We start from the raw sequence: 56,780 nt of genomic DNA, 5'->3' as shown, positions 1-56,780 counted from the left end.
GGGCCTGCGCCCGGACTTCGTGCTCAACACGGGCGACAACCTGTCCGACCCGGAGGGCGTCCCGGAGGTCCTGGACGCGCTCGGCCCGCTGATGGAGTTCCCGGGCGCGTACGTCTTCGGCTCCAACGACTACTACGGCCCGGTCCCCCGCAACCCCGCCCGCTACCTGGTGGAGAAGGCGAGCGGCAAGCACGGCCTGAACGGCAACCCGCCGGCCGTCGGCGTGATCCACAACCCGTGGGAGGACCTCCGGGACGGCTTCGACGGGGCGGGCTGGCTGAACCTGACGAACACCCGGGGTGTCCTCAAGATCGAGGGTGTCTCGGTCGAGCTGACGGGTCTGGACGACCCGCACATCAAGCGCGACCGCTACCCGCAGGTGGCGGGCGGCCCGTCCGGTACGGCGGACTTCTCGATGGGCGTCGTGCACGCCCCGTACCTGCGCGTCCTGGACGCCTTCACGGCCGACGGCTACCCGCTGGTCCTGGCCGGCCACACCCACGGCGGCCAGCTCTGCATCCCCTTCTACGGCGCCCTGGTCACCAACTGCGACCTGGACGCGGACCGGGTGAAGGGCCTGTCGACGCACACGGCGGACGGCCGCACCTCCTACCTCCACGTCTCGGCGGGCTGCGGCACCAACCGCTACACACCGGTCCGCTTCGCGTGCCCGCCGGAGGCGACGCTGCTGACGCTGGTGGCCCGGGAGTAACCCACTCGGCGTAGCCCAAAATGCCGGACATGTCCGCCCCTCTCTACGTTGAGGGCATGACGGCCCCGATACCCAGGGACATCCCGGACCTCCCCGCGGTCCCGGGCACGCCCGTACTGATGCCCGGACACGTTCCGGCGACGGCGGTGGTGGCCCCGATCCGCCGCCCCCTCACCGCCGTGTTCCGCCTGCTGACGGCCGCGCTGGCCGCGGTGGGCGTGGCCCTGGAGCTGCTGCTGGGCAGCCCGGGCCGGATCATGAGCTACTTCGGAATCCAGGCGGCGCTGCTCCTGGTCCTGGTCAGCCTCGCCTCGGCCCGCCGCGCCTGGCAGGCGGCCCGCCCCCTGTCCTCGTCCCTGACCGGCGCGGCACTCCTCTACGCGCTGATCTCGGCCCTGGTCTACCACCTGCTCCTCGGCCACACGACGCCCCCGTTCTCCATGCCGGGCGCCGCCCATCCCCCGGTGCCGTGGCACCCCCAGTGGCTGGCCCTGCAGCTCCTCTACACGGTGGCGCCCGCGGCGGCCCTGGTGGACTGGCTGTTCCTCACACCCCCCGCCCGCCTCCACCTCCGCCAGACGGCCGGCTGGATGCTCTACCCCCTGGCCTACCTGGCCTTCTACCTCACCCGAGCCGAACTGATCCTCCCCGGCACCCCCGGCCGCTACCTCTACCCCTTCCTCGACGCCGAGCAGCACACCTACCGCGCCACCCTCGCCAACGCCCTCCTCCTCGGCCTCTCCTGCTACGCCCTGGCGGTCCTCCTCGTAGCCCTCGACCACACCCGCCCGAACCCCGTCGGCCGCCGCCCCTAAACCGGATTTCGTCTCCGGCCACCAGTGGGCTAAAGTAAACGACGTCGCCGCGACAAGCAGTACAGCAGCGACACCGGGGTGTAGCGCAGCTTGGCAGCGCGCTTCGTTCGGGACGAAGAGGTCGTGGGTTCAAATCCCGCCACCCCGACGCTGGTCAGAGGCCAGGTAGTAAATTTACTACCTGGCCTTTGTCGTACCCGGGGGGCCAAACAGGGGGCCAAACGGATTTGATCAGGCTCCGGAGCCGTCCTCTGCCGAGTCTTCCGTCTCCTCCCCTTCCCGATCTTCGGCGAAGATGTCGTCCATGGCTTCGGCCCCCTCAGTGATCACGGGCCGGAGCTGCTTCCGGTAGACCGCTTCTGTGGTGGCTTGGCTGCTGTGGCCGACCAGGAGCGCGATGCGCTCCAGCGGGATGCCGTGATCGGAGAGCAGGGACACGAAGCTGTGCCGGAGCTCACGAGGCGTCCACTCCGGCTGCAGCCCGGCTCTCTTCACGATGGCCTTGAAGTCGCGACGGACATTGGCCGCATCGAGCGGCTCGCCGGTCCGGGTCGTGAAGACGCGGCCGGCCGGGCTCCACTCCATCCCTCTCGATGCCCGCTCCTGTTTCTGCCAGCGCAGGTGCTCTTCGAGGACGTCGACCACCTGCTTCGGCAGAGCGATGGTCCGCCGGCTCTTCCTGGTCTTCGTCTCGCCGTGCTTGCGCACCGAACGCCATACCGCGACGTGAGGCGGGATGCCGTCCTCCGTCTCCAGGAAAACGTGATCCCAGGTGAGGGGGCGTGCCTCTTCTGTGCGGACACCGCTCAGCAGCGAGACCACGAGGTAGGCGTACAACCGCGACGGGCGCGCCGCGGTGAGCACGGCTTTCGCCTGCTCCAGGGTCAGTGCCTTGCTCGGCCGGCCGGGACGCCCCTCCGGCGCGGTGACGAGCAGGGCGACGTTCCGCGCGGCCTTGTCCCGGCGCTGAGCGTGCGCGACGGACCGACGCAGGATGGCGAGCAGGTCACGAAGGGTTCGCGTCGCGAGGAATTCGGCCCTGTCGTCCAACCAGTCGTCAATGTCGTCCGCGCTGAGTTCCTTCAGCTTGGCCTTGCCGATGAACGGAAGCAGGTGCTTGTTCGCCATCGAGCGGTTCTTGCCGATGGTGCCCTTTTCGTCGCGCCCCTTGAGCCCGCGCTCCAACCAGTCGTTCACCGCGTCGGCCACGGTGTAGTTGACCGGCGCCTTGACGCCCGTCTGCATCTCCTTCTTCAAGTCCCGGATCTTCTGGCGGACTTCGGTCTTCGTCTTGCCGTACACCTTCGGCCGGCGGCGCTTGCCGTTCGGCGCGTATCCCAGAGAGACGGCCCCCACGTAGCTCTTTTTGGCGGGGTCCCAATAGATGGTGTCCGCACCGTGGCCGGCCCTCGTGCTCTTCGGGGGCTTCGGGGTCTCGGTCATTCTGTGCTGTGCCTCCATAGGACAGGGCCGCGCCCTGGTGGGCGCGGCCCTGTGGAATCGGGGTGAAACTCAGGCGGTGGCTTCTGCCTCGCGCTTGAGGAGTTCGACGTACTGCGCGATGTACTCCGGCGGTACGAGCCGGCGGCGGCCGATGCGGACGGTCTGAAGTCGACCGAGGCGTATCTCCTCGTAGACCATCGAGCGTCCGATCCGGAGTGCCTTGGCGGCCTCTTCGGGCCGGTAGAGGAGTTGTTCGGCAGGTGCGGCAGCGGTGGTCATGCGGCGTGCCTCCTCGGCAGGGTTCCGGGGGCGGTGGCCCCGTTCCTGTCAGGTCCGCTACTTCCGCTACCTCCGCTACCGCCCTGGTCAAGGGCATGATCGAGGTAGCGGATAAGGGTGCGGGTAGCAGACAGAGCCGCTACCGGCCCCGGGATCGTGGCCGCGGGACCGGTAGCGGATGGGGCGGCGCGGTAGCGGATGCGGAACGCACATCCGCTACCGATTTCAGGGCTCTGACCTGCCCGGTAGCGGAGGTAGCGGAAGTAGCGCGCTTTCCGCAGGGGGCGGGCAATAGCGCTGCCACGCGTCGTGAAGGTCGGTCGCGTAGTACCCCTTCATGACGCTGCCACCGGCCTTGATGTTGCGGGCCGCGATCGGGGAGTTGTCCCCGGTCATGTACTCCCGCAGCATCCGCGACAGCCCGCGGGCGTCCAGGGGCTTGCCGCTCATGTCCGCCCACGGCGCCTCTTCAAGGCTGTGCAGCCTGTCGAGGATGGCAACGGTGGGCAGACGATCGATGCCGTTGAACACGTAGTCGCGCAGGTCCGTGAGCAAGCGGATGCCGATGCTGCCCTTGTCGCTGGTCTTGGCCGCGTCGACCAGCTCGATGCACGCGGCGCGAGCCCGCTCCGGCCACGTGCCGCCCGCCGCGTCGGCCACGGCGAGCAGGGGCTCCCACACGTCCGCCGGCCGGTCGCTGATGCCCTCCGGCAGTTCCGGGAACACTCCGTCGACCAGATGGCGAATGGACTGTGCCCATGTGGCGAGCCGGTCGCGGAGGGCGTGACCTTCCTTCTCGTGAATGCGCTGCCGGAACGGCTCCACCCGCTCGTTCGGCGCACGACGCCGCATCCGGACGATGACGGAGCGGGTAAGGATCGTGTCCGGCAGCGAGCCGAGACCGGCGACCGCGACCCCGCAGAACGACGGGAACTCCTGGACCTGCTGATTGGAGCCGTCGCCCACACAGCGCCACATGACGCCGGAGCGGCGGTGTCCGGCATTCAGGAAGCCTCGGAGCTGTTCGTTCTCTCCGGCCTTGGGGCCGAAGACGGTATCGATCTCGTCAAACAGGATCGTCGGCCGCCCCTCCATCCCGGATACCGCCCGGAAGAGCGCCGAAGCGGACGCGTTGACCGCGACCATCGGTTGCGGCACGAGGGTTTCCACGATCTCCAGCGCGCGGGACTTGCCCGACCCCGGCTCCGGCGACAGGAACGCGAGCCGCGGTGTGGAGTCGAAGCAGTCGAGCAGGTGCGCGTGCGCGTCCCACAGAGCAACGGCGACGTAGGCCGCAGCGAGCGGGAAGATGTTGAAGCGGCGGTGGAAGGCTTCCACTTCATCGAGCAGTACGGCGCCGTCCATGACGGGTGCCAGCGGATTGGCGCTCATGCCGCCTGCCTCCCTTCCTGATTGGTTCGGAGCGGGCATTCGTCGCGGTGGGCGGTGTGGTCTTCGATCAGGGCGAGCACCCTCGGTTGGCCGACGGCGCTTCGATCCCTGCCGCACAGGCACTTCGAAGTGGCGGTGGGTACGGCGCCGCGGGGTGCGGCGATACACAGCCACGCGATCGGGTAACGACCGTCGCTCCGGTGCGCGTCAGAACGAAGAGCAGAAGGGACACCCTTGCGGGCGACGCCTTTCGGCTCGCCCACGGCCAGACCGAGTGCGGCTTGTGCGGCGGCGCACGGGCCGGCCGGGGTGGCAGGGTGGCTCTTCAGGGAGGGGCGGGACCGGGTGCTCATGCCGCCCTCCGCTGATCGTTGCGGGCAATCGACCAGTTGAGACCGCTGCGAATCGTCGCCTCACACGACCGCGGCGACAAACCGGCCTGCTCCCCCGCCCACTGAAGAGCCTCCTCAACCTGCTCCCTGGTGAGGTCGCCCCACGCGATGAACCGCCCCAAAGCGCGCGCCGCCCGGAGCAATGTGGCGTTGCGCTCGCCCTCCGGAGCCTGCCGCACGGACGCGGTTTCCGCGTTCAAGCCCGATGCGGCGTAGCGAGACGCTCGAACGGTTGACGGTGCAGCCGTTAGTGCCCGCGGCGACTGACGAACCGTCAGAGTGGCGCACAGCCACTCCGGCAGGGGCACGGGCGGTACGTCGTTGATGACCGCGTACGCGCCCGTGCTGGTGATGCTGCCGGGCGCCACGACGTAGCCACCCCACGCTCGGGTGTCGATGCGCTTGCCGAGCCGTCCGGCGGTGTTGCCTAGCCGGACGTCGGGCGGGGCCACGAAGTACAGGTGGTACCCCCCACTCGCGGTCCGCACCGTGCGAGTGCTGGGGACGGCGTGCCCGGCGCGCTCGCAGAGCGCCGTGAAGGTCGTCACGCCGTTAGGCGTGTCCGTACTGCACTTGCGCTTGGGCATGTCGAGGTCGACCGCGACCAGCCGGGACGGGCCGGTCGCAATCCCGACATTGAACGGCAGGTCGCCCCACGCCCGGCGGATGCGGTCCGGGTCGATGGTGGCGCGCTCTTCCCACTTGCGATGACCGCCCGCGCAGTCACCGATACCGGGGCAGACGTCCTCAGCGTGTAGGGCCGGACGCTTGTCACCGGGACGGAGCGGGAGAACAGCCCATCCTCGATCGGCAGCATCGAGGGCGGCATGCAGGAGGTGACGGTTCATGCCGCCGCCCCCGGGACCCTCAATGGGATGGCTTGGGCCGGACGGCCCTCGCAGGAAGCACGACGTTGGGTCATGCTGGAGGTCTCCTGTTCTCTATGGAGGGACTGGAGAACCGAGGCGGGCGCAGGCTTGTGGTGAGACGGCGCCCGCCTCGGGCGTAGCTAAACGTCGCTGCTCAGATGCCGGGCGACGGTGTCGAGCTTGGCGGTGAGGTCAGCGGCCGGGGTGGCGCTGAAGGAGTGCAGGGCGACGGTGGCGGCGATGATGACCTCGCACAGTTCGTCGACGACGTCGGCGGTGGTGTGGGTGATGTTCTTGCGGGGGTTCTGGCCGGTCATGCCGATGTAGGCGGCGGACGCTTCGCCGGCCTCCTCGGTGATCTTCATCAGCCGCATTACGGTCTCGTGTTCGCCGTGGCCGTTGGCGGTGTTCAGGGCGGCGGCGATGCGGGCCGCGACGGGGATCAGGAGGGCGCTCACAGCGTGTTCCTTTCGGCGGTGGGGAGTTGGGGCAGTCCGGTGTGCTTCAGGGCGGTGGGGTCGAAGCCGGGCAGCGCGGCGCGGGCTACCAGGGCGGCGGCAAGCTGTTCCGCGTACGCGGCGCCGGAGCGGGCGACCTCTACCTGTGCGGTGGCGCGCAGGGTCTCGACGCGTTCGACGTGGGCGCGTTCCTCGCGCCGGTCGCTCACGTGCCGGTCGTGGGCGAGGCGTTCACGCCGCTCGGTCCGCCAGTACCGCGCGGCGAGCGCGTAGGCGCCGGTGGTGGCCAGCGCCCACAGCAGCAGCGGCAGGGACATGCCGTCGGCGTATCCGGCGACGCCGGCGAGAGCGAGGGAGCCGGAGGCGGCGAATGCGGTCCCGGCGATGACCGGGTCTCCGGCTCGGCCGATGCTCGCGCACGCCCCGGCGCCGGCGGCGGCCAGCGAGAGCGCGGTCATGAGCACGGCGTTGCCGAGGGAGTGTTCGGCGCCGTTGGCGTTCCAGATTCGGGCGAGCGCGAGCACGGTCGTGGTCGCCAGCGCGGGGGCGGCCTTGGGCGCGGCGAGGGCAAGCCAGTGCCGGGCCACGATGGGTTCGTTGGGCAGGGGCATGGTCGTATCTCCCGTCAGTTGCCGAGCTGGCCGAGCGAGTCGGCAGCGGCCTGCACGAGGTTGTGGATGGGCTCGTACGCGCCGGTTCCGGCGGCGAAGAACCCGAACAGGAACAGCACGGTGGCGGCGAAGCCTCCGGCGGACTTGGTCTTGATGGCGAAGGCGGAGGCGGCCCCGAACAGGAGCACGGCGGAGATGGTGAGGGTCATCGGGTGCCTCCCGGGGTGTCGGTGCCGGCGCGGTAGATGCGGGCCCAGCGGTTGTAGAGCCAGCGGCCGGTCCGGATGCGCTTGCCGGTGGCCTTGCAGCGGCGGCAGTCCTTGCCGCGCTTGATGCGGCCCTTGCGGTCGGTCTTGAGCGCGTGGCCCATGCCGCGGCAGCGGCGGCAGTCGCCGAATGGCGAGACTGCACATAGACCGCCGTAACTGAGCGTGATGACTATCAGGCAGGCGATAGCAAGGACGACGGGGGTCATGAGGGGCCCTTCCAGGCGGTTTCGAGGGTTTCCGCAGGTGGGGTGCTATCCGCTAGATCGCAGATGAAGCGTGGTTTGTGCTGCTAGCGGGGGTGCTACCGGTAGCAGGGGTGGGTGCTACCGGTAGCACCGTGCCGGGCCTATGCCGCGCCCGGCTCTCCGTTACGCTCCGCAATCGCTTTGAGGAGGTCGGTGCGGACGATGCCGCGGCGGGTGGTGCGGGTTCCGTCGTCCGTGGTGCCGGCGACGTCGCGGGTCTTGATGCCGTGCGGCTTGAGCGCGGACGTGACGTTCTCGCCCTTCCACCCGCCGTAGACGTCGGGGCGCAGTTCGGCGAGGCGGACGGCGATCCGCTCGTTCCACACCCGCTCCTCCGTCTCCGGCACGACGGCGGCGACGTCGGCGAGCAGGTCGTAGGACGGGCCCGCGACCTGCTCGGGGGCTTCCCCGAGGGCGTAGCCGGCGAGGGTTCCGGCCTGCTCGCGTGCCTTGCGGGCGCGGCGGGCGATCCGGTCGGCGTTGGGGGCGTCGACGTAGACGCTGCGGATGATCCGGGCGTCGGAGCCGTCGCCGACGAAGTAGGCGATGCCCTTGTCCGCCCACGAGAACATCGTGGCCCGTACGCCCCGCTTGTATGAGGACGTGCCCAGGACCATGTCGTTCTCGGTCTGGCCCATGACCTTCATGCACAGCCGGACGCCCGCGTTCGCGCTGATCCCGGTGGGCAGGGACTTGGCGTCGGGGCGCTGGGTGGCCAGCATCAGCACGATCCCGGTTGCGGGGCCGCGTTTGACCAGGTCGGTGCAGATGTCCTCGAACTCTTTGCCGTACTTCTCGTGCTCGAACCACACCTGGCATTCGTCCACGCAGATGACGATGGGGTGCAGTCCGAGGCTGGGCTTGGAGGCGAGGTCGCTGGTCACCTTGGACTCGGGGCAGATGTCCCGGGGCAGGGAGCGGATCACCTTGGCGCGGCGGCGCAGTTCCCCGCGGACCTCGCGCATGTCGGCGATCGCGTACTCGATGTCTTCGTCTTCCTCGCCGGCCCGGTGCCGGTAGGAGACGTGTTCCCCGACCGGGTCCAGGTCGCCGGTTCCCTTGAGGTCGTAGGTGTGCAGCTCCGCACGCGGGTCCAACGCTGCGATCAGGGCGAACAGGCGCAGCAGGAACGTCTTGCCCATCCGGGGGATCGCACCGATGATCGCCGCGATGTACATGAACGTGAGCCCGACCCAGCGTCCGCGCTGGTCGGTGGAGAAGTCGACGGGCTTGAACAGGTCGACCGTGCCGGCCTTGGCCAGCGGCCACGCCGGGGGCTTGGCCCGGTTCATGTCCTGGTCGCCGACCCACAGCACGAGGTGCCCGGTGTGCTCGTCGGCGACCGCCTCCGGCCACACGCAGCCCAGCGGGCGGCGTAGACCCGAGGCGAGGCGTTCGCGCCGCTCGATGATGTCCGTGACCGTCACGCCGTAGGGGAGGTTGCCCTCCGCACGCCAGCCGGGCCCGTCGCGGGTGATCGGGGCGGTGAACTCGAACCCGTCCCTACCCTTGCCCTGCGCCTGGTTGATCGCCGGAATGCCCAGCGCACCCAGGGCACGCAGCACGATGTCACTGGTGAGCTTGACGGCCTTGGGCATCTCCACCGCGCGGTGGATGACCGGGGCGTCGGCCTTGCGGCCGGCGAACCCGAGCGCCATCACGACCGCGCCGACCGACAGAGCCTGAAGCCAGTCGGGGGCGAGGACGTAGATGGCGAGCGCCGACCCGAGGCCGACGAACATCCCGAGCACCGCCACGAGGGTGCGCAGGCGGACCCGGCCGTCGCGCTGCCGGGACAGCTTCAGGTACTCCGCCGCGTCCTCGCGCCGGACGGCGGCGAGGCGGACGGGTTCGCCCTCGCGGTCGGCCATCCACCGCACCGTGCCGCCCACGAACTTCGCCAGCCCGGCCGGAGCCTGGAAGGTGAGGCGAGCGGCGTAGACCGGCGAGCGCAGCGCGTGGTAGCCGGCCGCGTGAGCGTAGTGGCGGGCCACCCACGCAGACGCGGTGCGCAGTTCGGCGGTCGACTGGAGCCAGACCGGGACGACCGACCGGCGCTTCGCGGCGGCGAGCCGACCGAGGTAGCCGGGACCGGTCGCGGTCGGGGCGGGCAAGTCGACCAACCGGCGGACGGTCGGGTCGGCCGACTCGTTCCCCGACTCGTCGGGGGTGGAGTCGGCCGACTGGTCGGCGGTGGGTCGGGCGGTGGAGTCGGCCAACTGGGCACGGGCCGACCGCAGCTGGTCGAGGTCGACCACCTCGCCCGACAGGTCGGGCAGGTCGAGGTCGCGGGTGCTGGGCGAGTCGGTGATGTGGAGCGGCTCACCGGAGAGTTCGGCTTCCAGCCGGTTGAAGAGTTCGTTGTCGTCGTCGGGGTGCTTCACTGAAGGTTCCTTCCAAATGCGGGAGGGTGGGCCCGGCCGGCGCTGTAGGAGGTTGACGGCCGGGCCCGTGAGAAGAGCGTGGGGCGAAACCCGCCCTACGCAGCCACGCAATGTGCGTGGGTTGTGCTGTCAGGCGGCGCGCTGTTCGTCGGTGGCCAGACACAGGCCGCAGATGCCGTACGAGCGGGGGATGCAGTAGCCCACGTCCAGACAGCACTTCGGGCAGGTGCGGCGGGCGAGCATCGCGAGCGCGAGCGCGAGCGCACCCCACTTGCGCGACGTCATCGGCCGTACAGCCAGGGCAAGTTCCTCGCGGTAGAGGTAGGCCACCCGAGGCGTTCCAGTACGCCGGTTGGTGCGCATGATCTGAGCGGCTATCGGCTGGCCCCCGGGCCGCAGGCCACGGGCCCGTAACTGCCGGCGCGTGGCCAGCCCGGCGGGGGCAAGCTTCCAGGGGTAGGTGGGCACGCCGTAGAGCGCACCGGACGGGTCGTAGCACTTGCCCCACGCGGCCGACATCACGCGGCCACCGCGACCACGGGCGCAGCGTCGTGGGTGCCCGTGCGGCCGGCGCGGCGGCCGATGACCGTGGCGAACAGCCGACCCAGTCCCGCCCGGCGCATTCCGGCGCGAGCCTGCTTGGCCGTGTACATCGCCTCATCCGCCCGCCGCAGCAGACCTGACAGGTCATCGGCGGGGAAGTCCGCCGCACGCACCCACCCGAGCGAGACCGTGGTGTGTACGGCCGAGTCTTGGCCGTCGACCGGCCGGGCCAGCACACCGTGAAGCATCGTGAGCAGGTCGGCGGCGGTGCCGTGGTCGTCCATGAGGACGGCCGCGAACTCATCGCCCCCGAGCCGCCCGGCGACGCCGCTACGGCCGACGTGGTGGGCGAGGCGGGCGGCGGTCGCCTGCAAGAGGGCGTCGCCGGCCGCGTGGCCGTAGGTGTCGTTGATGTGCTTGAACTTGTCGACGTCGGCGAGGACGACGACCGCCCGCGGGTCCTTCAGCAGCACGGTGGCGCGGCGGGTGAATCCGTCGCGGGTGCGCAGACCGGTGAGCGGGTCACGGCGGGCCGTGTTCAGACGGCCGCGCAGCCAGCGAACATGCGCCGCCCACCCGCCCGCCATCGGCAGGCCGGATATCAGGATGGTGGCCAGGGTGTTCACGCGGCCACCTCCTGCTCGTTGTCAGCTGCGGGGGTGAACAGGATGCGTCCTTGGGCCCGTTCGGCGAGCAGGGCGTCACGAACGGTGCGGGCCGGTGCGGAGCCGCAGTGCAGTTCCTTGCGGAGCGCTTCGGCGTTGACCGCGTCGTTCGTCCAGCCGGCCGTGATCACGCGCGCCTCGGTCAGCAGGTCGGCCAGCGAGCGCGGTGGTGTCTTCGCCCTGGGCTTGGCGGGCCGCTTGCATGGGGCCTTGGGCGCCTCGGGTGTGGTTTCCTGCGGAGCCTGCTCCGGCCCCGGTGCGTCCGCGACGTTTGCGGTGGCCGGGGCGAGTTCCCCCAGGCGCAGCAGGACGCGTTCGCGGCGCGGTGTCTTATGCCGCCAGCCACGGCCGTACTGCTCGCGCAGATCCGCACGGGCCAGCAGCCGCTCACGCTCCAGCGCGAGCGCATCACCGTAGGAGGTGACCTCCCACAGCGTCATCCGCCGCCACAGCGCGAACGTCGACACCGGGGCCAGCAGCCACCGCGAGAACCGGATCTTCTCCATCCGCCGGCCGGTGACCGCGCCGATCCGTACCGCGTAGACATGGGCACCGATCTCCGAGAACACCACCCACAGCAACGGCATCGTCCCGTGCGCCAGCTTCGCCGACAACGACGTACCGGCCGCGACGTTCAGCCAGCACGTGACCAGGGTGAGCACCCACGGCACGAACCGGACCCACCCGAGCGCCATGTCCAGCCGGATCAACAGCAGGTTGGCCAGCGTGAACACCGGGATCGCGACGTCGATCGCGATGGGAAGGGTGTGCGGGTTGCTGAAGCTCCACCGCGCCGCGGCAAGGGACACCGCATCGAAGGAGGAGTACAGCCCCAGGGCACCGACCGCAGCGGCGGCGAGCGCTCCGAGGCCGGCGAGCCCCATCTCCGGGCGTGTCAGCGGCGGCACCTTCGGACGCTCGATGACCTGCTCAGTGGTCATGCCGCACCCCCGATGGCGAGCAGAACGGCGAGCACCAGCAGGGCGCCGCCCGCGCGGGTGAGGTCGACGGCGCGGCGCAGGCAGGTGAACTTGGCGACCGCGAGGCGGGACAGTCCGGCGATGTCCGCGGCGAGATCCGTCGACATGCTCTCGGCGATCTCCGCCGGGGTGAGGGTCGCCCACAGCGTGAAGCCGTGGCGGCCCTTCAAGTTGGGGCGCACTGCCGTGAGCAGCACGCTGGCCGCGGCGACTAACAGCGCCATCCCGAGCACCCCGACCACGACAGCCAGGGCGTTGAGCGGGAGGGAGTTGCCGGCCGTCCAGGCGCTGGCCAGGACCGCGCCGACGAACGCCAGCAGCAGTGCGGTCTTGTTGTCGGTCCGCGCGATCTCTGCCTTTACTTCGGCATGCGCGGCCATCAGGCTCCGCCCGTCCGTGGCGCTCATGCCGCGGCCCCCTTGCGCGCGGTACGGCGGCGCCGGCTGGGGCGTGCCAGCGGGACAACGTCGAACACGTCCGGGTTGTCCTCGATGACCTCCGCAGCGACACGGATCAGGTCGTCGGGAAGGTTGGGGAAGTCCGCGAGGATGTCGCGCGCCGCGTCGAGGCGGGCCGCGCGCTCTTCGTCCGTCTCGCCCTCGACCCCGAGCCACAGCTCAACCGGGGTGCCGAGCGCCAGCTCCGCGAAGTCCGCGCGAGATACGGCCTGTTGGCGGCCGATGAACGTACGCATGACAGCTCCTGAAGTGGGAGGGACACGAAACCGGAGAGCCGCAGGCGTGTTGGTGAGACGGCGACTACTCCGGAAGAACCCGAACCGCAGAGCGGCAGGGAAGAGCGCCCCGACCAGGAGTCGAACCCGGCCTACGACCATCGGGGCAGCAGTGCATGTCTCCTTCATCGCGACCGCGCTCCCGTGTGAGGTAGAGCCGTCCGGCCGCGAAATAGGCGTATGGAGACGTGACCTTTCGGTCTGAGCCCTCCGGTGAATGCCAAGGCGCCGGGTCGCCTCCCCCCGTCCAGTGCGGGGCTCCTGGTCGTGCGGTCTTGCAGGTCAAGCACTTGCAGACACAGCCAGCGAAGCCCTTTCGGGCTCGCTGTGCTGATGCGTAACAGCATGTACTAGCACGTACCACCGCGCAAGAGGTCCGCGGAGATTCGTGCTAGGTCGTACTAGGGGTGGGTACGCTCGTGGCGTGATGAGCGCTGAAATCTCGAAAGACGATCCGAGACCGGAGTCCGAGCAGGCGGCCGACATCCTGCGACAAGAGATCCTGCGCGGCGACATCAAGGCGGGCGCCCACGTGGGCTCCGTGCGAGATCTGGCTACGCGCTTCAAGATCTCCGGAATGACGGTGCAGCGAGCCCTTGCCATCCTGCGCGAGGATGGGCTCATCATGACCACGTCGCGCGGCAGCTACGCCCGCGATCCGCAGCAAGCCACGGACTCCAGCGGGGCCGAAGCGGTTGTCGACCTCCCCGAAGTCCTCCGCCAACTCGAACATCTCACCTCCCAGGTCTCGGAACTGCGCGGCAGGCTCGAAGCGCTCGAAAGCCGCTCCGCGCCGGGTGGTGCGTGATCTGCAACCAGCATGCTGGGAACGGGAGTTGAGAGGTAAGTGACAGCCAGGGGACGGCAGAACGGAGCTGGGGACATGTCCGGTGACACCCGCCTGTCACCTTCCCTGTCCCCCCGGCTCGCGCGCGAGACTCGGAGCAGGCACTCGGAGGAGGGCGCATGACCGACGACAGGCCCGCATGGGCGCGGCGCATCGCGGCTGAGCGGATGGCGCGCGACTGGTCACAGCGAGACGCAGTCAGGGCTCTGCGAGCGCACGCTCCCACGGAGCTGCCGGCGGAAGAGAGCATGATCCGGCAGTGGAAGCGCTGGGAGTCGGGGCAGATGCCGAACGACTTTTACCAGCCGATCATCGCGGCCCTCTTCGGCACGGTGACCCGCGCGCTGTTCCCCGGACCCGCGCGGCGGGACGGAGACAGGGAGATCCTGGCAGCGTCCGGCATGGAAACGCTGGAGATCGTGAGCCGCCTCAACCGGTCCGACGTCGACAACGCCACTCTCGATGCTCTGCGGATCACGACAGATCGGCTCGCCTCGGAGTACCCGTACATGCCGAGCGAACAACTCCTCATCGAGGGCCGCCAGTGGCTTCGCCGCGTGGTCGAACTCCACACGAAGAGCCTCACGCTCGCGCAGCACCGCGAGGTGCTCGCCCTGTCCGGTTGGCTCGCGCTACTGGTCGGCTGTGTGGAGTACGACACGGGCGACCGTCACGCGGCCGAGTCGACCCGACAGGCTGCTCTTTCGCTCGCCACCGAGGCGGACCATGCGGAGGTCGCCGGGTGGGCACACGAGATGCGGGCATGGTTCGCCCTCACGACCGGCGACTACCGCGGTGTCATCGCGGCATCGCAGGCCGGAGCCGAGGTAGCGCAGCACCACGGCGTGGCCGTCCAGCTTGCAGCACAGGAGGCCAAGGCATGGGCGCGGATCGGTGACCGCCGACAAGTCGAGGTGGCCTTGGACAAGGGGCGGCGACTCCTCGAAGGGATGCCGTATCCCGTGAACCTGGACAACCATTTCGTAGTTGACCCAGCCAAGTTCGACTTCTACTCGATGGACTGCTACCGGCTCGTCGGCGAAGACAAACTTGCTCGCACGCTCGCCGAAGAGGTGTTGAGGGCAGGAACGGACTTCGACGGCACCGAGCGCTCGCCGATGCGGAATGCCGAAGCACGCGTCACGCTGGGCGTCACGGCGGCACGGGAGGGCGACTTGGAACAGGCACTGACGATGGGCGAACGAGCCCTCGAAGGGGACCGCCAGTCGGTGCCGTCGCTCATCATGACCAGTCGCGAACTCGCAGCTGAAATGAGGCGCCGATACGCGTCAGAGCCCGCGGCACAGGACTACCTCACGCGGCTGCAAGAACTGGGATCAGAGAAACCAGGTTTCCTTCCACAGTAACCAGTATTCCATCATTCATGCTTACGTCGATCAAAACCATTTAGCGCGACACTAACATTATTCATTTCCACATATGCGAAGTAAAGACGCGGTAGCACAATGACAAACAAGAGGATGATATAGCTACTGATCCCTGTGGCCATAGCAGCCAGGACGCCCGTGAGATGACCTTTAGCGGAAACGCTGACATTCATCCCTAGAACAAGCACAGCAGCATTGAGGGCACAAAAAAGAGAGCCCGTGAGCAGGTGTGCCGCAGTCTCATCCAGCATCCCCCGCTCAGCCTCAAATCGATCCGAACTCTCATTTGCATTTATATCTGTGATCTTGAGTCGCAGAGTGGAAAGGTGAGTGAAGGCGCTCAACATACCGCCGGCGAGCAAAGAGACTCCGGTCAGCAAGGGAGCGGGGGCAGCCAACTCCCCACCCCGCGAGAACATGACGACACCAATCCCCACAGGCAGCACCAACATAAGGGCGCGCATCGGACGATCCGGTCGGCTGACTTGGCGCTCAGAGTTCCCCAGACGGGAACGACCGTCCGTGAGGCCTTTCCAATGTCCACGAAGGATGGGAACAAAGTTCAGCCGACTGAACACAGCGCGCCGCCTCCCCGAATGGCTACGAGACCGGCCAATCGAAGGCCACCTTTGCCGCCACCTGAAGCGACATGGCTACGTCTCTAACAGCATGATAGAACTCGGGTGTGACAACGGCCCGATCCTCCGACAGCCGGTAGGTGAACACGTCCGCCATGTGGTGGGGGTTCACGCGCTTCACCTGCCCGTCGGGGTCTTTAATTTCAACCCAGCCATCATCAAGCTGAATGTTCTCGATTTCAGGACCCGCAATTGCAGCGAGTTGACGGACGCCGATTTCCTGCGCGACAGATCGCTCCAAGGGAGTCTCGCGCTCTTTCTCTTCAACCAACCAGCCACGCACCACTTGCTTCACTTCGTTAAATTTCCCAGAACTAGCGAGCGAGTGCGTGATGGTCAGTTCGTTCGTCTTCCGCACCGCATCCACACCGATTGCGTGTCGCACAAGCACCAACTTCTGAGCCGCCCCCTCGTTGATCATTTGCTCCAAGCGTTCTTCGTCGGCGATAGGCTTAATCGAGGGGCGCCACCATACACCTTCACCGTCTTCAGAGGCTCCCTCCTCTTGAGACTTCTTCTTAAGCCACTTCCCGAGCAGAGCATGGGGACATGACCGACCAATGCTTTCTACTGCCAGGAAACCCTTGTCTCCTTCATCGGGAATCGCCAGAACGATCCGGAATTCATTACTGGCAGCACGGTCACTGATGTGGAGATCTGCGGTTGAGTCTCCTTCACCGATAGCCCTCTCATGGCTACCGAACTTGCCGGCCTGAAGGCGTGCGCGGATGGTGTTATCCCGCAATTCGACGGAATCCACACGAAAGGCAGGGCTGCCGAAATTGTCAGCCTCCGTAGCCCTCTCGTCGTCAGGAAGAGCCGGATCACCAACAGCCGTAGAGAGGGAAAGCGACTTGAGTAGACGTAGTGCAATGTCCCTGTAGTGCTCGCCATCGCAGTCTTGAAACTTCGTGACCTTCTGCCTGTTACAGCGGTAGATCTGGATGGTGAAGAGCTTGAAGCCGTACGTGGTCACTCATGTCTCCTGGCGGGCGATGCACCGACTCGTGCGATCGACTGACTACCCCGACATCTTCACAGATCTGGAACGCAGTTGCACAAGGGACGTCAAAGAGCAGTAATTTGATCATGCCCGAACCCTCGAAGAGAGCGCACCAAGCAACCGCACCACTGCCGGATGAGGGCTCATCCGATCACTTATCGCCATCAACAACCGTTCCAAGCAGTGGCGTTGGGAAGATGGGGCTCGCAGGAAGCCGGCCACAGGAACGGGTGGAGGGGTACGTGACAGAAGAAGTCCAGCCGAACACGATCAAGCAGATGTGGACAAACTCGCTCGAAGATGCCAAGAGCGCTCTGGAGTCCGCCGCGGAGCTAGGTCTTGGAATCGACATCTCCAGTGAGTACCACCCCGCAGGTCGTGATGGCGAACAAACACTGTGGTGGAGCATCACGTTGTACGACGACATCCCCGAGAGGGACCCCGACTCGGAGGAGTAGACGGTCCGTACCACCTCGACGGGAGGGGGCCAAACGGGGGGCCAAACCAGGCAGGCACACGAGGACCACCCTGGACAGTCACGGACAGGTCTGGAAGGAAACGCGCAGGTGAGGTCCCGCGTACCCACGCCAACAAGTGCCCGATCGCGTTCGGGACGAAGAGGTCGTGGGTTCAAATCCCGCCACCCCGACGCTGAAGTACCAGGTCAGGGGCCTGATCCACTTGATGGATCAGGCCCCTGACTGGTCCTGGAGATCGTTTGGGAGAAATCTGGGAGAAGATCTTGGTCGGCTTCCCCCAGGAGCAGTCTCCAGTGCCGCAGGAAGAGCGGCGCCTGCGCGCCCTCGGACCTGCGCGTTCGCGAATCCAGGGCTCGTAGCTGACCAGGAGCATCCGTGCGGGCCACGCCAGCGGCCGTTAGGAACACCGCACATGGCAGGTCACCGCTCAACGCCTCCCCACGAACACGCCCGTGCGCTCGCCCAGCGAGTACGTGGGTTGCGGGAGGGCCGCGAGTGGACGCATGAGCGGCTGGCCAGCGATCCAGCCAGGTTTCTTCACGGTCGGCCCGGTCGCCGAGGCTTTTGCGGTCTCCCTCGATGATCTGTTCCGAGCGGCCCAGGTACCGCCCGTCACACCCGGTCTCTGGTCGGCCGGATACGAAGGGCGGGACATCGACTCGTTCGTCACCTCGCTCGTCGGGAGCAGCATCGATGTCGTGGCGGACACGCGGCTCACCCCGATCAGCCGCAAGAAGGGCTCCAGCAAAACCCGCCTCGCGGAGCAGCTGGCCGAGACCGGCATCAAGTACACCCCACCTGCGCGGCCTGGGCCAGTCCCAAGGACAACCGGGAGCCCTTGGGACGGCCGCCTCGAAGTAGGCCGGGCGCGCTTCCGCGGCCCACTTCGGTCCGAAGAAGCGCAGGCCGATCTCAACCGCCTCACGGAGCACTGCCCGGCAGTCGCGAGTGGCAGCGCCCTGCTTCGAGAAGGATGAGAGCCGCTGCCATCGACAGGTCATCCTGGAGACCGTTCGCAAGCGCGCCGCCGTGCCGGTGGCCCCTCTGGCCCGACTTGACCCCTTCCGTCCTCATGCGCCCTTGCCAGCGGCGCATGCTTCTCCTCCAATCGGATCGGGAAGATCCGTGGAGGGGGCAACCATGAGATCGGGGCATCGGCCACCCGCAACGATCATGATCAAGACGTATCCGGAGCTGTCAAGAAGACGTATCCGGAGCTGTCAAGCAAGTACCGCGGGACGAGTTGCGTGGCGGGCATACGCCTGGACCACTCGCATCGCACACCGCGGCCACCAAGGGCGAGGAGGACCGCACTGGCTTTGGAGAGAATGCGTGAAGGGGCCGTCGACGCCTCCAGCGGGATGGCTGTACGGTGCGCTGATGCCCTTGCCCCGGTCCGTCTCGCGCCCGCTGCCCCGATACGGTCCTCCGCGTCCGGGTGGCCTGCGGCGTCGGCCGTGGTGGCATCGTGCATGGGGACTGTGCGCGGTGCTTTTGGGCGCTTTCACACTGATGTGGGCGGTCAGTAGATTCACTGCCCTGCCCGGGGCGGTAGCGGAGGAGCAGGGGTTCCTCTCGGCCGTCCCGTGCACTGCGGCCGGAGCCGGCGCCGACCGGGCGGATTGTCTGCACACTGTGCGAGCCACCGTGACGGAAACAGTGATCCAGAGCTCAGGGAGAGACGAGACGTACCGGCTCGAACTATCGGGCCCTGCTCCGGCGTCCGGCTCACTCGACATGGGTTCCCCGGGCCCCTTGCTGAAGCGGTTGCACCCAGGTGACCTGGTAAGCGTCACCGTCTGGCGGCGCTACGCGACGGCCGTCAGCCGGGGCGGCCTCACTCAGGAGACCAATGACAACCCCGTTGGCGACCCGGATATCGACACCGCTCTGGCTCTGGGAGCGCTGGCCTGCGGAACTTACCTACTGGGGGCCGGTGGCTGCGCGCTGCTGGGAGCGCGCCGTGCAGCCGAGCACGGCTTGCCCGCTTCCCTGATCCCGTTGGGCAAGGCCACGGTCGGTGCGGCACTGACGGCTTGGCTGGCCTGTCTTGTCGGCGTCGGGTGGGAAGGGCCTGTGGGGGTGGTGGTTGCCTGGCTGGTGATGCTGCCGGTGGTCGGGTGGATCGTTGTGGTACGAGAGCGCCACGCCAAGCGCCGCTGAGGCATGGGCGGCCCTGAAGGTCGCCACGATCATCGCTTCGTTCGCAGTTCGTGGTCCGCGCGTCGGAGTCGTTCTGGAATTGCGCAGCCAAGTTGGCGGTGGTGTCGAAACTCGCGGACATCTCTGGGCGGCGTGATCGCCGGCCGCCGATCTGGGCCGCGCACGAGATCGACGGAGGTGCAGGATTTGGGACGCTGAGATCCACTGCGCGGAAACTCCATGGGCGGTCCGAAGAACAAGCAACTGAGTTGCGCTACGGGACCGACCGCGACGGACACCCGTCAGGAATCTCTTGGTCCGGCAACCGTTTTGGTGTGTGTTCCTGTTGGGCCAGCCGCGGCTGCATCCCGGCAATGGTCAGTGGGGCGCGGAGCCGTCCTCGGCGATCATGGCCAGCAGGACGTCGTCCCGCCGCACCACGCCCCGTGCCGTTCGCTGTTCGATGGCCGCGAGCAGTCGCCTGCGGTCGGCCAGGGCCACGAACGTCATGCTCGTCGTGGTGCGTGTCCCGTCGGCGCCGACCAGCGTCAGTGCCCACATAGGCGGGCGACGGCTCAGCGCCTTTGCCGACACCGACTGGAGTTGGGCCATGCTGATCGAGACGTTGCGGAACGGCTGCCGCACGGTGACCGTGGCGGGGGTGACAGTGACGACGAAGAGCCGGCGAAGGACCAGGAGGGTAAGAAGGAGGAACACCGTGGCTCCGACGAGGATCCATCGGTCGACGCTGTTGTCGGTCAGGGCCGCTTTGAACGCGAAGAAGGCGATAAAGAGGGAGGAAACCTTCGCCGCTTGCCAGATGTTGGGGCGGATGGAGATGACGTCTGAGGTCCTGTTCACAAGGCTCGCTCGAGGTGTGTAATCGGGAGGCCGACGCCCTGTCGCCGCCGCGGTGCGGGGCGGCGACAGGGCACGTTCGGCCGGTGGTCAGCCGGGAGGCAGTACCTTCCGGGTCATCCGCCGCAGATCTTGCGGATGTTGTCGATGGTCTTTTCGATCGGGGCCCCCTTCATACCGAAGCCCCACGAGACCGCCTTCCTCCCCGCGTATCCGGTACCGCCGGCCTCGGCCCCGAGGACCGACGCCTGTGCCGCGCAGTCCCATCCGGAGCCGTATCTGCACTTGTCGTAGGTGACCGCGATCTGCGTCACGAGCATGACTGCTGTCGCGATCCCCGCCACCGGAAGCAGAACCGGTGCGCAGACCGGACACAGGGCCGACCCGATCGTGGCCACGATGGCGACGCCACCGGCGATGGCGCTGATGTTGGAGATGGTGTCCACGTGCTTGTGGATGAAATGGTCCGTCGCCGAAGCAGCGTGGCACAGTGAGCTGGCCCAGGACCAGCACAGACCGGTCAGGTCGGCGAGGTTGAGCGGATTGCCGGCGACGTAGACGTACGCCTCCAGAGTGTTGTCGACCTCGGGGTCCACCGTCAGGAACTGAGCGGTGGCGGGGTCGTAGTAACGGGCTCGGAGGTAGACCAGGCCGGATTCGGCGTCCGTGTACTGGCCGGTGTACTGCAGCGGCGTTGACGCTGTTCCGGTGTGGCCGAGGACCGCGCCGTACTGGGTGTAGTCGTAGGTGCAGTCGACCGCGCCGCTGCTGTCCGTCAGGGCACGGGTGGAGCCCAACTGGTCGTGGAAGTACCACTGGGTGTCGCCCGAGCCGATCTGTTCGACGGGCATGTTGGCCGGCCCGTATACGTAGTCGGTCGTGCCGTCGGAGAGCAGGTCGGGAATGTCAGCGGCGTCCCACGTGAAGGACGCTGTGGTGGTACCGACGGTCTTGGATGCGCGCAGGCCGTTCCCGTCGTAGGTGTAGGTCGCCGTGGTGGAGCCGGTGTCGGTGGCAGTGAGGTGGCCGGCCTGGTCGTAGGTGTAGGTCGTGGTGGTGCTCCCGTCCGTGGTCTGGGTGCGGTTGCCCTGGTCGTCGTAGGTGTAGGTGGTGGCGCCGGTCGGAGCGGTGGCGCAGTCCGGGTTGGCAGGCATGGTCCCCGTCGTGGACCAGCACAGTTGGTTCGCCGGGTCGAAGGTCTGGCCGGTGGTGCCGACCTGGACCGGGTTATCGGCGGCGTCGTAGCCGAAGGATGTGACGGTGGAGCCAGCAGTGGCTGACTTCAGCTGCTCGTTGTCCGTGTACTGGTAGGTCTGTGCGCCGCCGGGAACGCCGGTGGGGGTCTGGCCGCTGAGCTGGCCCGCGTCGTCATGGGTGTATGTGAGCAAGGCGAGAGTGGTCGTGCCCTTGGTGAGGGTGTCGGACGTGGCTTGCCCTGCGTCGTCGTGGCCGGTGGTCGCGGTGGTGCCGTTGGGGTAGGTGGTGGACTCCCACTGGCTGTCTGCGGTGTAGCCGAAAGCCGTGGTGTTGCCGTTCCAGTCCTTGACGCCGGTCAGCCGGTCCGCCTTGTCGAAGGTACGGGTGACCGTGTGCCCGGTCGAGTCGGGGTAGGTGATGGAGGTGGCATAGTCGTTCTCGTCGTAGCCGTAGCCGACCGCGTTGCCTGCGCCGTTGGTCTGGGCTGTGAGGTCGCCGAAGGCGTTGTAGGTCCATGTGCTGGTGCCGGTGCCGTCGGTCATCGAGGTGCGGTGGCCAAGCGGGCCGTAGTCGATGGTGGTGACATCGGCGGTGGAGGTGTCGGAGTAGTCGATGCCGGTGACGTTGCCCGCCGGGTCGTAGGCGTAGGTGGTGGTGCGGTTCGAGGGATCGGTGACTTGGGTGAGGTTGCCCGCAGCATCGTAGGCGGACGTGGTGGTGTGTTGGTCCGGGTCGGTGCGGCTGGTGCGGCGGCCTTGGGCGTCGTAGCCGTACGTGGTTACGGCGCCGGCCGCGTCGGTGGTCTTGTCGATCGTGCCGTCAGCGTTGTAGGCGGTCTTCGTTACGGTGCCGTCGGGCCGTGTGACGGTGGTGTTCCGGTCCTGGGCGTCGTAGCCGTATTGGGTGTTCTTGTCGTTGCCGTCGGTGGCGGAGGTGCGGTTGCCGTTGGCGTCGTAGGTCGCCTTGGTGGTGTGGCCGAGCGGATCGGTCGTCGTCGTCCGGTTGCCCCACGCGTCGTAGGCGTAGGTGGTACAGCCCTTGGCAGGTGGCGTGCAGCCAGGCGCGGTGCCCGCGGCGGTACCGACCGGGGAGACCTGGGACGTCCTCAGGCCGCGGTCGGTGTCGTAGCCGTACTGGGTCTTGTCACCTTCCGGGTCGATGGTGGTCGTGAGGTCGCCCGCGTCGTCGTAGGTCGCTTTGGTGGTGTTGCCGCGGGCGTCGACGGTGCGGTTGACGTCGCCCGGGTGGGCGGTGTCGTCGTAGTAGGTGCTCGTGGTGCGGGCGGCCGTGCTGCCGTCGGCAGGCTGCTGGGTCGTGCTGGTGAGCAACCCGAATCCGCTGCCGGAGGCGGCGATGTGGTCGGCCTTGTCGTAGGTGTAGTCGGTGCGCAGGCCGGCCGGGTCGATCGTGGTGATCGGGTTGTCGTTGTCGTCGTAGGAGTTGGTGGTGGTGAAGCCGCGGGCGTCGCTGGCGGAGATCTGGTTGCCGTGGTCGTCGTAGGCGAAGGTCTGCAGGTTGCCGTCGGGGTCGCTGATGGAGGTGATGCCGAGGCTGATCGGGTCGTAGGTGTAGGACCAGGTCCCGGCGTCCTGCGTGCCGTAGCCGCGGGTCTCGGACTGCAGCATGCCGTCGGCGTAGGTGTAGAGGATCTTGTGGCCGGACGGGTCGGTCACCAGGGTCTGACCGTCGGTCAGGCCCGTGTCCACATTCGGGCCGTAGGCGAAGCCGGTGGTCTTCCCCATCGGGTCGGTCTGGGTGACCACGCGCTCAGAGGCGTCGTACGTCATCGACGTCACCGGGGTCGGCGAAGCGTCGCTGCCGTACTGGACCGGCTTGCGCATCGTCTTCATCAGGTGTGACGAGTCGTACGTGTACTGGTAGTGGTCGTCGTCCTCAAGGCTCGGCGAGCGGGTGGTACCCACGCCGTACACGTCGGTGAGGTTGTCGTTGGCGTCGTAGCCGTAGGTGACGGTGCGTCCGGCGGTGTCGGTGAGGGCGGTGATGTGGCTGCCGGTCCACGTCAGTGTGTAGACGCGGCCGCCCGGGTCGGTGATCGTGTGCAGGTTGCCGTCGCCGTCGTAGACCAATGTCGTGGCGTATGCAGGGCTGGCCTTGCTGCCGACCAGATCGGTCTCCGCCGTCAGATGTCCGGTCGCGGTGTCGAAGGTGAAGATGTCCCTCGACTTGCGGGTGAAGACGTAGTCGGAGCCGGACTTGGTCAGGGTCGCGTCGTAGCGCGGGGCGCTGGGCGTGTAGGTGCCCGAGGAGTCGGTGAAGGTGACCTGGGAACCGTCCTCCTGCTTGATGGTGACGTCGCCGCTGGTGCTGTCGGTGGTAGCGCTCAGGTTGTACGAGTACGTCCAGCCCCAGCCGAAGGGGCCGTTCTCGGCGAGCGCGGCGTTCGGGCCGTCGGGGCTGGCCAGGGCGGAGGCGTAGGTGCGGGTGAAGTCCAGCGGCATGCCGCGGCCGGGCGTCGACAGGTCGGTGAAGGTGTCCCCGAAGTAGCCGGTGCTGGTGTCGACCGGGTCACCGGCGGTGCGCCGCACACAACCGCACTGCACCCAGGCCGGGTTGCTGCCCTTGGGCGCGTCCTTGACGCCGGGCGGACCGCCGATCGGCTTGCCCGGCGTGCCGCCCTCCGGGATGAAAGCGACCGCGTCGTAGGCGACGTCGTAGTCGGCGTAGTTGATGTTGCCGGAGCCCGTGATGTCGCTCTTGTTGGTGAGTTTGACGGTGGCGCCGTCCTCCATCGCGAAGGTGCCGATGGTCACCCACTCCTCGGATCCCCAGTCCTGGTTCACCCGGATCTTCCACGAGCTGGCGCCGCCGCCGGGGTTGATGGTGTAGACGACGTTGGTGGAACTGGCTGCTGTGGACGGGAAGTGCAGCTTGATCTTGTAGTACTGCAGTTTCGGCAGGTTCGGCATCCAGGTGCCGGTGTTGATCTCGGCCGGGTTGGAGCCGTCCTCGGTGTGGGTGAACAGCACGTGGCCGCCGAAGCCGACGCCGAGCTGGTGGGTGTCGAGTGAGCCGATCGGGTCGCCGTCGCTGTTGGTGCCGGGCGTATAGGTGAAGGTGCCGTCCTGGGACCAGTTGGACGATCCGCAGCCGACCAGGTTCAGTGGCGGCTGGCTCTGCGACTCGTCCACGATGACCGGAGACCCGTGTCCCTCGTCGTGCACGTGCGTGGTGTCCAGCGAGCAGGACGGCGGGTGCGGGTGCGGTTTGACAACTGCGGGTTCACTCGACCCGGCGCCTGCGCTGTAGCTGCTGGTGGCGCATGTCGTGGAGCAGTCGGAGATGAAGGTGACGGGGTGGTGCCACCAGCACTCGGAGTCCGCCAGGGAGCAGTAGTCCGAGCTCTGCTGTCCGGTCGGGTCGCACAGGTTGTCGCTGGTGCAGAACGCGTCGACCGGTGGGATCTGCAGCCAGCTCTTGCCGCCGTGGTAGTCCGGCGTGGCGTACGCGGGCTCGTTGAAGCGCAGGATCGGCCGGCCCATCCAGCCCATGATCCGCTCCTGGTAGGGCCAGCTCGCCGGGTGTGAGGCGTCCGCGTAGGAGTCTCGCAGGTACGGGGTGCGGGTGGGCGGGTAGTCCGGGTTCACCGGGTTGTTGGACCAGCCCAGACCCCACGTGCCATCCGGGCCCGTGCAGTCGGGGCCGGGGGTGCAGCCAGTGGTGTTGCCGAACGCGGCCGTCGGCTGGATACCGGAGTTGTACGCCCAGGCGGCGAAGTACCAGTTCTCCAGGTACTTCGGGTCACCGCCGTTGACGGTGATACCGGCGTCGTAGAGCTGGTTCCAGGTGCGCTCCAGGATCTGCAGACCGGCGGAGACGTTCTCCTGGTAGTCCACGGCGATCTTCCACTGGCCGTGGGCCGAGTACTTGGTGTCCCCGGCGGCCATGCCCGTGGTCACCTGGCCCAGGCCGTAGCCGCAGTCGGCCTTGGAGTAGTCCATGTGGGTGATCGAGCCACCGGCGCCGTAGTAGTCGGCGATCAGCGGGTTGCCGGGGATTCCCGGCAGTGCGTGCCAGGACGCCTGGCTGTAGTTGCTCTCCTGCGCCACGATCGCCTGGTAGACCGAGCGGGGCACCGTGTCCCAGCTGTCGCTGGAGGGGTGCTCCAGGGCGACCTTGCCGAAGTCGTCGTTCGGGGAGTAGGCGACCAGGCCGAGGTTCGCGTAGTTGGCGAGCCGCTGGTAGGCGGAGCCGGTCAGCAGGCCCTGTTCGGCCATCTGCACCGCCCAGGACACCTGCGCGGTGCCCGGTTGCATGACCTGCCGGTTCTCCTCGTTGCGGCCCACCGAGCACTTCGGGGTCGTGGAGGCCGCAGTGGTCGCCGTCGTCAGGGTGCCGGAGGTGCCGGCAACGGTGGCCGAAGACACCGCGCTCGTGTTCTTCTTCAGCGGCGCGACGGCAGCGGTCGCCGAGGCCACTTGGGTCCGATCGGGGGCCGTGTATGCGGACTGGGTCACAGACGCTGTGCTTCCCGTCGCGGTGGGCGCGGCCTTGGGAAGGACAGTCGACGTTCGTACAGACGCGCCCGGTGGTGCCCTCTTGATCAGCTTGCCGCTGCGGGTGGCCAGGATCAGCGGTGTGGACGCCTTGGTCTTGCTGCCGAGGCCCATCACGGCGCCGCCGTCCAGCGAGACTCCCGACACGCCGTTCGCACCGTGGGGAAGCGCGTGCGTGTCGATCCTGCGGATGCCGGACTTGGCGGATGCCACGGTCGCGCCGATCGCGATGGCGTGGCCGGACCGGCCCTGCAGCAGGCGCAGTTGGGCGTGCTTGCCTTCACCGAGTTCCGACAGCTTGCCCGACCGCTCCCGCAAGATCAGCGACGTCTGGTGACTGTCTCGCTGCACCGCGAAGTCGACACCGCCGCCGGCTGCCGGCCGTAGGTCGTAGGCCATGCCGCCGACGTCGGCCAGCTGCTTCGGACGGGCAGTCGACTTACCGTTGTTCTTTGCAGGCAGCCGCACCAGAGAACCGCCCAGCACACCGACCGGGCCGTCGGCGGTGGGCACCACGCTGGTCACCTGGCCGTCGACAGTGACGCTGCTTTGGACTTTCCCGGACGGCATGTCCACGGTCAGCACCTGCGTACGACGCTGGTTCTCGCCCGGGCTGACGGTGAACTCCGCAGTGTCGCCAAGGCCGCAGCCCGGCGAGTGGTACTTCAGCGCGACGCCACCCGCGACCGCCTTCACCGTACCGCTGCGCAGGTTCACGGTGTAGGCGAAGGCGCCGTGGTCACGGGCCGCGGCCAAATTCACCGAACCGGCGGGCAGGATTGATACTGCAGCGTACCGGCCGTCACCGGACACGCACTGGTAGCCGGTCCATGATGCGTCGTCGATGCCTGCCGGACGCAGCACAGCCAGTTCGCGCCAGTTGTAGCCGCCGGCACCGGTGGCCACATCGATGTGGTACCCGGAACCGTCGCCCCAGCCGTTGACCATCACATCGGCCGCCGGGCCCGTGGCGTCCTTGGGGGATGACACGTACGACAAGGGCTTTGACGCCTTGTCCGTCGTGCTCTGGCTTGCTGCGGCGGCCGGGGAGACGGCGCCTGCTATCAGAGCGCCGGCGAGGAGCAGCACTCCTGGCGCGCCGAGCGTCGGCCATCTCCGCATGACGGCCCTGCTGGGCCGTCTGGAATGTCTTCTGCGGTGGAACATGATCCTCCCAAGGTGTCCATTCATTGACGGACTCCGCAGCCATGCCGTCGTGCGTGATGGCGGCTCAGCAACGGAGAGCTTCCAGAGGTGCGACCCGAGCGGCACGCAAGGGCCGGATACACCCCCGCGAGGAACCGGACCACCACTGCGACAGGGATGGCGGGGCGGCCGGATGGCCACAGGCGCCCCGGAGCAGCGTTCCGGGGCGCCTGTCGTCAGCCGTTCGCCTGGTGTCGCATGTGCTGTGACGACTCAGGCGGCCGGGCACCTCTGCTTGCGGACGTCAAGGATGCTGACGTCCATGCCCGTGAGCGGAGCACTTCCGATGCCTTGGAAGCTGACTTCCGACGAGGTGGTGATGTGCGGGTTGACTGCTCCGTCGATGGCCACGGCGTTGTCCACGTCGACGCCTTCGTAATCCCCGGTGAGGGTGACGCGAACGGTGACCGTGTAGATCGCGCGTGTGTCGCCGGTGTTGGTGACCGACACAGGCACGGTCACGACGTGGTCTTTGCGGCGCAGCTGGTACAGATTCACCTCTTTCGTGGCATCCGTGGCTACGACAACGCCGTTGGCGGGCAGCCCGTTTCTGGGCGCGTCCGTGGCGCAGGCATCACGCAGTGGGTCACGTACAGCGGTCGCGTCACCAGCGTGGGGAGAAGCGGCCACCGGTCTGCGCAAGTCGTCGTTGATGCTGTGAGCGAAGGCGACCGTTCCGTAGACCGCCGCGCCGACGAACGCGGCGGCCACGGCAGTGCCGATCACGACGCGGCATGCCGACATGGCGCTATCCCGCCAGGGCCGTCTTCGCGACGGCCAGAGCGGTTGTGTTGCGCGCCTTGGACTTGGTGAGTTCGTCCCGGTGATCAGCGATCTGCTGCTTCTGGACGGCCGTTTCGGCGTCGAACCAGATTTTCACAAGATCGGTGGACGTCTTGCAGTCGATGTCGGCGAGGGCAACATCGATCTCGTCCTGGGAAGGGGTTCCATCTGTATGAGGAACGATCTTGTCCGCGTTGTAGGGAGTGTCCACCGTGTAGCCCTTGGTGCTCATGCACTTGGACCAGGCCGTGATGGCGTCCTGAACGGCGGGCGCCTTCTGGGACTGGGTAAGACTCTGCCCGTCGAGTTCGGAGACGAGGGAGAAGTCGAGGTTGCGCGTGCCGAGTTGGTCATCCGCCCATCCGGCGCAGCCGTTCTTGTGGATTTCCTTGCCCTTGTAGGCGGCGGGCGCTGGCGTCCGGTTGGGGTCGTGCAGGTTGAGGCTGGTGTAGCCGGAGAAGACCTCGGTCTCTTCCGTGGTCATCTTCGGCAGCGTCGCGCCCTGCTGATGCTGGAGGTCGTCCGGCAGGCCGTAGCCGTACTTCTCTGCCGTGGCGCGGTCGGTGATGCCGTAACGGCGTTCGATGTTGGCGTCGTTGTCATTCGGCGGCGGAGTGCTCCCCGCGGGCGGCAGGGTGACGGTGAACCCGTAATCGGCCATGCACTGCTTCTGGAGATGGCGGGCGGCGTTGTCGAGGGTGACCGTGTCCTGATAGGTCTGCATGTAGTCCTCCAGGGGCAGGGACAAGCCCTTGGCCAGGCCGCTGCGCGGGGTAGCCGAAGGCCAGTTGGCCTTGTCCACGGTGGAGGACTCCTGGGCTATCGGCTCGGTTCTCGGCCCCTTCGCCTTGTTCGAGGTGTCGGCCGTGGAGGCGGAGCAGCCCGTCATCAGGGCTGCGGTGGCGGCGGCCACAACGATCGATGCGGTCTTGGCGTGGCGGTTCATCGCGGGTTCCTTACCAGTGGCCGGGGCGGTCAGGCGAAGTGCTCGGAGGCGTTCTCGTTCTTCAGCGTGGAATCGAGATCGGCCCAGTAGCAGTCGTAGGCGTAGGCGTGCCGGAAGTACTGGGAGTGCCCCAGATACCCGGAGTTGTAGTAGACGTAGTAGTTGTCCGCCGGGGCGCAGTTCCAGACCGAGGCGGCATTGTTCTTCACCTGCTGCCCGTTGCCGTTTCCGCCGTGGCCGAAGACGTATACGTAGGTGTAGAGAGTGGACCCCTGGTACTGGCTGGTACCGGCGTAGTCGTACACATCCCCGTAGAACGAGGCATAGCTCGTGAGGAGCTTTCCGCTCGAATCCACCGCGTACTGCATCGAACTGTAGTTCAGATTCAGGTCACCCGAGGAACAGCTGATCCACGGCACGTCGCAGTTGTCACTGACGTAGAACGTGGTTGCCGCCTGCGCAGGTGCCGCGCCAAACAGCAGAGCCGCACCCGCAGCGAGTACGGCTCCAGCCGCCACCAGTTTGGTACGAGCAGACTTGACCTTCATGATCCCCTCCCCCACAGGCGCCACGCAGCGCCGGCGACACAGTGTCAACAGCAGCCCATGCAGAGTTCTTTGCACACTGCAACGGATGCCATCGGCGAGAACCTACCACGGCACTGTGCAAAGATCCGTACAAATCTTCGACTCGGAGGCAGCCTGGAGCACGGGAACTGCATCCGCTCGCCTTCCAGCTCACGAGGACCAATCCCGGCACGTCCTCGGCTCATGCCACCCCATCAGCCGCTTGCGCACCCGGATCACCTTCGTGTCCGACTCTGCGAACGGTGAGCCAGCCATCGTCACGACCGACCGGACGGGCTCCCTGCGATTTGGATGCCCGGGCCTCCACGGCAGTCAACTCGGCGGCGCCCACTCCAAGATGAAACGAGATCACTCCGGGCGCCCATGAGCCCACCTCATCCAGCGATAGCACCACACCTGTCGCGATGAGCACGCCCACCCGCATCGGCGCTGAGCTGCATCAATGTGACGCACCCCGCCACCGCAACAGGCCGAATCCCTGGAGTAGCGGCGTTCCCGCGCCCAGAGCTGGAGCTGAGCGTCCGGCTCGATATTGGACCGCAGGGACGCCAGTCCAGGGCGCCAATAGATCTTCACATAGGCACCCAAAAGGGATTTTATTCGCGCATCAACTTTTGTATGAAGCAACAATTAGGTAACGGCAGCGCAGAACCTCAGGCTGGATGAGGCTGTTGACGTTGACCCCAGGGGAAACCTCCAGGACTTCAAGGGGGGGGTCTCCAAGACACGGTAGGAGTAACACAACGGGTAGGCCGTTCATGGCGGACGGCCTACCCACTCACCCACTCGACGGCGATTGCGAGGCGAACGCGCAGCCGGCCACAGGCCAGATCAGGAACTGGGGTTTGGCCAGTGCCTCGGTGGGGACGTCTTCGGATCGGTGACCTGTAGACGGTTGTGGCGCGAGGGATCGATGGCTGTGAGGGACACCAAACTGACCGTCCGCTGCTGCCAGTTCGGCGATAGCGTGAGGGAGTGCCGCGCACACGGTGGCTATGGCCGTGCCAAGTCCGACCAGGCCACCGTGCTTGTTGTTCTGGCGGTACTGGATCCGGTGGAGCCCGGATCGCGCGATCGCCTGGACTTCCATGGGCCGGTTCAGTTGCTTCACGTCGTTGGTGATGATCGCCTGGAAGCCCTCTGCCCGGGCCTTCGCATACAGCTCGATGTCCTTCGTGCCGGCCCAGCCATCCAATTCGTGGACGTGCACCACATGGTGCGCGGTCAGCAGGATGCGCACGATCTCTGCCATGGGTCTGGGGACATTCTCGTCGAGCAGCAGCTTCAAGCGGCAGCCTGCCGAGAGCCGTCGATGTAGCTGTCCACGTAGTCGCTGAAATCGACCGCGTCGCGTGCAGCCGCAGCACTGACACCGGGGTAGAAGTCGCTGACCTTGTCCGGCGGTACGCCGTCCCTCACCAGGGCAGCCACCTCTGCGGCCGGGATCCGTGTCCCTTCGATGACCGGCTCACCACCACGTACCGCAGGTTCGACGGCAACGTGGTCACGTGGCTTCAGCAGGTCGGGAATGTGGCGGCCGTCCCGGTAGAAAGGCGCCAGGACATCCACCAACTGGTGGATGACCACGTTCCCGCCCCTGATCAGATCGACGGCCTGCTCGGGCTCCGCCAGATAGATCGTGTCCGGTCCTGCGACAAGTGCGTAGGCGGACAGATGCTCACGCTCGCCCAGGTCCTCTCGAAGCGTGTCCACGGCCCTACGGATCTTTTGCAGTGAAGTCTCCTTACGGAGCTTCACACAGGCCCGCAGAGCCACCACGTCACGGAAGGAGTACAGGATCGGACGGGAGTCGGAAAGCTCCGGTACGAGCAGAGCGCCCCGCTTACCGGAAGCACGGCGCCAGTGGGACAGCTGCCGCAGAGTGGCACCGGAAGACGCAGCGGCGAGCTTCGGCTCATACGACACCGCGTTCCTCCTCTCCGCCCCCGTCGGACACGAGCCGACGGTACTTCACTCTCCGGTGGACTGCTCGGGTGGCGAAAGTATGCCCTCTGTCGGCATGAATCCCCATGGCGCCGTCATGCGACTGGAACAAGGTCACATGCTCGGAGGAGACGGTCGAGCACGACGACCGACGACCGTGCACGCATCCTCCGGCGAGCATCTAGCGAAGCCTCCCACTGCTCGGTCAGGCCGGCCATGAGTCGCCTGCGCATGCCCGGGGTCACGTGGGCATAGCGTGCCGAGACCGAGCCGTCGATGTGGCCCATGCGTTCGTCCATGAGCACCTTCTCCGTGCCGAGGTCCTCCATGTTGGTGCGGTGGGAGTGGCGCAGGCCGTGGGGGGTGAGACCCGTGGCGATGGGAAGCCAGCAGGAGTCGGCGCGGTCCTGGGCGCTGCGGCCGCGGACCGGGACGCCGGGCCACGGGTCGCCGAGCAGGGGGACGGGGCGGGCCTCCTGGGGTGCTTTCTTCGGATACCAGCCGGAGGTGGCTGGCGTGAACAGCCAGGTGGCGAAGCCGTTGCGGCGCCAGTGGGCCGCGTTCTCCGTCGGGACGCCGCCACGCACGAAGTTCAGCTCTGCGATGGCGCGTTCCACCCGGGTGCGGGTCTCCTCACGTACACGATCAGGGTGGTTGAGGACGTTGGACACCGTCCCGGTGGACACACCTGCGCGACGGGCGACATCCACCAGCTTGGCGCCCTGGTGGCCTCCGGTCCGGGCTGTGCCCTGGCCGCGGAAGACGTACCGCTTGCCGTGGCAGGGACACGGGGTCGGCTTCGTACGGGCGAGGTGGTCGGCGACCAGGGCGGACAACCAGTCCATCGCGTCGATGGTTCGGTAGCTGTCGTCCTTGGGCGGGCAGCGGATCAGCTCGCCCGAGTCGAGCTCGTACAGCTGGTGCTCCACACGGATGGTGCCGGGGCGGGCGAACTCGATCTCCAGGCCGACGATCTCGCCCCACCGCATGCCCGTGTAGCCCTTGAGGATCACGGCGACGAACTCGTCGTCGCGGCCGGACAGCAGGGCGGCGCGCTCGGCGATGAGCAGCAGGCCGAGTGGGTCGGTGATGACCTTCTCGGGTCCGCGATCGCGGGAGCGGCCGGCGCGTTTGCCGCGCCCGCGCCGTTTGGCGGCCGGATTGGACGCGATGAGGCCCTCGTCCACGGCGTCTTCCAGGATCAGGTGGAGCGTCGAGTGCCACGTCTTGACGCTGGAGACCGCGTAGACGGCCTTCTCCCGCTTCTCCCAGGCGTCCACGTCCGTGCGGAGGATGCCAGCCAGGGCCTTGGCCTCGAACTCGGGGAGCAGGTGCTCCTCGATGTGGCGCCGGTAGTTCTGCATGGTGGACGCGGCCAGGTCCTGGGCGTCGTACCAGCGGCTGGCGTACCCGCCGAACGTTTCCTGGCCGGCCGCCGGGTCGCGCCAGGTGCCCCGGCGGACCTTGGCCTCTTCCTCGTCGGCGGCCTGCTTGGCCTCACGCTTGGTGGCGTACTTGACCACCGCGCCCGTCGGGTCGACGACGGTGCCGTACTTGCCCTCGCTGACCTTGTACCTGGCGCGCCAGTAGGTGCCGCGCTTCTCGGGGAAGCCCACGCTTCGGTCTCCCTCCCTTCTGTTGTGTGGTGGGTGCTGCTAAGCGGCCGCGCCGTACTGGGACCTGCGGGGCGGTCGGGCCCGCAGGCGTGGGGCGGAGGAGGTGGCGGGCTGCGCCCGGCGACCGGACTGCGTCGGGGCCATGGGCTCTTCCGACGGCTTTGCCGGTGGGCGCGTGCGGTGGGCGCTTTCCGCTGCCGGCTCCTCGTTGAGGCGGATGATGTCAGCGAGGTGCCCTGCGGTGAAGCGGTACGCGCGGCCGACTCGGGTGTGGGGTATCAGGCGCCGGCGTGCCCGGTCCTTGACCCACCAGGCCGAGCAGCCGAGCTTCTCGGCGATCTCCTCGGGGCGGTAGAGACGAGGGAGTGCAGCTTCGCCGTCCATTCGGTGCGGGAGGCGTGCGAGGGCAGGGGACATCGCGGGGTGGGGCAAGTGGAACGATTCCTTACTACTCGGTGGCGAGGGCGCGGTCAGCGGTGCTGGGCGGCTCGGCTCAGGTGGCGTTCGGTCCCCGCAGCAGGACGAGGGGGGAGACGAGAAGGGCCTCGGCGATGGCGACGAGGTCGTCGACGTCGCAGCGCCGCTGGGCGCGTTCGATTCGAGACAGCATCGTGTTGGACATCGGGCGGCCAAGGGCCGAGACGCGTTCGGCCAACTGACGCTGGGCGAGACCGCGTTCGGTGCGGAGGAATTCTATGGTGCGGGCGGTTCTTATACCTGCCGGTCCTATTTCCAGGGAACGTGCTGCCATGACTCCACTTGTAGCTTGCATTCGCCGGTTTCGGTAACCGGCGATCGTCGGCTATGTTGCCCTCGGTTTCGCACGGCGAGCAGGGGGCGGCGCACCGTCTCGACCAGGTGACACACGGCCCCACACACACGCTTCGATGCACTTCTGACGTGGGATGTTGTGTTGTAGCTTGCCGCTCGACGGCACGTCAACGGCTGCTCGGTGTGATGCTTCTGGCTCGGTCGGCAGGGCAACTATTTGGTCAACAGCGGATCGTGCCCTACGGTTTTGGTCCCGCCCGCTGTCCCACCTGATTTCCCGCGGTCTTTCTGCCGTGAGAGATTGCGTCGGATTGGGCTGGACTTGCGCGGCCTGGGTGTGGCTATGTTGACGACACCCCCGGAAAACGCAGCCGGCTCTCGGCGTGCCCGCGCCAACAGCCCGCCCCCGCCGTTCGAATCCCACCCCGACCGACGGTGAGCCGTGGTGTCCGCCCACAGGCCACCGAGTGAGGACCGCCCCGCTCTTGGCACGAATCCGCACCATCAAGCCCGAAGCCTTCGTCTCCGAGTCCCTGGCCGCCGTCTCCCTGACCGCCGAACGCACCTTCTTCGGCCTGCTCACCCAGGCCGACGACCAGGGCCGCCACCGCGACCACGCGGCGATCATCGCCGGGCAGTTGTGGGTCCTGCGCCCCGAGCACACGCCCGCCGAGGTCGAGAAGGACCTCGCCCAGCTCGCCGACTCCGGGCTGATCTGCCGCTACAAGGGGCCCGATGACAGGCGCTACCTGCATGTCGTCACCTGGAGCCGGCACCAGAAGATCAACCGGCCGAGCAAGAGCAGGATCCCCGCCTGCCCGCGCCACGGCGCCCTGGCCGGAGTCACGCCGGGTGTCATGGCGGACGGCTTCACCGAGTCCTCCCTGCCGCCTCACGGAGCCCTCCGTGACGACGCAGGCAGGGGGCACGAGTCCGCACCGACTCCTGGCACCGATGACGAACTCGCAGGTCAGAGCGGATTCACTGAGCCCTCCGTGAGGGCTCACGAAGAGCGCACGGAGCCGGGGGTGAAGCCTCACCGTCCGGATCTAGGACCTAGGACCGTGGATCTAGGAAATACCCCTTCGGGGGGCGCAAGCGCCCCGGCGCCCGACACCGTCTCGGCCAAGCAGCTTCTTGCCGAGTACGTCGCCGGATGCAATCACCGCCCACCGGACGACTTCCTGGGGCACCTGGGCCGGCAAGTGCGCAAGCTGCTCGCCGAGGGCATCGCCCCGGCCCACCTCCGGGCCGCCCTGGAACGCCACCGGGCCAAGGGCATGCATCCCAGCGTCCTGCCCAGCCTCGTCCACGAGGTCATGAACGCCGGCGTCCCAACCGCGCCCGCCGTCCACAGGGCGTGGACAAACCCCACCGACATCGTCGCTGCCTACGGAGATGAGCTCTGACCGCCACCCTCACCCGCGCACCCCAGCGCGTCGGCCCGCTCGCCGACCGGCTGAACGGCATTCTGGCCGGCCGGGGCATCGACCCCGCCGCCGCTGCCGGCGAGGAGCCAGCGCCCCAGCCCGTGACCGCCCTGGAGATCGCCGACGCCCGCATCCCCGCCCGCTACCGCCGGGCCCTGGCCGACCACCCGCAGATCACCGCCTGGGCCGACCAGATCGCCGACGCAGGACGCCCCGGCCCTGGCGGACCGGGCATCGCCGAAGGCCCGTCGCTGCTGATCGCGGGCCCCACGGGTACGGGCAAGACCTACCAGGCGTACGGCGCTGTCCGGGCTCTCCTGAGCCGAGGTGTGCGCCTGCGGTGGGAAGCGACCACCACCGCCGACCTCTACGCCCGAGCGCGCCCCCGCGCCGGCCACGACGCGGAACGCGACCTGCAGAGCCTGGCTCGCTGCCCGCTGCTGCTCCTGGACGATCTCGGCGCGGCCAAGACCAGCGAGTGGACCGAGGAGCTCACGTACCGGCTGGTCAACCACCGGTACGAGCACATGCTCCCCACCCTCATCACCACCAACCTCCCCACCGCCGAGCTACGGGCCACCCTGGGCGACCGCGTCGCCTCCCGCCTCGCCGAGATGACCGAGCGCGTCATCCTCACCGGACCCGACCGACGCCGCACCCCGTCCGTCGTCTGACCGGGAGACTCCCTCCCCATGCCCGTCCGTCGTGTGAACGGGGACGGTCCCCGCAAGCACCGCCGGGACCCTGCACTGGGGACGGGGACCGAACCCGCCGTATCGGGAAGTGATGCCCGGTCCCCGTGATCGCCCCGACCGGGACGGTACGGGGACGGTCCCCGCACAAGCACCGTTCGGAAACACTGCGGGGACCGAGGAGGACGGGACGGGGACCGTGCCGTAAGCGCACCGCTGACCGGCAACCGCACTGCGGGGACCGGTCCCCGCAAAGCACCTGGTCAGTGGGCATATTTCAGTCTCCACAACGGTCCCCGAAGGCGGGGACGGTCCCCGCAATCCACCCCGGCATTTTGGGGACCGTCCCCGATGAACACCGGGACGGTCCCGCTGACGCCGTGTCACGGGGACGGTCCCCGAAGAGCGTCACGCCCTCACCTCGCGCAGCTTGGGGACCGTCCCCTCACTGCTTCGGGGACCTGTCCCCACGGTCCCCGATCTCCAGCGGAGGCCGACCGGGATACCCACTCCCTCCACCCGGTCTCAGCCCTGCTCGTCACCCGTCCGATCCGACATCCAGGCCAGCCACCCCAGCTCGATCTCACGCCACGCACACCCCACGGAGAACCTCACGTGCACAACCCGCACCATGAACAACCCACCGCCCAGGAGAAGACGACCACCACGCCCGCCTCGCGCACAGCAAGTTGGAGGTTGGGACACTCCCCCGCAGGGGGCGCGTCCCAACCCGTCTCCGCCCCGGGGGTGGCGGAGACGGAAGACCGACGCCAGGGGGCGCCGGTCGGGCAGGGCGCGGCCGAGGGCGGACCGCACCAGAGCGGGAACAGGCGGAGCACCGCTCCGTCGCCGGGCAAGCCGCGCCCGCGCCCCCGCAAGCCTCGGCAGCGACCGGCCGTCAGTGTCCGGCTCAGTGACAGCGAGAGGTCGCTCGCCGAGGCCGGTGCCCGCGCCGCGAACCTCACCCTGGCGGGTTTCCTCGCCCAGTCCGGCCTCGCCGCCGCCCGTGACCTGACCGGAGTCACCGCCGCCATCGCCGACAACCGGCATGTCCTGCAGGAACTGTTCGCCGCCCGCCGTGCCCTCACCCAGTACGGCAACCTCCTCAACCAAGCCGTGGCGGCTCTCAACTCCGATGCGGACGTCCCGCACCTGAAGGACCTCATCGGCCGCGTGTCCCACACCCGTGACCGCACCGACGAAGCCGTCCGACGGTTCATCGCCCTGATCGACCCGAGCGGTTCCGATCCCCGCCCCACCCGGAACCAGTACGGCGAGGCCGCGTGATCCCGAAGATCCACAAACAGGGCAGCAATACCTACGGGCTCCTCAACTACCTCTACGGCAAGGGGACCAAGGAAGAGCACGTCGACCCGCACCTGGTCGCCTCCTACGACGGCTCCGCCCCCGACCCAGGCCGCGACGAGGCAGCCACCCTCACCGCCCTCCAACAGATCCTCGACCAGCCCCTGCACCTCCTGGAGGACGACCAGCGCCCGCCCAAGCACGTCTGGCACTGCTCGGTACGCGCCGCACCCGGCGACCGCGTCCTGTCCGACGCCGACTGGGCGGACATCGCCCGACGCGTGGTCGCCGCCACCGGAATCGACCCCGGCGACGGCGCGGGGTGCCGCTGGGCTGCCGTCCGGCACGCCGACGACCACATCCACATCATCGCCACCCTTGTCCGAGAGGACGGATGCCGTCCGGATCATCACCGCTCGGGCAAGCGTGCCCAGGACGAAGCCCGCCGCATCGAGGCCGACTACGACCTGCACCGCGTAGCCCCGGGCGACGGCACCGCACCCAAGCGCCCCACCAGCGCCGAACGCCACAAGGCCGACCGACAGGGACGCGAGCGCACCGCTCGGGAAGAACTGCGCACAGCGGTCCGCCGAGCCGCAGCCGGTGCAGCCGACGAAGACGAGTTCTTCGCCCGGCTGCACGCGACCGGGCTCCTCGTCCGCCGGCGAGTCGCCCCCTCCGGAGACCTGCTCGGCTACAACGTCGCGCTCCCGGGCGATCACAACAAGGCCCACGAACCGATCTTCTATGCCGGTTCGACGCTCTCGGCCGATCTGTCCCTGCCGCGGATCCGCGAGCGCTTCGCCGCAGCTCCCGCCACGCGACACGAACAGTCGACACGCCAGGGGACAAGCAGTGACCGGCGGGCACCGTCGGCTCCCGCCACCGCTCGACGGTCCGCCACTCACGCCACCTGGGCGGCACTCCTCAACCTCGACCAGGACGGCGATGGTGCCGCGGCGGCCCGCATCACCGCCACCGGCGAGATCCTCGACGCCGTGGCCCTCACCAGTGCCACCGACAATCGCCGCCATCTCCAGGACGCGGCCTGGGCGTTCGAACGCGCCTGTCTCTCCCACACCCGAGCGGAACACCGCCACGCCCGAGCGCTACGGCAAGCCGCCCGCGACCTGGTCCACAGCGGTCCCACCAGCAGTCGAGGAGAGGAAGGCGCCAACACCGCCTTGCTGATCGACACGCTTTTCTTCCTGGCCCTCGCCGCCGCTCATTGGCACGCCAAGCACCGGCACGCCCAGCAGGCGGAGGCTGCCCGCCAGGCAGCCGTTCATCTGCGCGCCGCATACGCCGCCGCGGCCGAAACTCCGATCACCCTGTTGAGAGAGCAGGGCAGACAGATCATCAAGCCGGTCAGCGACTGGTACGCCGCGCAACTCCGGGTGGCCCTCCCCGCCCAGGCCGACATGGTCCTGGCCGAGCCCGGTTGGCCGGCGCTCGTCGCCACCATGGCCCAGGCCCAACAGTCCGGTCGGGATCCACGAACGCTCCTGGCGGAGGCCGCCAACCTGCGAGAGCTGGACAGCGCATCCTCCGTCAGCGATGTCCTCGTCTGGCGCCTGCGCCACCTGGCAGATCTGCCGGCTGACCCCAGCACGCCGCGTCACGACACGAACTCCCGTCCAAACCCGGCCACCACGCCAGTGCCGTCGCAGCCCGTCAGAACGCGACCTCGTCGATAGACGAACACGGCCGCCCGAAAACGCCAGGCCGGACCGACACCACACGCGCATTGCGTCCTGACCCAGCGCACAGCAGGCTGGTCAGGCACCGCGCAGGGCCGCCCGTTCCGCGTTGAACTGGGCCCCGGCCAGGAGTGCGAGATTGGACAGCCACAGCCAGACGAGGAAGGCGACGATACCCGCGAGGGACCCGTACAGACGGTCGTACGTGCCGGCGTAGGCGGTGTAGAGAGCGAACCCCGCGGAGGCCAGGAGCCACAGGGCGACGGCGAGCATGCCGCCCACGGCCCGGTGGCGCAGACCGTACGCGGTGGTCTGCCCCGAGCGGAACAGAACCAGGACCAGGATGGTGACGAGGCATGCCAGCAGCGGCCATTTCAGGATGTTCCACGCGGTGACGCCGGCGCCGTCCACCCCCATGATCCGGCCCGCGGCACGGGCCGCGTCACCGGTGAGGACCAGGGCCAGAACGCTGGAGACAAGCAGCGTCAGCAGCACGAGCGCGTTGATCACGGTCAGAGGGGCTTTCTTCCACAGCGGGCGGCGGTCCCTGACGCCGCTCATGGCGTGGAGGGCCCGGCGGAAGACGCTCAGGTAGCTGGAGGCCGACCACAGGGCGGCCACGGTGCCGAAGACGGCCAGCAACCGGGCCGGAGTCTGCTGCTCGGCCAAGCTCTGCAAAGCCCGCAGAATGGCCGGACGCGACCGGGACGGCACGACGGCAGCCACTTGGTCGGCCAGATGCTGACTGCCCGGCGTGCCGACCAGCCCGATCACTGAAAGCGTCACCAGCAGGGCGGGGAAAACGGTCAGCACCGCGTAGTAGGTCAACGCGGCGGCCCAGTCCGTAGCGTCCTCGTTCCACAGCGCCGCAGGTGTCCTGCGGAAGGCGATCCACCAGGCACGCCCACTCCGCCCTGCCGCCGCCGGGCGAGGCCACCGGGTCGCTGATCGCGAAGGCTGATGAATGGTCACGCGGTGTCCCGTCGGTCAACGCACACGACAGCCCCGCACCCAACGGCGTCACGTGCGGGGTGTGCGGGCGGGGGTGGATACGCTCGGCTGACAGAGCCAGAGTAAGGGTGCCGGCAGAGGGCCGTCAGCGCAGTCCGCGGGCGGGCCGCGCCGGACTCGGTCCGGCAGGCCCAGGCTCCGGACGCGCTCGCGGCAGTGCACCGCCTCGCCGTGCGGGGAACCGGCTTGGATGGTGGGGCTGTTGTCGCCGCTGAAGACCACGACCGGGCAGGAACCCGAAGCGGTAGAGGTCGGCGGCCTGCTCCAGCACCGGCGCTCCCCGGCCGACCTTGCGGATGCCCTCGATGCCGCCTGGCCGATGGTTCACCCCGAACTCGCGTGCCACTTGCGGCACCTGGCCGAGGACCGAAACCGTCTTTCCCGGCGCACCGCATCGAGCATCGGGAGGCACCCGCGCCCGTCGCGACCGAGCCTCACTCAAACTTGCATGATGCAAAGATGTCGAAACGATCCAGCCACGAGCCCGTAACACTGTGAAGGATTCACGCATACCTGTCGGAGTCCGGGAAGGCGAGCGGGCGCGAGGCAACGCGCGCGCCGAACCGAGGGACTTCAACCCATGCAGAGACAGACCGCCCTGACTTGCCGTCACCTAGCTGTACCAGCCTGCGCCGGCGGCCTTGCGGCGGGGGCAGGACGAGCGACTCGGTACAGCAAGGCCGAGGGGTGCGGCACCCTGGCGGGCCGGCTCAGGATGCTGCCCGAGCCCCAGCGCAGTGTCGAAGCGGGGAAGGGCGGACAGGCCGACGCCTTCGAACTGAGCGAGAACTGGCCGAGCGGTTTAGCCGGAACGAACAAGGGCCACAGCCCAGCAGGGCACCTTCCCCGTCGAATTCCAGAAGATCACACCGCCAGGGGAACGGTACGTCGCCGTGCTCTGTGCGTAGGACTTGACTGCCGCCACATGTCCCCGGCGACGCCGAAGGGCGGGCGACAGTGCAGCCCTTGAGGCGGGGACGGAGTTCGTGTGGCCGGACCTCACCGACTCCGTGCCGGAGCCTCCCGTGGCCGGTATCGGGGTGTATACGACCGTCAAGGCGACCGTACCGGGCTCGCTGTTGGGTGCGGGGGTCTCGTTCCGTTCGGCCCGGCCACGGGATCCGGATGGCCCGTGGCTCGCTGAACGCAGAGGGGCGTAGTCGGTTCCTCCTCTCTGCAGGGTGTTCGTCTGCCGCCTCGGCTACGGCGTACCCGAGACCGTACACAGGAACCTCGTGGAGACACGCGAGGCGCTGCACCAGTCCGCCCTCCCGGGCTCCCCGGCGTCGACGTGTGCCCCTTGGTCCCGCACCGCCCGCCAGCCAGTCCGTCGCCGTACGAAACCGCGCGGCCCCGCCAGCCCACCGCTCCCGACCGAACACGGATCCATGCCCTCTTCTTCCCCGACCTCACCCGCATGTCACGGCTCCCCGGTCATCGACCACCCGAGCGTCGGCGACGGCCCCGCCATCTGGCGCCTCGCCCGCAACTCCCGGGTTCTCGATCTGAACTCGCCCTACAGCTACCTCCTGTGGTGCCGCGACTTCGCCGACACCTCGGCGGTCGCCCGGCACGAGAGGACCGGCGAACCGATCGCGTTCGTCACCGGCTACCTCCGGCCCACCCGGCCGCAGACCCTCGTGATCTGGCAGATCGCCGTCGACGAGGCGCACCGGGGGCAACGCCTGGCCGCCGCCCTCCTCGACGAACTCACCGCACGGGTCAGCGCACGGCACCCGCTCACCACGCTGGAGACCACCATCACCCCGGACAACGCCGCGTCCCTCGCGCTGTTCGCCGCGTACGCGGCGCGACACCGTGCGGACGTTGAGCGGACCGTCCTCTTCGGCGGCGGGCTGTTCCCCGGTGCCGGCCACGCACCGGAAGTGCTGCACCGCATAGGCCCCCTGTGCCCGCCGGCCGACCATCCGGCGCCGACCGCTCACTGACCAGACAAGACCCCGCACCGTCGCTTCACCCCGTGAGGAGATCCATCCGCATGACCACAGCGCAGACACCTCTGAGCACGTTCGAACTGCTCGAATCGGAGGTCCGCAGTTACTGTCGCGGCTGGCCCGTGGTCTTCGACCACGCTCGCGGCAGCCAGCTGTGGTCCGAGGACGGCCGCCGCTACCTGGACTTCTTCGCCGGAGCCGGATCCCTCAACTACGGTCACAACAACCCGGTCCTCAAACGCGCTCTGCTCAGCTACCTGGAGCGGGACGGCGTCACCCACGGCCTGGACATGGCCACCACCGCCAAGCGCGACTTCCTCGAAAGCTTCCAGAAAATCGTTCTCGGTCCTCGCCAGCTGCCCTACAAGGTCATGTTCCCGGGGCCGACGGGGACAAACGCCGTCGAGGCCGCGCTCAAACTGGCACGCAAGGTCAAGGGGCGGGAATCGGTCGTCTCCTTCACCAACGCCTTCCACGGAATGTCCCTGGGTTCCCTGGCCGTCACCGGCAACGCCTTCAAACGGGCGGGAGCGGGGATCCCACTGGTCCACGGCACGCCGATGCCGTTCGACGACTACCTGGACGGACAGGTTCCCGACTTCCTCTGGTTCGAGCGGCTCCTGGAGGACTCCGGCTCCGGCCTCAACCATCCCGCGGCGGTCATCGTCGAGACGGTGCAGGGTGAGGGCGGGATCAACGTGGCCCGGCCCGAATGGCTTCGCGCGTTGTCCGCGCTGTGCGCACGCCACGACATGCTGCTCATCGTCGACGACATCCAGATGGGCTGCGGCCGTACCGGGGCCTTCTTCTCCTTCGAGGAGGCGGGCATCACCCCGGACATCGTCACCGTCTCGAAGTCCATCAGCGGATACGGGCTGCCCATGGCGCTCACCCTCTTCCGCCCCGAACTCGACCTGTGGGAACCAGGCGAGCACAACGGAACCTTCCGGGGCAACAACCCGGCCTTCGTCACCGGGACCGCCGCCCTCCACACGTACTGGGCGGACGGGGAGCTGGAACTGCGCACCGCACGCCTCGGCGAGCAGGTCGAGCAACGACTGCTCGCCCTCTGCGCCGAACACCAAGGCACCGCCTGCCGGGGCCGCGGCCTGGTCTGGGGCATCGAGTTCGACGACCCGGCACGGGCCGCCGCCATCTGCTCACGCGCCTTCGAACGGGGCCTGCTCCTGGAGACCTCCGGGCCCGAGGGGCAGGTCGTCAAGCTGCTGCCGCCGCTGACCGTGCGGGAGGCCGAACTCGAAGAGGGTCTGGACATCCTCGACCGGGCCGTTCTGGCGACGCCCTGAGCCCGTTCGGGTCACCGATCCATCTCCCCATTCCCCATCCACCCACACAGACGAGGAACGAGGACCCCAGTGATCGTCCGATCGCTCGCGGACATGGAGAACACCGACCGCCACATCAGGTCGAAGTCCGGCACCTGGGAGAGCAAACGCATCGTGCTGGCCCGCGAGAAGGTGGGCTTCTCCCTGCACGAGACCGTGCTGTACGCCGGCACCGAGACCACCATGTGGTACGCGCACCACGTGGAGGCCGTCCTTTGCGTCGAGGGCGAGGCCGAGCTCACCGACGAGGAGACCGGCGAAACCCACCGGATCACGCCGGGCACCCTGTACCTCCTCGACCGCCACGAGCGGCACACCCTGCGCCCCCGGACCGACTTCCGGTGCGTATGCGTGTTCAACCCGCCCGTCACCGGCCGCGAGGAACACGACGAGAACGGCGTCTACCCCCTGCTCACGGAGGACTGAACCCATGACCACACTCACCGACGTCTACCCGAGCCGCGGCCCCCGCGAGACCACGACCCCGCGCCAGGATCCGGTGGTCTGGCCGGAGCCCGGACACCCCGGCCCCCTCACCGCCGACGACCTGCACGGCTACGAGCAGGACGGCTTCCACGCGGTCGACCAGCTCATCACCCCGGACGAGGTCTCCGGGTACCGAGCCGAACTGGACCGGATGCTCGCGGATCCGGCCGTACGGGCCGACGAGCGCACCATCGTCGAACCCCGCTCGGGAGACATCCGGTCGGTCTTCGAGATCCACCGCGTCAGCGAGGTATTCGCCCGTCTCGTACGCGACGAGCGAGTCGTGGGCCGGGCCCGGCAGATCCTCGGCTCCGACGTCTACGTCCACCAGTCACGGATCAACGTGAAGCCCGGCTTCGGCGCCTCCGGCTTCTACTGGCACTCCGACTTCGAGACCTGGCACGCCGAGGACGGCCTGCCCAGGATGCGGACCGTCTCTGTGTCGATCGCGTTGACGCCCAACCTCGACACCAACGGCGGTCTCATGATCATGCCGGGTTCGCACCGCACCTTCCTGGGATGCGCGGGAGCGACCCCGCGCGACAACTACAAGAAGTCGCTGCAGATGCAGGATGCCGGAACCCCTTCCGACGGCGCCCTCAAGGAGCTGGCCAGCGCACACGGCATCCGCCTCTTCACCGGCCAGGCCGGCTCTGCGGTGTGGTTCGACTGCAACGCCATGCACGGATCGGGCGACAACATCACCCCCTACCCCCGCTCCAACGTGTTCATCGTCTTCAACAGCGTCGAGAACACCGCGGTCGAGCCCTTCGCCGCCCCCATCCGCAGGCCGGAGTACATCGGGGCCCGCGACTTCACGCCCGTACGGTAAGCACGGCGCTGGTGGTGTCCCGGTGCCGGCACCGGGACACCACCAGCAGCGGCGTCTGCCGGCGATGGCCAACCCGTCCCACTCCAGCAAGCCCTTTTCCAATCACGGCGGACCTTGTCAGGGACACCGCCAACCGATCGGCGTGAGCGAGGCAAGCGGCGTCCGGCCGCCGACCGGAACGTGCCACGACGTAGCGCGGCTCCCGAGCGCGCTCTACATCATCGGGATACAGGTCATGGCCGTTTTGCGATTGTTCATGACGCTTTATCGCAGCGCCTCCTAACGTGAACCTCTCCAGGCACCGACCGGGCGGCCCACCTGTGGGAACGGCTGCGAGGTCTCGTAGCGACTGTGTTCAGGGGGCGGCGTGAAGGCATCACGTCAGGTGTACGACTCCGTAGCGGCGGACGTGGCGGATGCGGCGCGGGGAATGCTCGACCGGGCCGCCGCCGTCGCGCCGGAGCAGGTCATAGCCGAACGCCGGGCGTTCGAGATGCTCTGCGCGGCCTACTTCAGCGATCCGGAACGGGCACTGGCGCCCAGCGCCGGGGCCCGCCGGGGCGGCCCGCTGGGATTCGGCATGCCGGATGCCCAGCAGTTGCTGACCCCCGTGTTCCTGGCCGCGGCGTCGGCCGTGGGAACGTACCTGGGCGAGAGGGCGGTCGGCGCATCGCGCGGGTTGCTGCGCAGGGTGTTCACTCCTTCGTCCGCCGGAGCCTCCGCCGAAGAGGGGGCTCGGGGCTCGGGTTCGGAGGGGGAAGCGGAGGAGCCGGTCGAGACAGTGCGCCTCGCTCCCGAGCAGTGGCGCGAGGTACGGCGGATCGTGACGCACACGCTGATGCACCGTGGCGGCATGTCGCGGGACAGGGCGGAACTCATGGCCGCGGCGGTGGTGGGAGACGGGCTGGCCGGCCAGACGCCCCGGTGACCGAAGACACCGGGGACTTCGGCGACGACGCGCACCGCACGATCCCCGCCCGTCCCGCGACAGTGGCGGGACCGTCTCTGCGAGCCAGAACGGACCTGCGGTTCGCGATCCTGGTCGCCGCGGTTCTGGCGTCGAGCGTCGTGGCGTTCAGCGTGGTGTGCGCCGCGCTGCCGTCCACAGAGACTCTCTTCCGGAACGGGATCCGCCCCTGCCTCGCCCGGATCGATCCGGCGACCGCCTGGATCACGGATCCGGGCGATCATCTGAACACACAGACCGCGATGGCGAACGCCTGCGCACGGCCGTACTTCCTGCACGAACTCGGCTGGATCGCGACCGGGCTCATGGCCGAGCTGGCCGTCGCCCTCCTCCTCTACGCGCTCCACCCCTGGTGGCCTACCGCGAGCATCCGTCTGCCGCAGTGGTCCAGGAAGGTCCGACTGGCCGGAGACGAGAACGCCGACGTACTGAAGGAACTGAACGCGCTGGCCCACCAGGCCGGGCTGTCCCGTTCCCCCCTCTGGCTGGTGGACCCCTACGCCACCACATCCGGCGGCCGGGCGTACGGCCTCCCGGGACGCCCCCGGGTCTGTGTCGACATGGGTCTGCTGATCCGCTACGACCTGGACCGGGGCGGCTTCCGAGCCGTCGTCAGACACGAACTGGCCCACCATCACCACCGCGACATCGGACGCACCTATCTCACCGTCTCGCTCTGGTGGGCGTTCGTCACCACGGCACTCGCGCCCTGCGTACTGTTGTCCCTCTGTCCCCAGGCTCTGTCCAACGCCGGGAGCGGGCTGCGCGGGACCCTGTCAGCGGGAGCCGACGGAAAGCTGGCGCAACGGCTGGTCGCCCTGGCGGTACTGAGCGCCATCGCCTACCTCGCCAGGAACATGATCCTGCGTGCACGCGAACTGCACGCGGACACGCTCGCGCACACGTGGGACGTCACAGGGGCCGCCCTTCCTCGTGTGGTGCGCGACCTCCCCTGGCCGCCGACGGGTACGGCACGGCGGCGGATTCCGGCCAGGTGGCGATGCTGGGCAGCTCGTGTCGGTACCCATCCCAGCCCCGAGCGGCGAGTGGCGGCGATGAGCGACTCGGCGCGGCTGCTGCGCACCGGAGCCTGGGAGATGGCCGGCCTCGGCCTCCTCACCGGCTTCGCCCTGCACAATCTCGCGCTGCTCACGGGGAGTGCCGCGGGGCGCTATGTCATCGTCGCGCTGACGCTGTTGGCGCTGCCCTTCGGCGTCGTCCTCGCTTCGTCGCTCGCCTCGGCGCTGGCCGTAGCGAACGCCGTCCGTCAGGAGACAGATGTCCTGGAGACCGCCGGTCCATGGCGTGACGTCCTTGTCCTGCCGACCGCGCTCACGACAGGTGCGGTGGGAAGCCAGCCGTTCTCGCTGGTAGCGGCCGATATGGCGACCGTCACCCCAGCCCCCGGCCTGTACGCCCTGATCGGGCTCGTCCACCTGGTGATCCTGCTCCCGCTCGCCCTGTGGACGTGGTCGGCGCTCCGCCGTCTTCCTGCGCCGGGAGCCAATGGAATGTCATGGACCCGCACGCGCGTGATCATCACCACTGCCGGTGCCGTCTGGGGACCGCTCTGGGCCACGTGGCAAGCCCAGGCGTGGTATCCGGCCGCCCTCACCATGGCGACCGTCGACACCGCGCCCACCACGGGCGGGACAATCGGCTGGTACGCCGCCCTCACCGGCCGACTCGCCGACGCCTACTTCTATTACCCCCTCGTGCTCGTCCGCGCCACCCCTCTCCTTCCTGTCGGGCTCGTCCTCGCCTGGGCAGTGCCGCTGCTACTGGCCGGCCGACGGCACAGGTCACTCGCCCCGGCCCAGGGCACCGGAAGGGCCCTGGCAGTAGGCGCGGCCGCGGGCCTCGCAGCCGTCGCAGCCGGAATCGCCCTGCCCTGGGCCGCTCGTGCCGTGTTGCCGCCGGAGGTGCGTCGGGTCGGAGACCCGGCGTACCTTCTCGGCTCCCTGCCTTTCCCTGTCGTGTACGCGGACACGTACACGGCGATCACCGCGTTGCTCCAGGCAGCCGCGGTGGTGGCGACCGTGCTCGTCTGCCGCAGGCTGCGGCCCGTGTTGGGCCCGCTGGCCATGACCGTCACCGCCGTACTCGGCACAGTGGGTTTGTACGTCAGCCGGGGAACACTCCTGTGCGTGGCAGCCGCCGACGCCGAACCGGACGCCTGCGGCCTAAAGGCGTTCCTGCCGGATGCCGACATGGCTTTCCATCTGCGCGAGACGGTCGCCTGGGGAGTGGTCGCCGCTGTCCCGGCCGCGCTGCTCGGCACCGCGGTCAGGGTGCTCACCGAGCGCTGCCGACGGCGGCCGGAGGCGACGACGGACACCGAGCGCGCAGACACTCCCCGCCGTTGGCCCAGGCTTCAGCCGCCGGCCCTCGGGCTGCTGGCGATGCTCTCTTTGGCGTGCGCTGCCGCAGGAGTTCCCCAGGACTACCGCGTCTGGAGGCCGACGGCTCCCGTAGCGGCCCCACGCACACCCCTGAACGGTCGTTCGTCCCCTGCGTCCAGCTCGTCCGACGGGACGAACGACCCTTGTCTCCTCGGCAGCTGGCTCGTGTCTCCCGCCAGACAACGCGTACGCGTCGAGGGGAGCCAGGTGTGGTTGACGGGCGAGGGCGGCACGTGGACGTTCCGGTCCGACGGCACCTTGATCATCGACTACGGCAACGAGGCCCAGGAGACAGCGACTCTCCACGGGCGCCCCGTGACCCTGCGTGCGAGCGGTAGCGTCACCACTCACTACCGCACGGCGAAGGACACGATCGGCTACTACGGTTCGGCTGTACGCCGCCCAGGCGAGCTCACTCTCCGAGTCGCCGGAACCGACGTCATCCGCGAGAGCCTCACCCCGGCTTTCACTCCTGACCACTACACCTGCGCGGGCAGCACGGCTCACCTGTCTCCCACGTCGTCGGCAACCGACTCACCGTACGAGCTGACACTTGTCCGGCAGTCCTCGGAAGAGGGCTGACCGGGGCGTGGAGGGGACTGGGGCGATCCAGCGGCCGGCATCGGCGATCCGCACATAATCGGAGAGGACCTCGACCGGGCGACCGCCTGTGTGCGCACCCGTACGGCCTGAGACCGACCGGTCGTTGCCGGTGGCCCGCGGGGCGAGTGGACGCACGCCGGTGTGGTGGGGCGGGATCCGGCCGGTCGCCGGGAACGTCGGACACGAATCAGGTTGAAGGGGCTGGCTGACCTTCCTGCACCCAGCTCCTCCCGGCCCTCGAAAGGAGATCGGTGGCGCGAGGGGTCCGGAGAGCTCAAAGCGCATGCGGCGCCAGCTTGCGCTCACCGTCAATGATCTACTCGAAGCCCCGCGGCTGATCCTTGGCCCACCACAGGAACGCGGCGGAGTGCTGCTGGTTGGCGAAGCCCTCGCCGACGAGGGTGTGCAGGAGGTCGTTGCTCCAGAGGATGAGCCGGCCGAGGGTCCAGTTCACCGACTCGGGTGCCGGCAGTTCAAGTCCGTACACGGCCCGGGCTATCTCGCGCTTGCCGCCCGCCAGCGTCGTGTACTTGAGGATCGACAGGAACCGCTCGGGCTGCACCACGCACAGAACTCTGGTGAGAAGCGCCTCCTTGAAGCCGGTCATCGCGAACGGCTTCACACCGGATAGCAGTTGCTGAAGCCGGTCTTCCAGAGGTAGCCCGTCGGGCCCGTACAGGAGGTACTCGATCGTGCTGCGGGTCGACTCTCCCGCCTCGGCGTCGCCCATGAGGTTCCAGGCAGAGTTGAAGGTGGCCTGGTTGCCGGGGTGGGCTCCGACATCGGAGTTGGCGAAATCCTTGAGGACCCTGGGGTCACAGGTGCTCAACCCGTCCGGGGAGAAGACCTGCTGGTACTTCGCCCAGTAGGCGGCGACCTGCGGGTCGAAGTCGGGCCTGGTGGCCAGGTACTCGGCCTTGAGCCGGGCCGCCCGTTCCAGCCACCGGGGCTCGACGTCCTCGGGTTTCGGGAAGCGTGCCTTGAGGTCACCGAAGGAGCGGACCCGGTCCTTCTTCGGGAGGACCGACTCGCCGTGCTCCCACTCGTACCCGCACCGGTGTTTCACGACCCGGCGCCCGTCGTCCAGGGCACGGACCAGTTCGATGTCCTCGTCGTCGCTGCACAACGGGCACATGACCAATGCCATGATCCCCCCCCACTCTGTCGGTCTCCGCACCGCAGGCCGGTGTGTCCTTCGCCCGGGGGCCGCATCGTGCGTCCGGCCGCGCCAGCCGCCGGTAAGTGGCAGACCCGGGAAGCTCCCCGAAAACCCATCTTGGCATAATGCAAAGATGGCTGCCACAACCACACGCAGGCACATCCTTCTCGCAGTGCCCCTGTCCGTGGCACTCGCTGTCCTGACAGCAGGGTGCGCGAGCAGTCCTTCCTCCTCCCGTACCGGCGCCTCTGCTTCCGCGTCCAGCGGAGACCCGGCGGTCCCGGGCCGCATCCATGTGGAAGTCGCCGACATCGACTTGACGATCGCGGACGCCGTCGCGCACCTGGACCACTCGGGCGACGGTTCGCTCAGCATGGAGGTGCGCAACGACGACGACGTCCCCGAACACCTCGGAATGGTCGCAACCCCGGGCGGCGGACGAGGCGTGCTGGTCGGCGGGAAATCGGCAGAGGGCGATGGTTCTCTGTCCACCGCCGGCATCCTGCTGATGAGTGACACCACCGTCACCTTCGGCGGCAAGGGAGACCCCTACGTCCTCCTGCACAGGGTGCACGGTGTCACCGCCGCGCACACGCTTCCGGTGGCCCTGCAGTTCGGCGTGGCCGGACTGGTCAGGTTCCAGGCCCGGGTCGCCTCACCCTGACACCCCTGGCCGATACCCGCGCGAGTGACCCGACTCCGTCGCGGCCCCGGTGAAGGCCACTTCCAGTGCCTGGGCACGGTCTGCGTAGCCGGTGATCCGTGTGATCAGGCCGCCGGTGACGTCGAAGACGTGGTAGCCCACCTTCTCCGGGGCGGCCGGTGGCACCGTGCCGTGGATCCGAAGTCCGAGAACGACGGCCGTCGGGTAGGTGAAGGTCTCCTCGGTTGTCGCCCGCAGGCCCAGCGCGTGGAGACGGGAAAACCGGCTCAGGACGTGGGAGCGGGCGTGGCAGCCGGTGTCGCCGCCTTCGGGCGGGCTCCAGTGCACGTTCGGGTGCAGGAGGTCGGCCAGCATGAGGCAGTCGGCGGTTTCCAGGGCTTCGCGCAGGCGAGCGGTGACAACGCTCGGACCGGGGCTGGGAATTGATGACATCTAACTCTCCGCCTGTGGGGTCTGCTCGCCGGAACTCCCAGCGTGCCTGGTCGGCTTGACCTGACGAGAGCGCGTTCCGGTCGACTTCGCCGTTCCCGCCCAGGCCGGTACCGCGGCGAGTTGACGCAGGCGCGGTCGTTGCCTGCCAGCGAGTGCCGTGCCGGCGACGTGGTCCGTTCCGGGCAGGTCGGCGAGCCGCAGGGCGAGTCGGCGCAGCCGCAGTTGCCGGGGTGTGGCGGGGACGAACCAGCGGGCGGTCCTGCGGGCGGAGCGCTGCCTGCGGGCGACCACGGGGCGCCAGAGCCTTTCGTATCCGGCGAGTGCCTCCTCGATACTGCGGGACCCGGCGAGTTGATCGGCGAGGACATAGGCGCCGGCGATCGCCAGCGAGGCACCCTGCCCGGCGAGCAGGGACACGGCCTGGCAGGCGTCGCCGACCAGGACGACCCGCCCGCGGCTCCAGGACGGCAGGACGGTCTGGGCGACCTGGTCGTAGTAGAGCTGCGAGGACGGCGGGCAGCCTGCCAGAGCTCGGGGCACGAGCCAGCCCAGCGAGCCGTACTCGTGGCGCAGAGCGGCCCGGGTGTCGTGCGGCGGGCGGGGATCGGAGGCTCGGTGCACGGCGAACGCGGCGACCTTGCCGTCCCGCAGTGCGTACAGGCCCATCTGTCTGCCGACGGTGTCGGTGAGGCAGAAGCGGTCGCCGAGTTCCGCGTGTGCCTCGGGGTCGTCGAAGGTGAACGCGGCCGTGTGATAGCCCAGGTGCCGTACGTATTGCGGCTCTTCACCGAAGGCCAGCGCCCGCACGGTGGAGTGGATGCCGTCGGCCCCGATCAGGAGGTCGGCGTGAAGACTGCTGCCGTCGGTGAGCATGACGCGGACCCCGTAGGCGCTCGTGTCGATGCGTGCCGGGCCGACGCCGAAGCGCAGGCCGACGGCGAAGGACAAACGTTCCCGCAGAGCGAGTTCGAGGTCGGACCGCATGATGCTCAGCAGGCGCCCGTCCAGGGATCGGGCGAACCGGTCGTAGCCGAGCCTGGCACGGCACCGGCCCTGGTCGTCGACGAAGGCCGCCCTGGAGATCGGATAGCTGAGTTCTTCCAGCCAGGGCAGGACACCCATGGCCTCGGCGGCGTCGTAGCCGGGGCCGAAGAAGTCGATCATGTACCCCTCGGTGCGGGGCCGCGGCGCCTTCTCCAGGACCACGACCTCCCAGCCGAGCGCGTTATGCAAACGGCCGGCGAGCGCGAGCCCCGCGATACCGGCTCCGCAGATCACTGCTCTCATCGGTGTACGTCGCCTCTTTCGCTCCGGGGACTGGGGCAGGCCAACCCCCTCTCTACTTTTGCACTATGCAAAGCTCTGCTGTCAAGGATGCCCCGCACCGGGCGACGCGGAACCGGAAGACGCCCCAACGGCTCTACGCCCGCCCAGTACATCGGACGGCGGCCGGCGGACAGGGGCAGCGGCCTGAGGGCCGAACCCAAGATCTTGACGCTTCCCTGACGCCACACTGATGGCCCTTTGACGTAGCGTCGAAGGCGGTGTGCCGGGAAGACGGGTCGGCGAAGTGTCCCTGGTGAGCCATCCGTGGTGCGTGCTGCGGACGTCAAGGAAGTTCTTCGCGTGACCCTCTCGAAGTCGGCTGCCGCCGTCACAAGCGCCCCGCCCCCCGCCCTGAACCGGCGCGGCCCCCGCCGTTCCATCCTGTTCTTCGCGTTCGCCTTCGCGGTGATCGCCGACCCCGTCTCCTCGGTCGCGTACGCGATCGAGGCGGCACTGCGCGCCCTGCACGGCGACCTCGCGCTGCTGTTTCCGACCATGAGCCTGGTCATCGGGCTCGTCGTGCTGGTCACCGCGAACTACTGGCAGTTGGTACGGCGCTTCCCCAAGGGCGGCGGTGCGCGGCGGCTGCCGGGCGGGCGTTCGGCGCTCGTTGGACGTTCCTGCCCATCGGCGCCCTGGTCGTCGACTTCGTGCTGACCATCGGCATCTCGATCGCGGCCGCGGCAAGCCGGGGCACGCTCGCCCTGCTGCTGGTCATCGTCGGCGGCCTCACCCTGGCCCTGACCGCCCTCGCCGTGCGCCTGCACATCGGCATTCCCGGCGCCGACTCCACCCAGATCGCCGACATCGCGCACGCCGCCGCCGGACCGGGCTGGCCGTACGGCGCCTTCCAGCTGACCAGTTCACTGCTGCTGCTCGCCGCGGCCAGCTCCTCCTTCCAGGCCGGACCCGGACTGCTGAAGGCCCTGTCCGGTACCGCCGAACGGCCCGGCGTACTGCCGCCGGTACTGGGCCGGACCAACCGCCACCACACCCCGTACTGGTCGGTCGTGGCCTACCTGGCCGCCGCCGCACTGATCATCGTCGCGGCCGCCGGCCAGGAACAGGAACTCGTCCTGTTCTACGCGGTCGCCGTCTTCGTCAGCTTCCTGGTCGGCCTGCTCGCCATGGCACGCTTCGCCCACCGGGAGCGGAAGGCGGCCCTGGCCTGGATGAACGGCCTCGCCGCCGTGGCCGTCGCCTTCACCCTCGCGGTGAACCTGCTGCGCGGCTGGCCCATCCTCTCCCTGGCCGCGACCCTGCTCGTCGCGGGCGCCCTGTACGCCCGGTGGACGCGGGCCGGACGGCCCACGGACATCGAGGACATCGAGGCTCGCGCCGAAGCAGGCTGACTCCCACAGCGCGGGATACGGCGCCGCAGGACCGCTCGCGCATACCACCCCCTTGACTCGCTTTGCATAATGCAAAGATATGGGAGTGAAATCGACGAGCGCCATACCGGCGGCAACGGACGGAAAGCAAGTGCCCACCAACGTAACGAGTGGTTTGCCGCGTACACCGAGCCTCTGGGGGCTGCGGACCGCCCCATGGGGTCTTATGGTGCTCGCCGTGGTGATCGGCGCGGGTGCCGGCGCAGGCTCCATCGTCTTCCGCTGGTGCATCAAGACCTTCACGCACCTCTTCTCCGGCCACTCCGACTACGCGGCGTCCCCGGGGACGGCCAACGCGCACGTGCCGTGGCTCGGCCCGTACTTCGTGCTGCTCGCGCCAGTAGTGGGCGGCCTGCTCTACGGCCCCCTGGTGAACCGGTTCGCCAAGGAGGCGCGCGGACACGGGGTGCCCGAGGTGATGCTGGCCGTCGCCCAGCGCGGCGGGCGGATCAGCCCCAAGGTCGCCGTGGTCAAGACGCTCGCCTCCGCCCTGTGCATCGGCTCGGGCGGTTCGGTCGGCCGCGAGGGCCCCATCGTGCAGATCGGCTCAGCGCTGGGCTCCACCCTCGGCCGTATGGCGAAGGTGACCGAGGGCCGGATGAAACTGCTGGTCGCATGCGGTGCCGCGGGCGGCATCGCGGCCACCTTCAACGCACCGCTGGCCGGGGTGTTCTTCGCCATGGAGCTGATACTGGGCACCTTCAGCGCGGAAGCCTTCGGCGCCACCGTGCTGGCCAGCGTCACCGCGAGCGTCATCGGGCGCGCCGCTTTCGGGAACGTCGCCTTCCTGCGGCTTCCCGGCTTCCGGGTGGATCACCTGGCCCAGTACGGGCTGTTCGCCGCGCTCGGGGTGGGGGCCGCGGTGGCCGGTGTGGGGTTCTCCCGGTTCCTGTACCTGGTCGAGGACGCCTGCGACTGGCTGTGGCGCGGCCCCGAGTGGCTACGCCCGGCGGTCGGCGGACTGGCACTCGGACTGGTTCTCCTCCTCCTGCCGGAGATGTACGGCGTCGGCTACCCGGTCCTGCAAAAAGCGACCGAAGGCGGCTACGCGATCGGTTTCCTGCTGCTGTTGCTGGTGGGCAAAATGCTGGCGACCAGCCTGACGATCGGCATCGGCGGCTCCGGCGGCGTCTTCGCACCCAGCCTGTTCATCGGGGCGATGCTCGGCTCCGCGTACGGCATCACCGTCCACCACCTGCTGCCCGGATCGGCCGGTGCGGTCGGCGCCTACGCGCTGGTCGGCATGGGAGCGGTGTTCGCCGGGGCCGCACGGGCACCGATCACCGCCGTGGTGATCCTCTTCGAGCTCACCGGCGAGTACTCGATCATCCTGCCGCTGATGCTGGCGATCGTCCTGGCCACCGCGACCAGCCACCTGTTGTCGCACGACACCATCTACACCCTCAAGCTGCGACGGCGAGGCGTCGATCTCGAAGGCCCCGCACAAGGCGCGCGGCTCGGAAGCCAGCTGGTCGGTTCCGTGATGGAACCCCTGCCGTCCTCGCTGCCCGCGTCCACCACACTCGCGGACTCCGCCGATCTGCTGAGCCTCTCGGGCCACGGCGCGCTCCCGGTCGTCGACGACGCCGGGGAGTACATCGGCGTGGTCACGGCCCAGGCGGTCGCCGAGGCCCTGACGGAGGAGCCGGAGGCGGCCCCGGTCCAGGTCGGCGAGCTGGCGGAACCACCCGCCCCGGTCACCGCCGACCAGCCCCTCGCCCAGGCCCTGCACGCCCTGCTGGCAGCCACAGGCACCGGCATGCCGGTCCTCGACTCCGAGCAGGGCAAACCGGTCGGCTGGCTCAGCCACCAGAGCGCGCTGCGCGCGGTGCACGCGACGGCCTGAGGGCACGGCTACGAGGGTTCCAGGAGCCATACCATTGGATTTTGCATTGTGCAAAAATGGGTACAGGGGCCCCGACGGGTGACATCACTCCAGGGAGGTGCCATGCACAGCGAGCACACCCGGCGCTCCTACTCGTTCGTCTGCCTTGACTGCGGACACGGCTGGGAAGCCACATACGACATCGACGTGACCGTGGACGACCAGGGGCGGATCATCGCCACCTACCACCTCGGCGACAAGGCCGTCCCGTCGCCGCTGCAGTCGCCCCGCTGCCCGGCCTGCGAGCGCGGCAAGATACGCATCATGCGGCCGGGACGGGTGGCGACGGCACACCTGTACGAGACGTGACCGCGATGGAGCCGCATCATCAACCGCCCGGCTGGCTGGAGGCACTGGGCTGGGCCGGCCTGGCGCTCGCCACGGTGAGCGCCCTCGTGATCGCGGCCGACATGGCGCTCCGCGGATACCGGCAGCGCATGTGGATCATGCATCTGATCTACCCGATCACGGCCCTTTACTGGGGTCCGGCAGCCCTGTGGTTCTACGTCCGGCACGGTCGGCGCACCTCCCTTCCCGTCATCGAGCGGGAGGGCGAACTGGATCCGGAGAAGTCGCCACGGTGGGTGTCCTCGGCCAAGGCCATCAGCCACTGCGGTGCGGGGTGCGTCCTCGGCGACATCGTCGGCGAGTGGCTGGTGCGGGCGACCGGCATGACCGTCGCCGGCAAGCCGCTGTACGCCGACTTCCTGATGGACTTCGCCCTCGCCTGGCTGTTCGGCATCGGTTTCCAGTACTTCACCATCGCCCCCATGCGCGACCTCAGCGTCGCCCAGGGGCTGTGGGCCGCCGTGAAGGCCGACACCTTCTCCATCGTGTCGTTCCAGATCGGCCTGTTCGCAGGCATGTGGATCTACCAGGAGGCGCTCTTCGCACCGGGGCTGGCGAAGACCACGGCCGCGTACTGGCTGCTGATGCAGCTCGCCATGATCCTCGGCTTCTTCACGGCCTGGCCAGTCAACGGGTGGCTGGTACGGGCGGGCTGGAAGGAACGGATGTGACCACAGCAGCCGGCCAGAAGCCGCCCTCTCGCGTCTAGCATCATGCAATCTTTACCTAGAGCAAAGGTCTTCTTTCCATATCGCCTCCGTACGACGGGACAGTCACGCCGCCAGCACCAGGAGGCATCATGCCTGTCTCACGCAACACGATCGGATCCCTCGCCGTCGGCGGGGCACTCGCCGCCACCCTCGCCGCCCTCGTCTACCCGAGCATGCTGGGCATCCAGACCACCTCCTCGAACGCGTCCCGGATCCTCGCCAACACCCAGTGGGGGCCGCTCACCGAGTCCGACCGCAACTTCGTCGTCTTCGTGCGCTCCGCCGGGCTCTGGGAAGGCCCCTCGGGGGACCTGGCCATGAAGAAGGGGACGACCGCGGCAGTACGGGAAGCCGGAAGGCACCTGGTCATCGGGCACGCGGCGCTCGACGCCAGCTGCCGGAAGATCGCCCCCATGCTGAACATCAC

The 56,780-nt window shown here is 68.4% G+C and carries 54 protein-coding genes and 1 tRNA gene (2 of these 55 cut by a window edge); 25 read left to right on the top strand and 30 right to left on the bottom strand.

Features of this window, described 5'->3' with window-relative positions:
• The 3 genes from ACFZDK_RS13950 to ACFZDK_RS13940 all read left to right on the top strand — a co-directional run.
• Positions 1–712 carry the 3' portion of a metallophosphoesterase gene (locus ACFZDK_RS13950; protein ID WP_355712574.1) on the top strand. The gene continues 215 nt to the left of window position 1, outside the view, so the window shows 712 of its 927 coding nt (coding positions 216–927); its start codon lies beyond the left edge, outside the window; the stop codon is at positions 710–712.
• A 56-nt stretch (positions 713–768) separates the two neighbouring features.
• A complete protein-coding gene (locus ACFZDK_RS13945) occupies positions 769–1,527 on the top strand; it encodes a Pr6Pr family membrane protein (RefSeq protein ID WP_390972298.1) in 759 nt (252 codons plus the stop codon).
• A gap of 74 nt (positions 1,528–1,601) precedes the next feature.
• Positions 1,602–1,675: transfer RNA gene (locus ACFZDK_RS13940), tRNA-Pro, on the top strand.
• Positions 1,676–1,758: 83 nt separating this feature from the next.
• On the opposite strand, the gene xerC is transcribed toward ACFZDK_RS13940, so the two are convergent.
• The 14 genes from xerC to ACFZDK_RS13870 form a co-directional block, all read right to left on the bottom strand.
• Entirely contained in the window at positions 1,759–2,970 is a 1,212-nt protein-coding gene (gene xerC / locus ACFZDK_RS13935; protein ID WP_390972296.1) for a tyrosine-type recombinase/integrase, read from the bottom strand.
• Between the two features lie 69 nt (positions 2,971–3,039).
• Positions 3,040–3,249: a helix-turn-helix domain-containing protein gene (locus ACFZDK_RS13930; protein WP_390972294.1), complete on the bottom strand. Its 210-nt coding sequence runs from the start codon at positions 3,247–3,249 to the stop codon at positions 3,040–3,042.
• 225 nt (positions 3,250–3,474) lie between these two features.
• Positions 3,475–4,641: a DUF3631 domain-containing protein gene (locus ACFZDK_RS13925; RefSeq protein ID WP_390972293.1), complete on the bottom strand. Its 1,167-nt coding sequence runs from the start codon at positions 4,639–4,641 to the stop codon at positions 3,475–3,477.
• 349 nt (positions 4,642–4,990) lie between these two features.
• The gene (locus tag ACFZDK_RS13920) at positions 4,991–5,881 is read right to left on the bottom strand and encodes a bifunctional DNA primase/polymerase (protein WP_390972291.1); all 891 of its coding nucleotides are present in this window, start codon (positions 5,879–5,881) and stop codon (positions 4,991–4,993) included.
• 161 nt (positions 5,882–6,042) lie between these two features.
• Positions 6,043–6,360 (bottom strand): MazG-like family protein, encoded by a 318-nt coding sequence (locus ACFZDK_RS13915; protein ID WP_390972290.1) that lies wholly within the window; start codon positions 6,358–6,360, stop codon positions 6,043–6,045.
• Complete coding sequence (locus ACFZDK_RS13910) at positions 6,357–6,971, bottom strand: hypothetical protein (protein ID WP_390972288.1); 615 nt, start codon at positions 6,969–6,971, stop codon at positions 6,357–6,359. The genes ACFZDK_RS13915 and ACFZDK_RS13910 overlap by 4 nt, the downstream gene beginning before the upstream one ends.
• Before the next feature lie 14 nt (positions 6,972–6,985).
• Positions 6,986–7,180: a hypothetical protein gene (locus ACFZDK_RS13905; protein WP_390972286.1), complete on the bottom strand. Its 195-nt coding sequence runs from the start codon at positions 7,178–7,180 to the stop codon at positions 6,986–6,988.
• Positions 7,177–7,446 carry a hypothetical protein gene (locus ACFZDK_RS13900; protein WP_390972285.1) on the bottom strand — a complete coding sequence of 90 codons (270 nt, stop codon included), beginning with the start codon at positions 7,444–7,446 and terminating at the stop codon, positions 7,177–7,179. Before ACFZDK_RS13900 ends, ACFZDK_RS13905 begins: the two co-directional genes overlap by 4 nt.
• A gap of 140 nt (positions 7,447–7,586) precedes the next feature.
• Positions 7,587–9,869 (bottom strand): cell division protein FtsK, encoded by a 2,283-nt coding sequence (locus ACFZDK_RS13895; protein ID WP_390972283.1) that lies wholly within the window; start codon positions 9,867–9,869, stop codon positions 7,587–7,589.
• 129 nt (positions 9,870–9,998) lie between these two features.
• A complete protein-coding gene (locus ACFZDK_RS13890; protein WP_390972281.1) occupies positions 9,999–10,388 on the bottom strand; it encodes an RRQRL motif-containing zinc-binding protein in 390 nt (129 codons plus the stop codon).
• Positions 10,388–11,038: a diguanylate cyclase domain-containing protein gene (locus ACFZDK_RS13885; protein ID WP_390972280.1), complete on the bottom strand. Its 651-nt coding sequence runs from the start codon at positions 11,036–11,038 to the stop codon at positions 10,388–10,390. The genes ACFZDK_RS13890 and ACFZDK_RS13885 overlap by 1 nt, the downstream gene beginning before the upstream one ends.
• On the bottom strand, positions 11,035–12,018 hold the full coding sequence (locus ACFZDK_RS13880) for a DUF2637 domain-containing protein (RefSeq protein WP_390972279.1): 984 nt from the start codon (positions 12,016–12,018) through the stop codon (positions 11,035–11,037). Before ACFZDK_RS13880 ends, ACFZDK_RS13885 begins: the two co-directional genes overlap by 4 nt.
• Positions 12,015–12,464 carry a Pycsar system effector family protein gene (locus ACFZDK_RS13875; protein WP_390972278.1) on the bottom strand — a complete coding sequence of 150 codons (450 nt, stop codon included), beginning with the start codon at positions 12,462–12,464 and terminating at the stop codon, positions 12,015–12,017. The genes ACFZDK_RS13880 and ACFZDK_RS13875 overlap by 4 nt, the downstream gene beginning before the upstream one ends.
• Positions 12,461–12,751, bottom strand: coding sequence for a hypothetical protein (locus ACFZDK_RS13870; protein ID WP_390972276.1), 291 nt, complete (start codon positions 12,749–12,751; stop codon positions 12,461–12,463). The genes ACFZDK_RS13875 and ACFZDK_RS13870 overlap by 4 nt, the downstream gene beginning before the upstream one ends.
• A 466-nt stretch (positions 12,752–13,217) precedes the next feature.
• Between ACFZDK_RS13870 and ACFZDK_RS13865 the strand changes: the two genes are divergently transcribed.
• A complete protein-coding gene (locus ACFZDK_RS13865; protein WP_390972527.1) occupies positions 13,218–13,598 on the top strand; it encodes a GntR family transcriptional regulator in 381 nt (126 codons plus the stop codon).
• A 158-nt stretch (positions 13,599–13,756) separates the two neighbouring features.
• Entirely contained in the window at positions 13,757–15,004 is a 1,248-nt protein-coding gene (locus ACFZDK_RS13860; RefSeq protein WP_390972274.1) for an XRE family transcriptional regulator, read from the top strand.
• Positions 15,005–15,015: 11 nt separating this feature from the next.
• Here the strand turns inward: ACFZDK_RS13860 and ACFZDK_RS13855 are convergent, their stop codons facing one another.
• Positions 15,016–15,489: a hypothetical protein gene (locus tag ACFZDK_RS13855; RefSeq protein ID WP_390972272.1), complete on the bottom strand. Its 474-nt coding sequence runs from the start codon at positions 15,487–15,489 to the stop codon at positions 15,016–15,018.
• 136 nt (positions 15,490–15,625) lie between these two features.
• Positions 15,626–16,639, bottom strand: coding sequence for a hypothetical protein (locus ACFZDK_RS13850; protein ID WP_390972270.1), 1,014 nt, complete (start codon positions 16,637–16,639; stop codon positions 15,626–15,628).
• A 269-nt stretch (positions 16,640–16,908) separates the two neighbouring features.
• Between ACFZDK_RS13850 and ACFZDK_RS13845 the strand changes: the two genes are divergently transcribed.
• The 3 genes from ACFZDK_RS13845 (at position 16,909) to ACFZDK_RS13835 (ending at position 19,308) form a co-directional block, all read left to right on the top strand.
• Positions 16,909–17,124, top strand: a complete 216-nt coding sequence (locus ACFZDK_RS13845; RefSeq protein ID WP_390972269.1) for a hypothetical protein — start codon at positions 16,909–16,911, stop codon at positions 17,122–17,124.
• Positions 17,125–17,648: 524 nt separating this feature from the next.
• Entirely contained in the window at positions 17,649–18,122 is a 474-nt protein-coding gene (locus tag ACFZDK_RS13840; protein WP_390972268.1) for a DUF488 family protein, read from the top strand.
• Between the two features lie 778 nt (positions 18,123–18,900).
• Entirely contained in the window at positions 18,901–19,308 is a 408-nt protein-coding gene (locus ACFZDK_RS13835; protein ID WP_390972266.1) for a hypothetical protein, read from the top strand.
• 357 nt (positions 19,309–19,665) lie between these two features.
• Here ACFZDK_RS13835 and ACFZDK_RS13830 read toward each other — a convergent pair whose 3' ends face one another.
• The 10 genes from ACFZDK_RS13830 to ACFZDK_RS13785 all read right to left on the bottom strand — a co-directional run bounded on the left by ACFZDK_RS13830 (position 19,666) and on the right by ACFZDK_RS13785 (position 33,689).
• Positions 19,666–20,148, bottom strand: a complete 483-nt coding sequence (locus tag ACFZDK_RS13830) for a hypothetical protein (RefSeq protein WP_390972265.1) — start codon at positions 20,146–20,148, stop codon at positions 19,666–19,668.
• Between the two features lie 113 nt (positions 20,149–20,261).
• The gene (locus ACFZDK_RS13825) at positions 20,262–26,846 is read right to left on the bottom strand and encodes an RHS repeat-associated core domain-containing protein (RefSeq protein WP_390972525.1); all 6,585 of its coding nucleotides are present in this window, start codon (positions 26,844–26,846) and stop codon (positions 20,262–20,264) included.
• A 429-nt stretch (positions 26,847–27,275) separates the two neighbouring features.
• Complete coding sequence (locus ACFZDK_RS13820) at positions 27,276–27,788, bottom strand: hypothetical protein (protein WP_390972264.1); 513 nt, start codon at positions 27,786–27,788, stop codon at positions 27,276–27,278.
• A 22-nt stretch (positions 27,789–27,810) separates the two neighbouring features.
• Positions 27,811–28,791: a hypothetical protein gene (locus tag ACFZDK_RS13815; protein ID WP_390972262.1), complete on the bottom strand. Its 981-nt coding sequence runs from the start codon at positions 28,789–28,791 to the stop codon at positions 27,811–27,813.
• Between the two features lie 29 nt (positions 28,792–28,820).
• Positions 28,821–29,339 carry a hypothetical protein gene (locus ACFZDK_RS13810; protein ID WP_390972261.1) on the bottom strand — a complete coding sequence of 173 codons (519 nt, stop codon included), beginning with the start codon at positions 29,337–29,339 and terminating at the stop codon, positions 28,821–28,823.
• A gap of 817 nt (positions 29,340–30,156) precedes the next feature.
• On the bottom strand, positions 30,157–30,666 hold the full coding sequence (locus tag ACFZDK_RS13805; RefSeq protein WP_390972260.1) for a DUF5615 family PIN-like protein: 510 nt from the start codon (positions 30,664–30,666) through the stop codon (positions 30,157–30,159).
• Entirely contained in the window at positions 30,663–31,304 is a 642-nt protein-coding gene (locus ACFZDK_RS13800) for a DUF433 domain-containing protein (protein WP_390972259.1), read from the bottom strand. The genes ACFZDK_RS13805 and ACFZDK_RS13800 overlap by 4 nt, the downstream gene beginning before the upstream one ends.
• A gap of 113 nt (positions 31,305–31,417) precedes the next feature.
• The gene (locus tag ACFZDK_RS13795; RefSeq protein ID WP_390972257.1) at positions 31,418–32,938 is read right to left on the bottom strand and encodes a LacI family DNA-binding transcriptional regulator; all 1,521 of its coding nucleotides are present in this window, start codon (positions 32,936–32,938) and stop codon (positions 31,418–31,420) included.
• 39 nt (positions 32,939–32,977) lie between these two features.
• Positions 32,978–33,322, bottom strand: coding sequence for a helix-turn-helix domain-containing protein (locus tag ACFZDK_RS13790; protein ID WP_390972256.1), 345 nt, complete (start codon positions 33,320–33,322; stop codon positions 32,978–32,980).
• Positions 33,323–33,431: 109 nt separating this feature from the next.
• On the bottom strand, positions 33,432–33,689 hold the full coding sequence (locus ACFZDK_RS13785; RefSeq protein WP_390972255.1) for a helix-turn-helix domain-containing protein: 258 nt from the start codon (positions 33,687–33,689) through the stop codon (positions 33,432–33,434).
• Positions 33,690–34,194: 505 nt separating this feature from the next.
• Here ACFZDK_RS13785 and ACFZDK_RS13780 point away from each other — a divergent pair.
• The 4 genes from ACFZDK_RS13780 to ACFZDK_RS13765 all read left to right on the top strand — a co-directional run bounded on the left by ACFZDK_RS13780 (position 34,195) and on the right by ACFZDK_RS13765 (position 38,833).
• Positions 34,195–35,118, top strand: a complete 924-nt coding sequence (locus ACFZDK_RS13780; protein ID WP_390972254.1) for a hypothetical protein — start codon at positions 34,195–34,197, stop codon at positions 35,116–35,118.
• Complete coding sequence (locus tag ACFZDK_RS13775) at positions 35,115–35,813, top strand: ATP-binding protein (RefSeq protein WP_390972523.1); 699 nt, start codon at positions 35,115–35,117, stop codon at positions 35,811–35,813. Before ACFZDK_RS13780 ends, ACFZDK_RS13775 begins: the two co-directional genes overlap by 4 nt.
• 765 nt (positions 35,814–36,578) lie before the next feature.
• On the top strand, positions 36,579–37,118 hold the full coding sequence (locus ACFZDK_RS13770) for a hypothetical protein (RefSeq protein ID WP_390972252.1): 540 nt from the start codon (positions 36,579–36,581) through the stop codon (positions 37,116–37,118).
• On the top strand, positions 37,115–38,833 hold the full coding sequence (locus ACFZDK_RS13765) for a relaxase/mobilization nuclease domain-containing protein (protein ID WP_390972250.1): 1,719 nt from the start codon (positions 37,115–37,117) through the stop codon (positions 38,831–38,833). Before ACFZDK_RS13770 ends, ACFZDK_RS13765 begins: the two co-directional genes overlap by 4 nt.
• An 81-nt stretch (positions 38,834–38,914) precedes the next feature.
• On the opposite strand, the gene ACFZDK_RS13760 is transcribed toward ACFZDK_RS13765, so the two are convergent.
• Positions 38,915–39,808, bottom strand: a complete 894-nt coding sequence (locus ACFZDK_RS13760; protein WP_390972248.1) for a YhjD/YihY/BrkB family envelope integrity protein — start codon at positions 39,806–39,808, stop codon at positions 38,915–38,917.
• Between the two features lie 1,427 nt (positions 39,809–41,235).
• On the opposite strand from ACFZDK_RS13760, the gene ectA reads away from it, so the two are divergent.
• From ectA to ACFZDK_RS13730, 6 genes are all read left to right on the top strand, one after another.
• Positions 41,236–41,796, top strand: a complete 561-nt coding sequence (gene ectA, locus ACFZDK_RS13755) for a diaminobutyrate acetyltransferase (protein WP_390972247.1) — start codon at positions 41,236–41,238, stop codon at positions 41,794–41,796.
• A 50-nt stretch (positions 41,797–41,846) separates the two neighbouring features.
• Positions 41,847–43,109: a diaminobutyrate--2-oxoglutarate transaminase gene (gene ectB, locus ACFZDK_RS13750; RefSeq protein ID WP_390972245.1), complete on the top strand. Its 1,263-nt coding sequence runs from the start codon at positions 41,847–41,849 to the stop codon at positions 43,107–43,109.
• A 69-nt stretch (positions 43,110–43,178) separates the two neighbouring features.
• Entirely contained in the window at positions 43,179–43,574 is a 396-nt protein-coding gene (locus ACFZDK_RS13745) for an ectoine synthase (protein ID WP_390972243.1), read from the top strand.
• A 4-nt stretch (positions 43,575–43,578) separates the two neighbouring features.
• Positions 43,579–44,466, top strand: coding sequence for an ectoine hydroxylase (thpD, locus tag ACFZDK_RS13740; RefSeq protein WP_390972241.1), 888 nt, complete (start codon positions 43,579–43,581; stop codon positions 44,464–44,466).
• A gap of 367 nt (positions 44,467–44,833) precedes the next feature.
• Positions 44,834–45,394: a hypothetical protein gene (locus ACFZDK_RS13735; protein WP_390972240.1), complete on the top strand. Its 561-nt coding sequence runs from the start codon at positions 44,834–44,836 to the stop codon at positions 45,392–45,394.
• Positions 45,391–48,417 carry a M48 family metalloprotease gene (locus ACFZDK_RS13730; protein WP_390972239.1) on the top strand — a complete coding sequence of 1,009 codons (3,027 nt, stop codon included), beginning with the start codon at positions 45,391–45,393 and terminating at the stop codon, positions 48,415–48,417. The genes ACFZDK_RS13735 and ACFZDK_RS13730 overlap by 4 nt, the downstream gene beginning before the upstream one ends.
• Positions 48,418–48,754: 337 nt before the next feature.
• On the opposite strand, the gene ACFZDK_RS13725 is transcribed toward ACFZDK_RS13730, so the two are convergent.
• Positions 48,755–49,585, bottom strand: coding sequence for a hypothetical protein (locus tag ACFZDK_RS13725; RefSeq protein ID WP_390972237.1), 831 nt, complete (start codon positions 49,583–49,585; stop codon positions 48,755–48,757).
• Positions 49,586–49,730: 145 nt separating this feature from the next.
• Between ACFZDK_RS13725 and ACFZDK_RS13720 the strand changes: the two genes are divergently transcribed.
• Entirely contained in the window at positions 49,731–50,261 is a 531-nt protein-coding gene (locus ACFZDK_RS13720) for a hypothetical protein (RefSeq protein WP_390972236.1), read from the top strand.
• Here ACFZDK_RS13720 and ACFZDK_RS13715 read toward each other — a convergent pair.
• Positions 50,253–50,693, bottom strand: a complete 441-nt coding sequence (locus ACFZDK_RS13715) for a nuclear transport factor 2 family protein (RefSeq protein ID WP_390972234.1) — start codon at positions 50,691–50,693, stop codon at positions 50,253–50,255. The two genes, ACFZDK_RS13720 and ACFZDK_RS13715, sit on opposite strands and share 9 nt — an antisense overlap.
• The gene (locus ACFZDK_RS13710; protein ID WP_390972232.1) at positions 50,694–51,980 is read right to left on the bottom strand and encodes an FAD-dependent monooxygenase; all 1,287 of its coding nucleotides are present in this window, start codon (positions 51,978–51,980) and stop codon (positions 50,694–50,696) included. It abuts the gene before it with no gap.
• 339 nt (positions 51,981–52,319) lie between these two features.
• Between ACFZDK_RS13710 and ACFZDK_RS13705 the strand changes: the two genes are divergently transcribed.
• The 6 genes from ACFZDK_RS13705 to ACFZDK_RS13680 form a co-directional block, all read left to right on the top strand.
• Positions 52,320–52,676, top strand: coding sequence for a hypothetical protein (locus tag ACFZDK_RS13705; protein ID WP_390972230.1), 357 nt, complete (start codon positions 52,320–52,322; stop codon positions 52,674–52,676).
• Complete coding sequence (locus ACFZDK_RS13700; RefSeq protein ID WP_390972228.1) at positions 52,670–53,371, top strand: hypothetical protein; 702 nt, start codon at positions 52,670–52,672, stop codon at positions 53,369–53,371. Before ACFZDK_RS13705 ends, ACFZDK_RS13700 begins: the two co-directional genes overlap by 7 nt.
• 205 nt (positions 53,372–53,576) lie before the next feature.
• On the top strand, positions 53,577–55,256 hold the full coding sequence (locus tag ACFZDK_RS13695) for a chloride channel protein (RefSeq protein WP_390972227.1): 1,680 nt from the start codon (positions 53,577–53,579) through the stop codon (positions 55,254–55,256).
• Positions 55,257–55,358: 102 nt separating this feature from the next.
• Complete coding sequence (locus ACFZDK_RS13690; protein WP_390972225.1) at positions 55,359–55,604, top strand: hypothetical protein; 246 nt, start codon at positions 55,359–55,361, stop codon at positions 55,602–55,604.
• 5 nt (positions 55,605–55,609) lie between these two features.
• Positions 55,610–56,314, top strand: coding sequence for a DUF4396 domain-containing protein (locus ACFZDK_RS13685; protein WP_390972521.1), 705 nt, complete (start codon positions 55,610–55,612; stop codon positions 56,312–56,314).
• A gap of 128 nt (positions 56,315–56,442) precedes the next feature.
• Positions 56,443–56,780, top strand: the 5' end (the start) of a protein-coding gene (locus tag ACFZDK_RS13680) for a DUF4142 domain-containing protein (RefSeq protein ID WP_390972224.1). Its footprint extends 445 nt past the window's final position; the window shows 338 of its 783 coding nt (coding positions 1–338); its start codon is at positions 56,443–56,445; the stop codon falls past the right edge of the window.

The sequence above is a fragment of the Streptomyces sp. NPDC007901 genome (genome assembly GCF_042959465.1).
Taxonomy (GTDB): domain Bacteria; phylum Actinomycetota; class Actinomycetes; order Streptomycetales; family Streptomycetaceae; genus Streptomyces.
The sequence above is the reverse complement of the archived record's forward strand: the minus strand, read 5'-3'. Positions and strand labels throughout refer to the sequence as shown.

What these genes read in the sequence shown, in the direction of transcription:
- ACFZDK_RS13945 (WP_390972298.1), top strand. Translation starts at nt 769, where the DNA reads ATGACGGCCCCGATACCCAGGGACATCCCGGACCTCCCCGCGGTCCCG.
- xerC (WP_390972296.1), bottom strand. Translation starts at nt 2,970, where the DNA reads ATGACCGAGACCCCGAAGCCCCCGAAGAGCACGAGGGCCGGCCACGGT.
- ACFZDK_RS13930 (WP_390972294.1), bottom strand. Translation starts at nt 3,249, where the DNA reads ATGACCACCGCTGCCGCACCTGCCGAACAACTCCTCTACCGGCCCGAA.
- ACFZDK_RS13925 (WP_390972293.1), bottom strand. Translation starts at nt 4,641, where the DNA reads ATGAGCGCCAATCCGCTGGCACCCGTCATGGACGGCGCCGTACTGCTC.
- ACFZDK_RS13920 (WP_390972291.1), bottom strand. Translation starts at nt 5,881, where the DNA reads ATGAACCGTCACCTCCTGCATGCCGCCCTCGATGCTGCCGATCGAGGA.
- ACFZDK_RS13910 (WP_390972288.1), bottom strand. Translation starts at nt 6,971, where the DNA reads ATGCCCCTGCCCAACGAACCCATCGTGGCCCGGCACTGGCTTGCCCTC.
- ACFZDK_RS13905 (WP_390972286.1), bottom strand. Translation starts at nt 7,180, where the DNA reads ATGACCCTCACCATCTCCGCCGTGCTCCTGTTCGGGGCCGCCTCCGCC.
- ACFZDK_RS13900 (WP_390972285.1), bottom strand. Translation starts at nt 7,446, where the DNA reads ATGACCCCCGTCGTCCTTGCTATCGCCTGCCTGATAGTCATCACGCTC.
- ACFZDK_RS13890 (WP_390972281.1), bottom strand. Translation starts at nt 10,388, where the DNA reads ATGTCGGCCGCGTGGGGCAAGTGCTACGACCCGTCCGGTGCGCTCTAC.
- ACFZDK_RS13880 (WP_390972279.1), bottom strand. Translation starts at nt 12,018, where the DNA reads ATGACCACTGAGCAGGTCATCGAGCGTCCGAAGGTGCCGCCGCTGACA.
- ACFZDK_RS13875 (WP_390972278.1), bottom strand. Translation starts at nt 12,464, where the DNA reads ATGAGCGCCACGGACGGGCGGAGCCTGATGGCCGCGCATGCCGAAGTA.
- ACFZDK_RS13870 (WP_390972276.1), bottom strand. Translation starts at nt 12,751, where the DNA reads ATGCGTACGTTCATCGGCCGCCAACAGGCCGTATCTCGCGCGGACTTC.
- ACFZDK_RS13865 (WP_390972527.1), top strand. Translation starts at nt 13,218, where the DNA reads ATGAGCGCTGAAATCTCGAAAGACGATCCGAGACCGGAGTCCGAGCAG.
- ACFZDK_RS13860 (WP_390972274.1), top strand. Translation starts at nt 13,757, where the DNA reads ATGACCGACGACAGGCCCGCATGGGCGCGGCGCATCGCGGCTGAGCGG.
- ACFZDK_RS13855 (WP_390972272.1), bottom strand. Translation starts at nt 15,489, where the DNA reads ATGCGCGCCCTTATGTTGGTGCTGCCTGTGGGGATTGGTGTCGTCATG.
- ACFZDK_RS13840 (WP_390972268.1), top strand. Translation starts at nt 17,649, where the DNA reads ATGAGCGGCTGGCCAGCGATCCAGCCAGGTTTCTTCACGGTCGGCCCG.
- ACFZDK_RS13815 (WP_390972262.1), bottom strand. Translation starts at nt 28,791, where the DNA reads ATGAACCGCCACGCCAAGACCGCATCGATCGTTGTGGCCGCCGCCACC.
- ACFZDK_RS13810 (WP_390972261.1), bottom strand. Translation starts at nt 29,339, where the DNA reads ATGAAGGTCAAGTCTGCTCGTACCAAACTGGTGGCGGCTGGAGCCGTA.
- ACFZDK_RS13790 (WP_390972256.1), bottom strand. Translation starts at nt 33,322, where the DNA reads ATGGACGGCGAAGCTGCACTCCCTCGTCTCTACCGCCCCGAGGAGATC.
- ACFZDK_RS13785 (WP_390972255.1), bottom strand. Translation starts at nt 33,689, where the DNA reads ATGGCAGCACGTTCCCTGGAAATAGGACCGGCAGGTATAAGAACCGCC.
- ectA (WP_390972247.1), top strand. Translation starts at nt 41,236, where the DNA reads ATGCCCTCTTCTTCCCCGACCTCACCCGCATGTCACGGCTCCCCGGTC.
- ectB (WP_390972245.1), top strand. Translation starts at nt 41,847, where the DNA reads ATGACCACAGCGCAGACACCTCTGAGCACGTTCGAACTGCTCGAATCG.
- thpD (WP_390972241.1), top strand. Translation starts at nt 43,579, where the DNA reads ATGACCACACTCACCGACGTCTACCCGAGCCGCGGCCCCCGCGAGACC.
- ACFZDK_RS13725 (WP_390972237.1), bottom strand. Translation starts at nt 49,585, where the DNA reads ATGGCATTGGTCATGTGCCCGTTGTGCAGCGACGACGAGGACATCGAA.
- ACFZDK_RS13720 (WP_390972236.1), top strand. Translation starts at nt 49,731, where the DNA reads ATGGCTGCCACAACCACACGCAGGCACATCCTTCTCGCAGTGCCCCTG.
- ACFZDK_RS13715 (WP_390972234.1), bottom strand. Translation starts at nt 50,693, where the DNA reads ATGTCATCAATTCCCAGCCCCGGTCCGAGCGTTGTCACCGCTCGCCTG.
- ACFZDK_RS13710 (WP_390972232.1), bottom strand. Translation starts at nt 51,980, where the DNA reads ATGAGAGCAGTGATCTGCGGAGCCGGTATCGCGGGGCTCGCGCTCGCC.
- ACFZDK_RS13695 (WP_390972227.1), top strand. Translation starts at nt 53,577, where the DNA reads ATGGTGCTCGCCGTGGTGATCGGCGCGGGTGCCGGCGCAGGCTCCATC.
- ACFZDK_RS13690 (WP_390972225.1), top strand. Translation starts at nt 55,359, where the DNA reads ATGCACAGCGAGCACACCCGGCGCTCCTACTCGTTCGTCTGCCTTGAC.
- ACFZDK_RS13685 (WP_390972521.1), top strand. Translation starts at nt 55,610, where the DNA reads ATGGAGCCGCATCATCAACCGCCCGGCTGGCTGGAGGCACTGGGCTGG.